Annotated in this window: 65 protein-coding genes and 1 pseudogene (1 of these 66 running past the window's edge); 14 read left to right on the forward strand and 52 right to left on the reverse strand. The window is 34.8% G+C overall.

The annotated features are described in order from the left end of the window. Together ACQKNX_RS11155 and ACQKNX_RS11160 are read left to right on the forward strand one after the other, a co-directional pair. Nucleotides 1–1,606: the 3' portion of an ABC transporter ATP-binding protein gene (locus ACQKNX_RS11155; protein ID WP_427428931.1), read on the forward strand. 131 nt of this gene lie to the left of the window's left edge; the window shows 1,606 of its 1,737 coding nt (coding positions 132–1,737); its start codon lies off the left edge, out of view; the stop codon is at nucleotides 1,604–1,606. A gap of 553 nt (nucleotides 1,607–2,159) precedes the next feature. Continuing rightward, nucleotides 2,160–2,327: a YjcZ family sporulation protein gene (locus ACQKNX_RS11160; protein ID WP_401009320.1), complete on the forward strand. Its 168-nt coding sequence runs from the start codon at nucleotides 2,160–2,162 to the stop codon at nucleotides 2,325–2,327. Between the two features lie 233 nt (nucleotides 2,328–2,560). Here ACQKNX_RS11160 and ACQKNX_RS11165 read toward each other — a convergent pair whose 3' ends face one another. From ACQKNX_RS11165 to ACQKNX_RS11185, 5 genes are all read right to left on the reverse strand, one after another. Further along, on the reverse strand, nucleotides 2,561–2,761 hold the full coding sequence (locus tag ACQKNX_RS11165) for a hypothetical protein (RefSeq protein ID WP_427428932.1): 201 nt from the start codon (nucleotides 2,759–2,761) through the stop codon (nucleotides 2,561–2,563). A gap of 273 nt (nucleotides 2,762–3,034) precedes the next feature. Further along, complete coding sequence (locus ACQKNX_RS11170; RefSeq protein ID WP_427428933.1) at nucleotides 3,035–3,595, reverse strand: DUF4256 domain-containing protein; 561 nt, start codon at nucleotides 3,593–3,595, stop codon at nucleotides 3,035–3,037. Nucleotides 3,596–4,121: 526 nt separating this feature from the next. Next, nucleotides 4,122–4,568, reverse strand: coding sequence for a YfmQ family protein (locus ACQKNX_RS11175; protein ID WP_427428934.1), 447 nt, complete (start codon nucleotides 4,566–4,568; stop codon nucleotides 4,122–4,124). Between the two features lie 551 nt (nucleotides 4,569–5,119). Further along, a complete protein-coding gene (locus ACQKNX_RS11180; RefSeq protein ID WP_427428935.1) occupies nucleotides 5,120–6,550 on the reverse strand; it encodes a PLP-dependent aminotransferase family protein in 1,431 nt (476 codons plus the stop codon). A gap of 231 nt (nucleotides 6,551–6,781) precedes the next feature. Beyond that, the gene (locus tag ACQKNX_RS11185) at nucleotides 6,782–7,792 is read right to left on the reverse strand and encodes a linear amide C-N hydrolase (protein WP_427428936.1); all 1,011 of its coding nucleotides are present in this window, start codon (nucleotides 7,790–7,792) and stop codon (nucleotides 6,782–6,784) included. A gap of 165 nt (nucleotides 7,793–7,957) precedes the next feature. On the opposite strand from ACQKNX_RS11185, the gene ACQKNX_RS11190 reads away from it, so the two are divergent. The 3 genes and pseudogenes from ACQKNX_RS11190 (at nucleotide 7,958) to ACQKNX_RS11200 (ending at nucleotide 10,613) form a co-directional block, all read left to right on the forward strand. Beyond that, on the forward strand, nucleotides 7,958–8,110 hold the full coding sequence (locus ACQKNX_RS11190) for a hypothetical protein (protein WP_427428937.1): 153 nt from the start codon (nucleotides 7,958–7,960) through the stop codon (nucleotides 8,108–8,110). Between the two features lie 646 nt (nucleotides 8,111–8,756). Next, a pseudogene (locus ACQKNX_RS11195) lies at nucleotides 8,757–9,158 on the forward strand (flagellin); the annotation flags it as partial. A 1,080-nt stretch (nucleotides 9,159–10,238) separates the two neighbouring features. Beyond that, nucleotides 10,239–10,613, forward strand: coding sequence for a flagellin (locus tag ACQKNX_RS11200; RefSeq protein ID WP_427429189.1), 375 nt, complete (start codon nucleotides 10,239–10,241; stop codon nucleotides 10,611–10,613). Nucleotides 10,614–10,729: 116 nt separating this feature from the next. Here the strand turns inward: ACQKNX_RS11200 and ACQKNX_RS11205 are convergent, their stop codons facing one another. After that, a complete protein-coding gene (locus ACQKNX_RS11205; protein ID WP_427428938.1) occupies nucleotides 10,730–11,914 on the reverse strand; it encodes an MFS transporter in 1,185 nt (394 codons plus the stop codon). A gap of 109 nt (nucleotides 11,915–12,023) precedes the next feature. On the opposite strand from ACQKNX_RS11205, the gene ACQKNX_RS11210 reads away from it, so the two are divergent. Continuing rightward, on the forward strand, nucleotides 12,024–12,413 hold the full coding sequence (locus ACQKNX_RS11210; RefSeq protein ID WP_401009331.1) for a winged helix-turn-helix transcriptional regulator: 390 nt from the start codon (nucleotides 12,024–12,026) through the stop codon (nucleotides 12,411–12,413). 54 nt (nucleotides 12,414–12,467) lie between these two features. On the opposite strand, the gene ACQKNX_RS11215 is transcribed toward ACQKNX_RS11210, so the two are convergent. Beyond that, nucleotides 12,468–13,313, reverse strand: coding sequence for an aldo/keto reductase (locus ACQKNX_RS11215; protein ID WP_427429190.1), 846 nt, complete (start codon nucleotides 13,311–13,313; stop codon nucleotides 12,468–12,470). 374 nt (nucleotides 13,314–13,687) lie between these two features. Here ACQKNX_RS11215 and ACQKNX_RS11220 point away from each other — a divergent pair, with 374 nt between their 5' ends. Then, complete coding sequence (locus ACQKNX_RS11220; RefSeq protein WP_427428939.1) at nucleotides 13,688–14,059, forward strand: RNA polymerase sigma factor; 372 nt, start codon at nucleotides 13,688–13,690, stop codon at nucleotides 14,057–14,059. 203 nt (nucleotides 14,060–14,262) lie between these two features. Here the strand turns inward: ACQKNX_RS11220 and ACQKNX_RS11225 are convergent, their stop codons facing one another. From ACQKNX_RS11225 to ACQKNX_RS11240, 4 genes are all read right to left on the reverse strand, one after another. Next, nucleotides 14,263–14,934: a DUF554 domain-containing protein gene (locus ACQKNX_RS11225; protein WP_427428940.1), complete on the reverse strand. Its 672-nt coding sequence runs from the start codon at nucleotides 14,932–14,934 to the stop codon at nucleotides 14,263–14,265. A gap of 62 nt (nucleotides 14,935–14,996) precedes the next feature. Then, nucleotides 14,997–15,815 (reverse strand): MerR family transcriptional regulator, encoded by an 819-nt coding sequence (locus ACQKNX_RS11230; RefSeq protein WP_427428941.1) that lies wholly within the window; start codon nucleotides 15,813–15,815, stop codon nucleotides 14,997–14,999. A gap of 191 nt (nucleotides 15,816–16,006) precedes the next feature. Continuing rightward, nucleotides 16,007–16,234, reverse strand: coding sequence for a hypothetical protein (locus tag ACQKNX_RS11235; RefSeq protein ID WP_401009339.1), 228 nt, complete (start codon nucleotides 16,232–16,234; stop codon nucleotides 16,007–16,009). Between the two features lie 454 nt (nucleotides 16,235–16,688). Further along, entirely contained in the window at nucleotides 16,689–17,285 is a 597-nt protein-coding gene (locus tag ACQKNX_RS11240; protein WP_427428942.1) for a hypothetical protein, read from the reverse strand. Between the two features lie 348 nt (nucleotides 17,286–17,633). Here ACQKNX_RS11240 and ACQKNX_RS11245 point away from each other — a divergent pair, with 348 nt between their 5' ends. After that, nucleotides 17,634–19,016, forward strand: coding sequence for an SMI1/KNR4 family protein (locus ACQKNX_RS11245; protein ID WP_427428943.1), 1,383 nt, complete (start codon nucleotides 17,634–17,636; stop codon nucleotides 19,014–19,016). Nucleotides 19,017–19,377: 361 nt separating this feature from the next. Here ACQKNX_RS11245 and ACQKNX_RS11250 read toward each other — a convergent pair whose 3' ends face one another. Continuing rightward, nucleotides 19,378–19,941, reverse strand: a complete 564-nt coding sequence (locus tag ACQKNX_RS11250) for a flavodoxin family protein (RefSeq protein ID WP_427428944.1) — start codon at nucleotides 19,939–19,941, stop codon at nucleotides 19,378–19,380. Nucleotides 19,942–20,058: 117 nt separating this feature from the next. Between ACQKNX_RS11250 and ACQKNX_RS11255 the strand changes: the two genes are divergently transcribed. Both ACQKNX_RS11255 and ACQKNX_RS11260 read left to right on the forward strand, forming a co-directional pair. Beyond that, nucleotides 20,059–20,961: a LysR family transcriptional regulator gene (locus ACQKNX_RS11255; protein WP_427428945.1), complete on the forward strand. Its 903-nt coding sequence runs from the start codon at nucleotides 20,059–20,061 to the stop codon at nucleotides 20,959–20,961. Nucleotides 20,962–21,145: 184 nt separating this feature from the next. Then, nucleotides 21,146–21,637 carry a hypothetical protein gene (locus tag ACQKNX_RS11260; RefSeq protein WP_427428946.1) on the forward strand — a complete coding sequence of 164 codons (492 nt, stop codon included), beginning with the start codon at nucleotides 21,146–21,148 and terminating at the stop codon, nucleotides 21,635–21,637. 464 nt (nucleotides 21,638–22,101) lie between these two features. On the opposite strand, the gene ACQKNX_RS11265 is transcribed toward ACQKNX_RS11260, so the two are convergent. The 4 genes from ACQKNX_RS11265 to ACQKNX_RS11280 all read right to left on the reverse strand — a co-directional run bounded on the left by ACQKNX_RS11265 (nucleotide 22,102) and on the right by ACQKNX_RS11280 (nucleotide 25,033). Beyond that, nucleotides 22,102–23,145: a zinc-dependent alcohol dehydrogenase family protein gene (locus tag ACQKNX_RS11265; RefSeq protein WP_427428947.1), complete on the reverse strand. Its 1,044-nt coding sequence runs from the start codon at nucleotides 23,143–23,145 to the stop codon at nucleotides 22,102–22,104. 247 nt (nucleotides 23,146–23,392) lie between these two features. Continuing rightward, a complete protein-coding gene (locus ACQKNX_RS11270; RefSeq protein WP_427428948.1) occupies nucleotides 23,393–23,626 on the reverse strand; it encodes a hypothetical protein in 234 nt (77 codons plus the stop codon). A gap of 415 nt (nucleotides 23,627–24,041) precedes the next feature. Next, nucleotides 24,042–24,695 (reverse strand): hypothetical protein, encoded by a 654-nt coding sequence (locus tag ACQKNX_RS11275; RefSeq protein WP_427428949.1) that lies wholly within the window; start codon nucleotides 24,693–24,695, stop codon nucleotides 24,042–24,044. 77 nt (nucleotides 24,696–24,772) lie between these two features. After that, nucleotides 24,773–25,033 carry a transposase gene (locus ACQKNX_RS11280; protein WP_427428950.1) on the reverse strand — a complete coding sequence of 87 codons (261 nt, stop codon included), beginning with the start codon at nucleotides 25,031–25,033 and terminating at the stop codon, nucleotides 24,773–24,775. A gap of 388 nt (nucleotides 25,034–25,421) precedes the next feature. Between ACQKNX_RS11280 and ACQKNX_RS11285 the strand changes: the two genes are divergently transcribed. Further along, the gene (locus ACQKNX_RS11285; RefSeq protein ID WP_427428951.1) at nucleotides 25,422–26,057 is read left to right on the forward strand and encodes a TetR/AcrR family transcriptional regulator C-terminal domain-containing protein; all 636 of its coding nucleotides are present in this window, start codon (nucleotides 25,422–25,424) and stop codon (nucleotides 26,055–26,057) included. 96 nt (nucleotides 26,058–26,153) lie between these two features. On the opposite strand, the gene ACQKNX_RS11290 is transcribed toward ACQKNX_RS11285, so the two are convergent. From ACQKNX_RS11290 to ACQKNX_RS11430, 29 genes are all read right to left on the reverse strand, one after another. Continuing rightward, entirely contained in the window at nucleotides 26,154–26,900 is a 747-nt protein-coding gene (locus ACQKNX_RS11290; protein WP_427428952.1) for an SDR family NAD(P)-dependent oxidoreductase, read from the reverse strand. Between the two features lie 666 nt (nucleotides 26,901–27,566). Beyond that, nucleotides 27,567–28,250, reverse strand: a complete 684-nt coding sequence (locus ACQKNX_RS11295; RefSeq protein WP_427428953.1) for a peptidoglycan recognition protein family protein — start codon at nucleotides 28,248–28,250, stop codon at nucleotides 27,567–27,569. Then, nucleotides 28,250–28,516, reverse strand: coding sequence for a holin (locus ACQKNX_RS11300; protein WP_402763893.1), 267 nt, complete (start codon nucleotides 28,514–28,516; stop codon nucleotides 28,250–28,252). The genes ACQKNX_RS11295 and ACQKNX_RS11300 overlap by 1 nt, the downstream gene beginning before the upstream one ends. After that, the gene (locus tag ACQKNX_RS11305; RefSeq protein ID WP_427428954.1) at nucleotides 28,516–28,815 is read right to left on the reverse strand and encodes a BhlA/UviB family holin-like peptide; all 300 of its coding nucleotides are present in this window, start codon (nucleotides 28,813–28,815) and stop codon (nucleotides 28,516–28,518) included. The genes ACQKNX_RS11300 and ACQKNX_RS11305 overlap by 1 nt, the downstream gene beginning before the upstream one ends. Nucleotides 28,816–28,928: 113 nt before the next feature. Next, complete coding sequence (locus ACQKNX_RS11310) at nucleotides 28,929–29,078, reverse strand: XkdX family protein (RefSeq protein ID WP_427428955.1); 150 nt, start codon at nucleotides 29,076–29,078, stop codon at nucleotides 28,929–28,931. A gap of 1 nt (nucleotide 29,079) precedes the next feature. Continuing rightward, a complete protein-coding gene (locus ACQKNX_RS11315; protein ID WP_427428956.1) occupies nucleotides 29,080–29,295 on the reverse strand; it encodes a hypothetical protein in 216 nt (71 codons plus the stop codon). Further along, nucleotides 29,295–31,772, reverse strand: a complete 2,478-nt coding sequence (locus ACQKNX_RS11320; protein ID WP_427428957.1) for a hypothetical protein — start codon at nucleotides 31,770–31,772, stop codon at nucleotides 29,295–29,297. The genes ACQKNX_RS11315 and ACQKNX_RS11320 overlap by 1 nt, the downstream gene beginning before the upstream one ends. Nucleotides 31,773–31,774: 2 nt before the next feature. Beyond that, entirely contained in the window at nucleotides 31,775–32,374 is a 600-nt protein-coding gene (locus tag ACQKNX_RS11325; protein ID WP_427428958.1) for a hypothetical protein, read from the reverse strand. Further along, nucleotides 32,367–32,675 carry a hypothetical protein gene (locus tag ACQKNX_RS11330; protein ID WP_427428959.1) on the reverse strand — a complete coding sequence of 103 codons (309 nt, stop codon included), beginning with the start codon at nucleotides 32,673–32,675 and terminating at the stop codon, nucleotides 32,367–32,369. The genes ACQKNX_RS11325 and ACQKNX_RS11330 overlap by 8 nt, the downstream gene beginning before the upstream one ends. Continuing rightward, nucleotides 32,672–33,325: a putative phage tail protein gene (locus ACQKNX_RS11335; RefSeq protein ID WP_427428960.1), complete on the reverse strand. Its 654-nt coding sequence runs from the start codon at nucleotides 33,323–33,325 to the stop codon at nucleotides 32,672–32,674. The genes ACQKNX_RS11330 and ACQKNX_RS11335 overlap by 4 nt, the downstream gene beginning before the upstream one ends. Further along, nucleotides 33,322–34,413 carry a baseplate J/gp47 family protein gene (locus ACQKNX_RS11340; protein ID WP_427428961.1) on the reverse strand — a complete coding sequence of 364 codons (1,092 nt, stop codon included), beginning with the start codon at nucleotides 34,411–34,413 and terminating at the stop codon, nucleotides 33,322–33,324. The genes ACQKNX_RS11335 and ACQKNX_RS11340 overlap by 4 nt, the downstream gene beginning before the upstream one ends. Beyond that, nucleotides 34,406–34,822 carry a DUF2634 domain-containing protein gene (locus ACQKNX_RS11345; protein ID WP_427428962.1) on the reverse strand — a complete coding sequence of 139 codons (417 nt, stop codon included), beginning with the start codon at nucleotides 34,820–34,822 and terminating at the stop codon, nucleotides 34,406–34,408. The genes ACQKNX_RS11340 and ACQKNX_RS11345 overlap by 8 nt, the downstream gene beginning before the upstream one ends. Continuing rightward, nucleotides 34,798–35,253, reverse strand: coding sequence for a DUF2577 domain-containing protein (locus tag ACQKNX_RS11350; protein WP_427428963.1), 456 nt, complete (start codon nucleotides 35,251–35,253; stop codon nucleotides 34,798–34,800). The genes ACQKNX_RS11345 and ACQKNX_RS11350 overlap by 25 nt, the downstream gene beginning before the upstream one ends. Continuing rightward, a complete protein-coding gene (locus ACQKNX_RS11355) occupies nucleotides 35,250–36,218 on the reverse strand; it encodes an XkdQ/YqbQ family protein (protein WP_427428964.1) in 969 nt (322 codons plus the stop codon). The genes ACQKNX_RS11350 and ACQKNX_RS11355 overlap by 4 nt, the downstream gene beginning before the upstream one ends. A gap of 1 nt (nucleotide 36,219) precedes the next feature. Beyond that, nucleotides 36,220–36,921 carry a LysM peptidoglycan-binding domain-containing protein gene (locus ACQKNX_RS11360; protein WP_427428965.1) on the reverse strand — a complete coding sequence of 234 codons (702 nt, stop codon included), beginning with the start codon at nucleotides 36,919–36,921 and terminating at the stop codon, nucleotides 36,220–36,222. Next, nucleotides 36,918–39,632 (reverse strand): tape measure protein, encoded by a 2,715-nt coding sequence (locus ACQKNX_RS11365; protein ID WP_427428966.1) that lies wholly within the window; start codon nucleotides 39,630–39,632, stop codon nucleotides 36,918–36,920. The genes ACQKNX_RS11360 and ACQKNX_RS11365 overlap by 4 nt, the downstream gene beginning before the upstream one ends. 247 nt (nucleotides 39,633–39,879) lie before the next feature. After that, entirely contained in the window at nucleotides 39,880–40,281 is a 402-nt protein-coding gene (locus ACQKNX_RS11370; protein WP_172772302.1) for a phage tail assembly chaperone, read from the reverse strand. A 14-nt stretch (nucleotides 40,282–40,295) separates the two neighbouring features. Next, the gene (locus ACQKNX_RS11375; protein ID WP_108029912.1) at nucleotides 40,296–40,763 is read right to left on the reverse strand and encodes a phage tail tube protein; all 468 of its coding nucleotides are present in this window, start codon (nucleotides 40,761–40,763) and stop codon (nucleotides 40,296–40,298) included. A gap of 16 nt (nucleotides 40,764–40,779) precedes the next feature. Next, nucleotides 40,780–42,075: a phage tail sheath C-terminal domain-containing protein gene (locus ACQKNX_RS11380; protein ID WP_427428967.1), complete on the reverse strand. Its 1,296-nt coding sequence runs from the start codon at nucleotides 42,073–42,075 to the stop codon at nucleotides 40,780–40,782. Continuing rightward, nucleotides 42,075–42,275, reverse strand: a complete 201-nt coding sequence (locus ACQKNX_RS11385) for a hypothetical protein (RefSeq protein ID WP_402763854.1) — start codon at nucleotides 42,273–42,275, stop codon at nucleotides 42,075–42,077. The genes ACQKNX_RS11380 and ACQKNX_RS11385 overlap by 1 nt, the downstream gene beginning before the upstream one ends. Continuing rightward, nucleotides 42,226–42,690, reverse strand: a complete 465-nt coding sequence (locus ACQKNX_RS11390; RefSeq protein ID WP_427429191.1) for a phage tail terminator family protein — start codon at nucleotides 42,688–42,690, stop codon at nucleotides 42,226–42,228. Before ACQKNX_RS11390 ends, ACQKNX_RS11385 begins: the two co-directional genes overlap by 50 nt. Then, on the reverse strand, nucleotides 42,683–43,078 hold the full coding sequence (locus ACQKNX_RS11395; RefSeq protein WP_427428968.1) for an HK97 gp10 family phage protein: 396 nt from the start codon (nucleotides 43,076–43,078) through the stop codon (nucleotides 42,683–42,685). Before ACQKNX_RS11395 ends, ACQKNX_RS11390 begins: the two co-directional genes overlap by 8 nt. 682 nt (nucleotides 43,079–43,760) lie before the next feature. Continuing rightward, nucleotides 43,761–44,174 (reverse strand): LuxR C-terminal-related transcriptional regulator, encoded by a 414-nt coding sequence (locus ACQKNX_RS11400; protein WP_427428969.1) that lies wholly within the window; start codon nucleotides 44,172–44,174, stop codon nucleotides 43,761–43,763. Then, a complete protein-coding gene (locus ACQKNX_RS11405; RefSeq protein WP_172772306.1) occupies nucleotides 44,168–44,395 on the reverse strand; it encodes a hypothetical protein in 228 nt (75 codons plus the stop codon). Before ACQKNX_RS11405 ends, ACQKNX_RS11400 begins: the two co-directional genes overlap by 7 nt. 126 nt (nucleotides 44,396–44,521) lie before the next feature. Beyond that, complete coding sequence (locus ACQKNX_RS11410) at nucleotides 44,522–45,337, reverse strand: DnaA ATPase domain-containing protein (protein WP_427428970.1); 816 nt, start codon at nucleotides 45,335–45,337, stop codon at nucleotides 44,522–44,524. After that, nucleotides 45,270–46,028, reverse strand: coding sequence for a helix-turn-helix domain-containing protein (locus ACQKNX_RS11415; RefSeq protein WP_427428971.1), 759 nt, complete (start codon nucleotides 46,026–46,028; stop codon nucleotides 45,270–45,272). Before ACQKNX_RS11415 ends, ACQKNX_RS11410 begins: the two co-directional genes overlap by 68 nt. A gap of 74 nt (nucleotides 46,029–46,102) precedes the next feature. Continuing rightward, the gene (locus ACQKNX_RS11420) at nucleotides 46,103–46,585 is read right to left on the reverse strand and encodes an ORF6C domain-containing protein (RefSeq protein ID WP_427428972.1); all 483 of its coding nucleotides are present in this window, start codon (nucleotides 46,583–46,585) and stop codon (nucleotides 46,103–46,105) included. Then, nucleotides 46,566–46,808, reverse strand: a complete 243-nt coding sequence (locus ACQKNX_RS11425; RefSeq protein WP_427428973.1) for an ORF6N domain-containing protein — start codon at nucleotides 46,806–46,808, stop codon at nucleotides 46,566–46,568. The genes ACQKNX_RS11420 and ACQKNX_RS11425 overlap by 20 nt, the downstream gene beginning before the upstream one ends. A gap of 34 nt (nucleotides 46,809–46,842) precedes the next feature. Further along, entirely contained in the window at nucleotides 46,843–47,091 is a 249-nt protein-coding gene (locus tag ACQKNX_RS11430) for a helix-turn-helix transcriptional regulator (RefSeq protein ID WP_427428974.1), read from the reverse strand. Between the two features lie 153 nt (nucleotides 47,092–47,244). On the opposite strand from ACQKNX_RS11430, the gene ACQKNX_RS11435 reads away from it, so the two are divergent. Both ACQKNX_RS11435 and ACQKNX_RS11440 read left to right on the forward strand, forming a co-directional pair. Continuing rightward, nucleotides 47,245–47,643 carry a helix-turn-helix domain-containing protein gene (locus tag ACQKNX_RS11435; protein ID WP_427428975.1) on the forward strand — a complete coding sequence of 133 codons (399 nt, stop codon included), beginning with the start codon at nucleotides 47,245–47,247 and terminating at the stop codon, nucleotides 47,641–47,643. A 107-nt stretch (nucleotides 47,644–47,750) separates the two neighbouring features. Then, entirely contained in the window at nucleotides 47,751–48,254 is a 504-nt protein-coding gene (locus tag ACQKNX_RS11440) for an ImmA/IrrE family metallo-endopeptidase (RefSeq protein WP_427428976.1), read from the forward strand. A 345-nt stretch (nucleotides 48,255–48,599) separates the two neighbouring features. Here ACQKNX_RS11440 and ACQKNX_RS11445 read toward each other — a convergent pair whose 3' ends face one another. The 5 genes from ACQKNX_RS11445 to ACQKNX_RS11465 all read right to left on the reverse strand — a co-directional run bounded on the left by ACQKNX_RS11445 (nucleotide 48,600) and on the right by ACQKNX_RS11465 (nucleotide 56,217). Further along, nucleotides 48,600–49,034, reverse strand: a complete 435-nt coding sequence (locus tag ACQKNX_RS11445) for a hypothetical protein (protein ID WP_427428977.1) — start codon at nucleotides 49,032–49,034, stop codon at nucleotides 48,600–48,602. Nucleotides 49,035–49,391: 357 nt separating this feature from the next. Then, nucleotides 49,392–50,504 carry a response regulator gene (locus ACQKNX_RS11450; protein ID WP_427428978.1) on the reverse strand — a complete coding sequence of 371 codons (1,113 nt, stop codon included), beginning with the start codon at nucleotides 50,502–50,504 and terminating at the stop codon, nucleotides 49,392–49,394. Then, entirely contained in the window at nucleotides 50,504–53,560 is a 3,057-nt protein-coding gene (locus tag ACQKNX_RS11455; protein WP_427428979.1) for a hybrid sensor histidine kinase/response regulator, read from the reverse strand. The genes ACQKNX_RS11450 and ACQKNX_RS11455 overlap by 1 nt, the downstream gene beginning before the upstream one ends. A 1,322-nt stretch (nucleotides 53,561–54,882) precedes the next feature. Next, a complete protein-coding gene (locus tag ACQKNX_RS11460; protein ID WP_427428980.1) occupies nucleotides 54,883–55,647 on the reverse strand; it encodes a hypothetical protein in 765 nt (254 codons plus the stop codon). A 354-nt stretch (nucleotides 55,648–56,001) separates the two neighbouring features. Beyond that, entirely contained in the window at nucleotides 56,002–56,217 is a 216-nt protein-coding gene (locus ACQKNX_RS11465; RefSeq protein WP_427428981.1) for a hypothetical protein, read from the reverse strand. Nucleotides 56,218–56,279: 62 nt separating this feature from the next. On the opposite strand from ACQKNX_RS11465, the gene ACQKNX_RS11470 reads away from it, so the two are divergent. Further along, complete coding sequence (locus ACQKNX_RS11470) at nucleotides 56,280–56,696, forward strand: type II toxin-antitoxin system HicB family antitoxin (protein ID WP_427429192.1); 417 nt, start codon at nucleotides 56,280–56,282, stop codon at nucleotides 56,694–56,696. Nucleotides 56,697–57,039: 343 nt separating this feature from the next. Here ACQKNX_RS11470 and ACQKNX_RS11475 read toward each other — a convergent pair whose 3' ends face one another. Continuing rightward, nucleotides 57,040–57,216: a hypothetical protein gene (locus ACQKNX_RS11475; RefSeq protein ID WP_427428982.1), complete on the reverse strand. Its 177-nt coding sequence runs from the start codon at nucleotides 57,214–57,216 to the stop codon at nucleotides 57,040–57,042. Nucleotides 57,217–57,290: 74 nt separating this feature from the next. Further along, the gene (locus ACQKNX_RS11480) at nucleotides 57,291–57,476 is read right to left on the reverse strand and encodes a hypothetical protein (protein WP_427428983.1); all 186 of its coding nucleotides are present in this window, start codon (nucleotides 57,474–57,476) and stop codon (nucleotides 57,291–57,293) included. Nucleotides 57,477–57,671 lie beyond the last annotated feature (195 nt).

The raw sequence follows: 57,671 nt of genomic DNA on the forward strand, positions 1-57,671 counted from the left end.
TGGTAGCGGGAAAAGTGTAACCGCTCGTTCCATTATGCGTCTTCTCCCATCACCGCCCTCTTTTTTAAAGTCAGGTACAATCCTTTTCCAAGGGGAAAATTTAGTGACACAATCAGAAAAACAAATGGAAGCCATCCGGGGTAAAGACATCAGTATGATTTTCCAAGACCCGATGACTTCTACTAACCCAACAATTCGTGTTGGTGAGCAAATTGCTGAAGGTTTAATGAAGCATCAAAAAATGTCCAAAAAGCAAGCATACGAAAAAACGATCGAATTATTAAAATTAGTTGGCATTAAAAATAGTGAAGAACGTTATCAGCAGTACCCTCATGAATTTAGTGGTGGTATGCGTCAACGTGTCATGATTACGATGGCCCTTGCATGTAACCCTTCCCTGTTGATTGCAGACGAACCAACAACTGCGCTAGATGTCACAATTCAAGCACAGATTTTAAGCATTATGAAGCAAATGCAAGAACGTCTAGGAACATCAATCATTTTAATTACGCATGATTTAGGTGTTGTTGCAGGTATGTGCGATCGTGTCATTGTCATGAAAGAGGGAGAAATTGTTGAGGAAGGAACTACGGAAGAGATATTTGCTAATCCGCAGCATCCTTATACGAAGAAACTATTAAATGCACTGCCGAAGCTTCATGAAAAGAAACAACCAAAACAGCCGCCTAATATCGAAGAAGGTACCGATTTGAACGTACCGCTAATTGAAGTACGGAATTTATCTAAGCATTTCGATTTAAAAAAAGGTGAAATCTTAAAAGCAGTAGATGATTTATCGTTCCGTATTTATCCCGGTGAGACACTCGGGCTCGTAGGCGAATCTGGTTCAGGTAAATCGACAACAGGACGTACGATTTTACAGCTCCATGAGCCAACAGATGGTGAAGTATTGTATAAAGGGGTTCCTGTCACACGCTTATCTAAAAGTGAATTAAAAAGTATGCGACGACACATGCAAATCATTTTCCAGGATCCATACTCATCATTAAATCCTCGTAAAAAGGTTCTTGATATTATCGGGGAGGCACTTGATGTACATAAATTGGCGAAATCAGTTGAGGAACGTCGCGCACGTATTGAGGAATTACTCGAACTAGTAGGCTTAAAAAAGGAGCATGCTTTACGCTATCCACATGAATTTAGCGGTGGGCAACGTCAACGTATTGGTATTGCACGTGCTTTAGCTGTCGAGCCGAATTTTATTGTATGTGATGAACCACTCTCTGCCCTAGATGTTTCGATTCAAAAACAAGTTGTAGACTTATTGAAAGAATTACAACAACGACTAGGTTTGACTTATTTATTTATCGCACATGATTTGTCGATGGTGAAGCACATTAGTGATCGCGTAGCCGTGATGTATGGTGGAAAAATTGTGGAATTAGCGGAAAGCGAAGAACTCTATGCAAACCCACAGCATCCCTATACAAAAATGCTATTACAATCCATTCCAATACCGGACCCAGCAATTGAAAAACAAAAGAAACGTCAGGTCATGTCCGAGGAAGAGTTGATGATCAATCGTTTTAATTTAGACAACACACAACTTGTTGAAGTTTCTAAAGATCACTGGGTAGCGATGTAACGAAAAGTGCCAGTCACTCAAACAATTTTGAATTTTCTGCCTTTAAATAAAAATCCATGCTGACTCCTGCGGGAACGCACAAACGTAAGCCACAACAGACCGCGCATAGCGAGGGTTGCGGCTTACGTTGTGCCCGCGGAAAGCGAGTGGATTTTTTTATATCAGCATTTTTCCCTGACACATTCTGAGTGCCTTATCGGCGATTGAAACGGTTTTATCGGCGATTTTCCATGCCTTATCGGCGATTCTGTAGATTTTATCGGCGATTTCTCATTTAAAAAGGATACTTAGTATAGAGGGACTTCAATTAATTCTTTATTTAGGAGTTTTGATATTGTTGATATTCTACTAAATCTTTTTAGTAGCTATTTCAAAAACTAAAGGCTCCTTATGAAGATGGCTTGCAAATGCCCTATATAGGGTAGCATTTCCGTCGACACCTCTTTTATCATCTCCCACAAAATATAACTAGTTTAAATTTTTAATGGATAAACACCCCCCCAACCTCTTTTCAGAATACATATTATACATTGAAGAAAGGAGGGATTTTTCCATGGGATACTACGGAAATGCAGGCAATTGGAACAATAATTGTTGTGGAGTAAATAACTATGATTACGGTAATAACAATAACGGTTCAACATTCGTGCTAATCGTTGTGCTATTTATTCTTTTAATTATTGTCGGCGCTACTTTCATAAGTTCTGGAGAAGATTGTTAATACTATTATAATAGTTGTAATGCACCTCTCTAAATCAAAGGGTTGCTCCCAGCCTGGTGACCCTTTTTATCTAATCCTTGATCCGGACACCTTTCATATTAGGTAAGAAGTAACTCAAAATAGACTAGCTAAATATTTTATAATACTTATATCGAAAACAGTCACCATTGCAAATGTTGCATTGATGACTGTTTTCATTATGGTTCTAACTGATTTGCTATGTTAATAAAAATTTATTCCTTCCATCCTATCGCAATATCGTTCGAAGGGAATTCAATAACCAATTTAATTTGAAGTGCATAAATATATTTATCCCAACGCCTCATTTCCTCAACTCTACGAATAATGTTAAACAATTTTGTTTTAATAACATGCTGAGCATTCAGGTCAATGATATAACAAATTTCATCATGTACTTTATGATTTTTCATCACTAATTCCACTAGCGCGCTTTCATAGTCAACAAGGTTAGAAAAAATAGTTTCCCCTCCTGGAAATTTAAAATCTCCCTTGTTTGAATGAACTAAAAGAATTCGATTTTCATTTATAATAATCGCTCTATGCGCTACTCAAGAAATAGTGTTACTGTCGTTTTGATGTTTGATTCCTCAAATATTTTATTGAAAATCAAATAATCACTTCCTTTATTTCTGAATCAAACCTTTATTAAGAAATAAAAAAAGAGCTGTCTAAACAGCTCTAATCGCTTAGACTTTAAGCGAGCCACGGAAGCCTCTTGCAGCATAGTAGGAATCTGCTCCATTATGATACATAAAAACAGTATCGTAGCGACAATCACAAAAGATAGCCCCGCCAAGTTTTCTAATATTTGCAGGAGTTTGCACCCAGCTTGACGTTTTCAAATCGAAATTCCCTAGTTCCTGCAATTTTCGGTATTGTTCCTCTGTTAACAGTTCAATGCCCATGGTAGTTGCCATATCGACTACTGTATTTTCTGGTTGATGCTTCTTTCTTGATTCCAATGCTTCACGATCGTAACAAAAGCTTCTACGACCTTTAGGACTTTCCGTTGCACAATCATAAAAAATGTACTCGTCCGTATTTTCATCATAATCGACAACATCCGGCTCGCCACCTGTAACTTCCATTTCATTTAGCGACCAAAGTTTTTCCGTATTAGCTACAAGCTTAGCTTGTACTTTAGCCCAGTCAAGATCTTGATGGCGATTCATATTTTTCTCAAATCGGTCTTGCAACGTTTTTAGTAGTTCCTCATGCTGCTCAAGTGATAACTCTTTAGTTGGCATATTCGTTTCCCCCATATTAAAATTGTCCTAGTTGATTATTTAAAAAGATTATAAATGCATTTTGAACTTTTTCCTTCTTTATCAATCTTTTCACACGATTTGTACTTTGCAAATATTTCCTTACTTTTCTATTTACGAAAAATAGCTTTCGATATTTTTCTTCATTATAAATAACTTCGAACCAAAATTCATTTTTAACAATTCAATATTTCTATCGATTTTTCGTGTATTTAAAGCAATACTACCATTAGGGATGAAAGCTGCAAGTATATCTTCTATCAATTCATTTATTCCACCTTGAAAATCACTTTAATTTATCTATATAAAATAACCTGTTTCTTCTTCGTTTTCAACAACTTGCTGTCATCGACAGTGGTTTTTTCGTGACTGTCATTAGTACAAAAGAGTACTATACAATCTCAAACGATAGCGATTTTTCTAATTTAAGAGGCGACAGAATAAAGGCACTTACAACTTAGTAAGTGCCTTTTCATGAATTCCATATTATGTTTAGGTATTTATCCCTTTAAATTAATCCGTTAGGAGACGTAGACCATTTTTGAAGATGTTCAGAACTTATACTATAAGAAACAACTTTCTCTTTGTATTTCTTGACTACATCAACGTGATTATCGTAATGAAAAACAAAGAAATGAACATCTTCTTTTTTACCCTTTTTTACGTTGATGACAAATGGCGTTACATTCGATTCTGGTTCTAGAAATAATTTTTCATTGCCTGGGAAGATATAATGCTTTTTTAAAAAGGAAGCTTCATTAAAATAGTCAGTAAATCTATTTTTTTCTACTTCTTCTAAATTCTTACCGTTATAGGTTACCGTAACATCTTTTGAATCCAGTTTTTTATGAAGTTCAAATTTACTTACAGTCCAGGCCACTACGATACTTGGAGGACTCATTAACAATTTAACAATCGATCCAATCACTATTGTAATAATTAAACCCCATGTCATATCATATCAACTCTTTCAATAATTTTATCATTTTTATAGCGAATAATTTATTATCACCTTCATTGCCATTGTTTCACTAAATGCCTAGATAAATGTTTCATCATCCAATCTCAATAATAAAGGAATTATAGTGATTATAACCATCCAATTTGCTACTTTTTTGACCATCCATTTATTTTAGAAATACGTATAATGTTTTTTTACTACATTCATTGCGTAATTGGATGTTATGAAATACTCCATTCAACACCATACCATACAAGATTTGAATATCAAATGAAAGTATTGTGACATAATAAAAATAGAGCAATACTCCAACCTGAGGATTGGAGGCTCACTCTATTTTCTTTCATTTTAAGCATAGATAGGGAATAACTCTAAGTCATAAAATGAACGCGGTATAAAATATAATAAAAGGTAGCCACCTTGAGTTTTTCTCATCAGCAGCTAATGCTTTTAAGGGATGATGCAATCTTCCCTTATTACGATCATATAGGTTTTCCATATCATTTAAACCATCCACTCTTGCTTATTTTTAGTCATCCAATTAACTACAAACTATGAAGAGCTTGTGCAAACCTTTTTATTCCTTCATCAATCGAAACTTCGTCTTCCCTTGCGAAAGTAAAACGAACAAAGCTTTCTTTGGAGCCCAATGTAGAGCCTGGAGCATAAATGACGCCTTGCTTAATGGACTCCTCAAGTAATTGGGTTTCATTAAAGCTTTTTAGTATTTTACACCATATATGAATACCACCTTGCGGAATTGAATATTCCACAAGCCCTTTTAAATAAGTATCAAGGCTTTTAATAATTGTATTTCTTCTTTTTTCTAATTCCTTAATTAAACTTTTCATGTGCGAATGGAAATTTTCTGATTCTAAAAAATCATTAGCTATCCATTGTGTATAGCTTGAATGACCAAAGTCTAATTGTTGCTTCGCATCGGACAATCTTTCAATCACTGATGTTGGGCCTATAATCCAGCCAATTCTTAGTCCTGAAGCGACAATTTTAGACAACGAGCTAATATATAAAACATTGCCGTTCTTATCCATTGATTTAAGGGTTGAAATTTTTTCTCCTGAAAAAGCGGTTAAACTATAAGGATCGTCTTCTACAACAGGAATTCCAAGCTTAGAGGATATGTCTAAAATCGCTTCTTTTTTCTTTTGATTCATTAAGGAACCAGTCGGATTTTGAAAATATGGATTTAAAAAAATCATTTTTATTCGGTGTTTTTTATATAACATTTGCAAATCTTCTGGATTAATCCCATCTTCATTAACAGGTAGATAATGTATTTGGATACCTGCTGATTTAAAAGTAGGAAGATTGTAATTATATGAAGGATCTTCTATAGCAATTGCATCGCCAGGCTTTAACAAACATTGGACAATTAAATGTAATGCTTGTTGCGCTCCAGATGTTATAAGTATTGAAGAAGAGTTTGTTTCGATTCCCCGACTAATTTTCACATGTTTTGTAAGTGTACTTCTAAGGATTTCATTTCCTTGTGGATGATCGTATCCTAAGCTGCCAATAAAAGAACGCGTTGAAGTAATCTCGCTTAAAAATCTTTTAGGGAAAAGATCTTCTGACAATTCACCGGAAGCTAAATTGATTAATTTATGTTCAACTGCTTCTTTTCTTATTTTTTGTGTTACAGGTAGACTAGGTAAAAAAGAACCCGCCTCAATATATCGATTCCAGCTCGGAATCCGCTTTTTTGTTATACCCCATATATCTTTACTTATCGTGGTACCGCTTCCTCTAGTTCTATCAATTAGCCCTAAAGATTCTAATTCGTCATACGCATGTACGACCGTACTTCTATTTACATTCAATGTACTAGCCAAATATCTCTCAGATGGTAATGGTTTATCAGGTGGAAATGTACCATCAGCAATACCCTTTTCAATATATTCTGCGAGTTGTTTATAGATAGCTTTCTTTGCTTTTCTATCTGGTTTCCAATCCATATATACTCACCTCATAATATTCTATCAAACATGCTTTCATCTTTTAGCATTTTTATACAAGCTAAAAGATTATATATTAATCTAAGTTTGCTTGTCATGAACCAGCCACTACTATGTTATTTTAGCCATCCACTAGAAAATCCAATCTCTATCAGGAATGAGATTCTAAGGTGATTAAAAGACATAAAGAGACCAGGTGCTCATACTTCATAATAAGCGCCTGGTGCTTTATTAGCTTGTCACATTCAACTGTTTAATATCCTGTTTACGATTCCATTCAAATGTAATTAATTCATGGCTATCCAAATCCTCGGCAAACAATGAAACTGCTGAAATTCGACTATTATCATAAAGCTTAAAGTAATAGTTTTTGCTTTGCGCACACATTGCCGACGTATATATTGTATAGTCCGCCTTCCCCTCTTTATTTAAGACAACGCCTTTCGGAATATTAACCGAAGATAGAATATGAAACAAGGCAGTTACCCCTTCAATTTCATTTTTTGCTTGTTCCGTATACTTCTTCCAATAAGCGACACGAAGAAACCGTGCAGATGGCGTGAAATCACCTGGTAACCCTAACCCGCCTGCCCCTTGCCCAAACGGTGTTAATTTCAAATTGCCCATTGTAATGTCTTGTGGAGGATTAGGCGTAACACCAATATAAGCTCTTAAATTTGTCTGATGCCATCCGTAACCAGGGCTATTGGTCATGACCCCAATTGTTTGGCGATGAATAGTTATGCCTGTTCTATCAGGTTCAATGACAATCGTTTCACCATTAGCATCTGTAAATGTATAGTGAAGTGGTGGTGCGAAACCAAGTATGTTATTTGCTTCATTCAATAATGTAAAAGCGCCTAATTTTTCAACAACATCGTCGACTGTTACACAGCTTCCCAAAACTTGTGAAACAACATAAATTGGATTAATACCTCTTGTGCCTACTTTAGGTACGTCTGAATAAGTCGCAAATGTGGCATAGTACAGCATCGCTCCCATCAATCCCTTTTCGTTTACACCGTCGTAAAGAATAGGAGATGCAAGATCCGTGCTGCCCATTCCAATAAACGCGTATGGATTGCTAATGGTTACCTCATTTTTTTCTTCAAGCAATCGAATGCCATATTTACGTGGGACAATAACTACTTTACTATCTGGTTCCATTGTAAAATCCATTGTCCTAGCAAATAATGTTTTCTTATCTGTTGTATGAATTGATAAGCTACTGCAACCAAACATTAATACACTCCCTCTATTATGTTGTTTAACCCATTTTTAAAGTGGTAAATAAAAATAGATGGTACGCTTTAAATCATTAGTACATTATCCAACGATGTATCTTCCAATTCATCATATTGGATAATGATTACTAATATTGTATTATGTTTGTAGGGGTGATTATTAATGGATGAAATAGACATTATAAACAAAGAAGCAATCAAAACTGATTTGGCTCTAATTAAATCCTGTTTGCGATTAATTAATCAAACAGTCACTTTAAGCAAACGAAGAGGAGAAACGTTTAACGCTCCAGAAAATGAAGAATTACATATGTAAATTTCCAAAATTGATAGAGACTTGAACAAAATTAAATTAAATATACAGTATGAAACAGCAAATACTTTGAATCTTTAAAATCTTGTACTTCTCTTACTAGCGAAGTTTTAAATATTATCAAATTTTTGATAGAAAAAAAGTATATTGAACGCAGTAAAAAAATTCAATACATCATGTCGTTTATAACTTTATGTCATTGCAGGAGCACCCGTTTGCTCTTCCATGGCTACGTTTACTGCTTCTGTTGTAAAAGTTTGAACCACTATAAAAACAATGTTTTGTAATAATTAACAAGTAACTTTAGCAGTACTATGATGCCCTTATGCTTTATTCTATTTACGATTTTTGGGGAAAGTACTATTACTCGATTAATTCTTTAAATTCTGTTGTAAGGTATTGGTTTAATTTGTTAACATAGGAAATGAAATCAGTTTTCGAAACGCGAACTCTGATTTATCTAAAACCTAAATGTAATTATTTTTTTGTCGAATATACCCTTCATTGCTCTCCACATACTAATCCTGTAAGTTCAATAACAGTTTACACTACATACCTACTAAGAGAGGTAATTGATGTATACGTCCCCATATCAACTTTCCACAAAAGTTAAATATACTGTAAAATAAATCTATTAAGGGAGTTTTCTATGAGAGTTAAGCATAATATTTCAGCACTGAATACTAATAACAAACTTAAAATCAATAGAGACAAAACAACCAAAAGTTTAGAGAAATTATCATCAGGCTACAAAATTAATCGTGCTGGTGATGATGCTGCCGGTTTAGCTATTTCGGAAAAGATGAGAGGTCAAATCCGTGGACTTGATATGGCGTCTAAGAATATACAAGATGGTATTTCATTAGTACAAACAGCAGAAGGTGGGCTTCAAGAAATAACCGATATTATACAAAGACAAAGGGAACTAATAGTTCAAGGTAGCAACGATACCAATACAGATAAAGATAAACAAATAATTGAAAATGAAATAAATCAACTTACTAAAGAAATTAGTCGTATCGCTAATCAGACCGAATTTAATACTATTAATTTATTGGCACGAACTGACTATCAAGTATTAGCAGACCGTTCTGGACAAACAGTTAATGTAACTACAACAGGTCCATTTCCTTATAAAGTTGTAAATAATGATACTTATACTTATTTTCTTCCAATAGGTACTACTGAAATACCTATATCCGTTAAATCTAATACTATTACTACGATTGATGAACAGAACAATAATGATGCTAGCATGTCCATTATTACACTCCCAGATGGAACTCAAGGATTTAATGATTATGAAAAAAATGAACATATTCATACAGAGACAACTACTATATATGATAAAACTACTGGAAGGACACTAGTTATTGACCCTAGATATAAAGAACTTGATATTATTAAAAATAGCACGATAGACAATATATCCTTTCAAACAAATTTAACTCCGACTGGAATTGTATTCGGACAGTATCCAGATTTCGGAACGTTGGATGACAGAACTATTAACATCGAGATAAATGGCGTTCAGCATACCCTAAAGGATTTTACTTTAGTAAGTTCAAGCATTATTGGAAACACAATTTCTGCAGTATATAGTAAGGATGGTATTGAAGTTGAAAAGCTTATATCAACAGATGGTGGATCTTTTAAAGCGGAATTTAAAGTTAGAAATAATTCAGGGAATGATGATACACAAATAAATGTTAGTACAAATTTGTCCACTAAATATGGGGCTTTTTATACACTTTCTTCAGACTCAGGAGTTCCAATTGGACAAACAGCTTCAAATACTGAAATACCTGACTCAGGAACAATCTTTAAATTATCAAATGAATTAGTGGATTATAATTTCTCATTTTTAAGCGGTGGAAGCTATGTTAAACCTGATTCATTAACAACAAATGGTCAATCGTTAACTTCTAATCTTGTACAATCATCTTGGGGAAGTAATGATTTTGATAACGGAGCTACCCTAGAATTTGGAATTGAATTAAGTGGTTTTAATTTTAAAAAAGACGTGTACTTACTTACCGATAGAGAAACAAGTACTATTGATTCAATAGTTGAAACAGTTACCACTACTATTAAAGATATAGACTATATACCTCGAAAACTTGAAATTCAAATGGGTGCTAATGAAAATCAGCATAGCTCGATTCCATTATTTAATGTTAAACCTGACGGGTTGGGGATAGAAAACTTAGGACTTCTTCCACCTAATACGCCAAGTGGGTCTTTATCTAGTTTAGACAAAGGTTTAGAAAAGATCACTAATTACAGATCTACATATGGCGCGATACAAAATCGACTCGAACATGCATATAATTTAGTGGTCAATACATCTGAAAATCTTCAAGCTGCTGAATCACGTATCCGTGACACAGATATGGCGAAAGAAATGATGAAATTCACAAAAGATAATATACTAATACAGGCTGCCCAAACAATGTTAGCACAATCGAATAAACAACCAGAAGTTATCTTACAATTACTTCAATAAAAAAAGAAGGCTAAATACTTAGTAGCCTTCTTTTTTCTATTTATACACTATATTTATATCTTTTAGGATTTACCTCAACTTCTCTCTCCCCATATACTTGAGGTTAAGAGCACTTACTATTTTTTCTTTCTATCGAAAAATAACCATACGAGTGTAACAATCGCTGCAAGCATCACCATTAAGAATCCGTACATGGGTGTATGCGCTAACGATTGATGGCGAATAATAAAGCCTCCAATATATGATCCTAGAAATATACCAATGTTAAACGCAGAAATATTTAATGCGGAAGCCATGGATATAGCTGATGGCACATATTTTTCAGACAGAATAACCGCATATAATTGCAAGCCTGGGACATTCATGAACATAAATAACCCCATGAGCAGTACCATGATTAATCCGAAAATTGGTGATTCAAGCGTAAAGCTAATGCCAAGTAATGCTAAGGCAAGCCCAACAAAAATAATAAAAAGTGAACGAAGAGGATTTTTATTAGCGAAATGACCGCCTAATGTATTACCAATCGCAACACAAATCCCATAGACAACTAAAATCACAACAACAGCATGTGGTGAGTATCCCATATATTGCTCTAAAATCGGTGAAACAAACGTATAAACAACAAAGACACCACCATAGCCAATTGCAGTAATGAAAAGTATTAATAACATGCGGATATTACCTAATACTTTGCCAATATCACGTAAAGAGATTGGATTGCCTTTCGATAATTGGCTAGGAACTAACATCGCATTACTAATTAAACCGATAATCCCAATTACGACAATAAAGATGAACGACATACGCCAGTCCATTACTTGTCCAATAAATGTACCTAGTGGGACACCTGTTACAGTAGCTAATGTTAAACCAGTAAACATAAAGGCAATAGCACTTGCTCGTTTATTTGGTTCGACTACTTCTGCTGCGATGACAGAGGCGATAGACATAAACACACCATGCGCTAATGCTGAAATAATGCGTCCTATAATTAGGATGGAGAAAATAGGTGCTAATGCTACTGTTAAATTACCAACTATAAATATGGCCATAACAAGCAATAAAACGGTTTTTCGATTGAGGCGTGATGTGAAAGCTGTTAATAATGGAGCTCCAATCGTTACACCTAGCGCATATATAGAAACGGTTAAGCCTGCTGTACTTAACGATATACCAAAGTTATCTTTAATTAACGGGAGAAGACCAACACTGATAAATTCAGTGGACCCTATACCAAATGCACTAATTGCAAGTGCTAGCAATGTTAATTTAGCATTTGGCTTTTTTAATTGTGACATACAAATACTATCTCCTTTGATTTTTCTTTGCATGTGTAGTAATATTCAGTACATACCTAAATGACCTATAGAGTACTTTTAGTTACTTTTGTATATTACGGAGGTTACAATGCAAAAATTATATAATATTGGTGTTGAAGCGACGCTTGAAGTAATCGGCGGTAAATGGAAACCGATTATTCTTTGTCATTTAAACCACCATGGTAAAATTCGAACAAATGAGTTTCGACGATTGATTCCAAAAATTTCACAAAAGATGCTTACAAGCCAATTACGAGAGTTAGAGCAAGCTGGACTAATCGATCGCAAGGTCTTTAATCAAGTACCGCCCAAAGTTGAATATTCCTTAACGCCTTATGGAGAAGGCATGGAACCTATTTTAAACATGCTTTGCACTTGGGGCGAAAATCATATTGAAGTATTACAGGAAAAAGGCGAAGATGTCGTTTTAAAACAACGCGATGAAGATATCGCTATCGCTATGCAGCAAACATCATAATGAGGGAAGAAAGAGACTGTCACACACTAGACAGTCTCTTTTCCTTTTTAATGCTTATAGCGCAAAGTCAAAGTCATCTGGGTTTGGTCCAACACGTTGTTCAAGGTTCATTGAATTGATAATAGCCATTTCTTCATCTATTAAATGAAAGTCAAAAATGTCCGCATTTTGCATCATGCGTTCTCTACGCACAGATTTTGGAATTGTAATCACTCCATTTTGGACATCCCAGCGCAATATAACTTGAGCAATTGATTTTCCATACTTTGTAGCGATTTTAGAAATTGTTTCATCTTCAAGAAGTCCGCCTTGCATTAAAGGTGCCCATGCTTCTAGTTGAATTTGGTGCTTGTTACAAAATGAACGAAGCTCCACTTGCTGTAAGCGTGGGTGGAATTCCACTTGATTGATAACAGGTTTAATACGAGCAAATGATAATAATTTTTCCAAGTGTGCTACAGTGAAGTTACATACGCCAATTGCTTTAATTTTGCCTTGTTCATATAAATCTTCAAGCGCTCTCCATGATTCAGCATACTGATCTCTACCTGGCCAATGAATAAGGTAAAGATCTAAATAATCTATCCCTAATTTTTGTAGACTCTCTTCATATGCAGCAATTGTTTCGTCATAGCTTAATCCGTCATTCCATACTTTTGATGTAATAAACAGCTCTTCACGACGTAAACCAGTAGATGCTAGCGCTAGTTTTATACCTTCCCCTACACCCGCTTCATTGCCATAAATTGCAGCAGTATCAATGCTTCGATATCCAACCTCTATAGCATTTTTAACCATCTCTGCTGTAGCATCATTCTCTACTTGAAAAACACCTAAACCCATACCAGGCATTTGTAGCCCGTTATTTAATGTGATTGTATCTTGTAAATGATTCATTATTTTTATTCCTCCAATATGTTTTACTTGATTGCTTTCTCATTATGTAGTCTCGAAAGAGTAAAAAAAAGTACGCACATTTTAGTTTCATAGTAACGTCGAGGTAACATTTGTGAGTTGGCAATGATTAGCCAAAAAATTTTTTTATCATTACAGGAGAAAATAAGGATAAGATCAGTGGGAAATACAATGAACTTCCCCACTAAATATTAAAAAAAATTAATTCTCAATGAAAAATACCAGTGTCCTCAGTTGTATTTAAAGTGAAAGGGGGTGGTGGGGTGCATCATTCTCTAGAGGTTCATGACGAATTGCATCGGGCACTGGACTTATATTCCAAGAGTCTGATTAAAGTGGCATTCGCCTAGTTAAAAAATGTGGCGGACGCTGAAGAAGTTGCACAGGAGGTATTTTTAACTTATTTGCAGAATTCCCCTGCATTAAACAACGATGAACATGAAAAAGCTTGGCTCATACGCACTACCATTAACAAAAGTAAAAATATGCAAAAAACCGGCTCAGCGGTGAATATTGAAGGGACGATTACTGAGGTCAATGCAAACAGCAATAGCTTTAAAATCGGTGATTTATGGGTAACGGTAACAAACAAAATCCAACTAGGGATTAAAGGGCTCCAACTGCAGCAAAACCATCAGAAGAACTATTGCAAAAAGAATTTAAAGTTGGAAACTTCATTTCGGGTTATACATCTCAAGATGTTACTGCTGGAAAAGTCACTGCCGACGTAATCTACAACAATATGGCTCCTGTAAAATAAGTGATTCTCGATACTACAAGATTTTTAATTCTAAGGAGATACTACCCTTCCTAAATAAGTTAGTTAAATAATGAATTTTAATGCATAAAACACACACCAATTTGGTTCATTACAAATTGGTGTGTGTTTTCTCTTTAAAAGTAGTTCAAGATTTCTTATCCATAATAAAAGCAATTAATGGATAAATAAAAATACAATTACTGGAATAAATAATGCTGGCAAAAGATTTAAAGTATTAAATTTTTTAATGCCCAAAATACTTAAACCTGACGCTAAAATTAATATACCTCCTATAATTGTCAATTCATTTAGAAGATCATTATTGATGGAGCTCCCCATTAAAATAGCAATTAAATAAATGGAACCTTGCCATACAAATAACACAATTCCTGATATAGCTATTCCAATACCAAATGTAGTTGCCAAAACGATCGAAGTAATGCCATCTAATATACCATTTGCAAGTAGATACGTATAATCTCCCTTTAATGCAGCCTCTATAGGACCTAATATAGATAATGTGCCAATACAAAATAATAAAATAGCAGTCGATAACCCTTCTGCTAAATTGCCTTTAGAATATTTATTAACTAAAGCATTAAATTTTGATTCCAAATTAAGTTTTTGGCCAATTAATCCCCCTATAGCTAAACTTACGATAAAAAGTACCGGATATTTGCTCGAAGGTAAATGTTGTACGAGTGCATTTATTCCTAACCCCATAGCAGCTAAGCCCATAGCTTGCATAAGGATATTATGATACTCATCTTTTATCCCATTTTTAAAGACGCTCCCAACAATGCTTCCGATTATTATCATCATTGTATTAAATATTGTTCCAAACATAATAATTTCTCCTTTAGAAAATTGTTCCTAAGTAAAAATTAAACCCTCCTGTATGGGGAGGGTCAACACTTTATTGGTATTTGAATTTCTGTCAGATAATCTTCTTTCCTTTCAGAAATATAATGGTCAATGATTGTCCTTTCAATGGAGTCTCCGATAATTTGAAACCCATTATCTTTTATACAATTCAGTAAGGATTTATAATGTTTAGGAGAATTATTATGATTTCCATTATAATAAATACACGCATACTTTCCTTCAGGAAGAGTTGTTACTAAAGGGCTTTGAATATCATCTTCCTCGACTAAAATAAAGATTGAGTTATATTCATTGAACTTGTTATTCAACAAATCACGAATACTAATCGTTAAACCGACTCCCCCAATAAATATAGAAGAATTCATATTGGATGAATTCTCTAGTTGTCGTAGAGAAACTTCCAGCTGAGGTTCTGAACTGATTTTTTCCATTAACCTTACTATCTTTCTCTCTTTTATTTCCTTTATGAATGGAACTTCTAATTCCTTTATTTCTTGTGCTAATTTTATATCCTTGATTCGATGTTGAAATCTGCGGTTAATTTGTTCCAGTTCTTTGATCTTTACTTCAGTTAATCGTTGCTGTTCCTCTAAGAGATGCAAAAAACCGTTGATATCCCTGTGATCCAGATGTTTTTTAATTTCCTTTAATGAAAAACCTAATTCCTTTAAATAATTTATAGTATTCACTTGTTCAAATTGTTCAGTCGAATAGTATCTATAACCGTTGCTACTATCTATATGTACAGGTTTTAATAAGTCAATTTCATCATAATATCTAAGAGTTTTAATGGTTGTATTATGAAGCTTAGCCATTTCTCCAATTGAAAATCTATTTTTCATGTAAATCTCCCTTTAAAAAACTTAATATTATCACTATCATACTCGATTATGTCCATTAGCCTACTAAAAATTATCTTTTCTAAAGCATGTTTAGCCTAACGTAGTACTACGTCACTCCCTGTCGTTGCCAGTGACTAACTTCATCATAATAAAAAGCCACTCCAAAAATGGATGTGACTTAATACATTAAATTAATCAAATGTTACAACGTCTTGTACTACCGATACCTTATAAACGTCTTTCGTACTAATTAATATCGTTTTATAATTTTCTGTTTCAGTAAATGAATACCAGGACTTTTCATTGAACCCATTAAAAATTTCTTCTACAAATGTTTCTTGTCCAATATTATTCTTGATTTTATATTCTTCTTCACGACTTTCGTTGAAGTGAAACTTTACTGTATATTCATAATCCATATGCCAACACCCCCCATCTACCTATATCATGGGACAAATGAGAATGAAGTAATCAACTAAAATTTTAAGAATAATAAAAAGGCACTTCGTAGTTGAAATGAGTAAGTTAATTACATATCAAGGCAAAATAAAAATGAGTGGGATGTAATATCAAACTCATAAGGCTCTTGTGCTTTCACTGAATGCGCTGCTCCTCTTTAATCTACCAAAAATACCTCGTTTGTTGTAAATGCCTCCATTATCTCCTGTTTGATTAAAACAGTGTAATGATTATTATTACAAAATGGATTTTCTTCATCTTCAATAAATATTTCAAATTTTACGAAATATATATGAAGTAATTACCTTTCCAAAAACCCCACTTAGGTCCTATATTGAAAAATTATTTGGGATAAATTTGCTTGAATTCGGTTATAAAAATAGCCTTACAAAACTAATTGTAAGGCTTTACTTTTTATATACTCGTTCCATCAGTAAAGATTATGGATTTAATTTTGTAGTTAAAAGTCATATTCTCAAATGGTAAATTATAAAAACGCATGTCTACATCTTTGAATTGATTTAAATCAACAGCAGTATTGAATTCCGTAGAATCATTTGCTCGAATAGTATCCCATTCATACTTTAAATCTAAAGTGTATACTAACTCATCAAACATATCATAAAAATATGTTTCTGCTATAAATCCTTTAATATCTTTATCTGTATGATTAATAAACTGCATAAAAAAATTTAACTCATATCCAAACACACTATTATCCATACTTGGATCTCTAGCTAAAACATCATTTAATTTCAATGTCAAATATGTATTTAAATGATTGTCTTCAGCAAACTCTTTTTTATTAGTAGTTTTCTCAACACTTTCTACTATATTATCTGGATTCGATGCATCTACTTTTCCCTCTTGATTTAGGCTCTCTACTTTTTCTTGTTCATGTTCAACTGTACTATCATTATCAACTTTCGCTTCTTCCTGATTACATGCTGATAGTATTAAAACATAAAATACACTTAGTAATAAAAACAACTTTATTTTACTTATTTTCACAATAATTCCTCCAATTATGTATTAATCTATATGGTAACACAATTAGGAAATTTCACTCAATAAAGAATAATATTTTTATAGTCAAATACCATAAATAAAAAATCAACATAATTCTAAATAACTATAAAAATAGAAAATATCATCCAAAATTCAATTATAATTTTCTCTAAACTTACCTCCAGTACTTTTAACGAACTAAACATGTATGGATAAAAATAATAAGCCTTACAACTAGTTGTAACATAAAGGAAAATTCTAGAATCCTTCATTTATAGATGTTACTATTTTAAGGTAGAGACCACCAGAAACTTATGTGGTTATTATTTAAATAATCAATTGGAGGTAGACATGGAACAAAGGCTTATTGATCAATTGACCGAGTGGCATGAAGTGGACGAACATCAGCGCATTATCGATACACTTTTAGCAATTCCTGAAGAAGAGCGAGACTATGAATTAATTAGCCTATTGGCTAGAGCCTATAACAATTCGGGGCTTTACGAAGAAGCGCTCCATCAATTTGATATAATTTCTGAGGCTGGCAAACTGGATTCTCTATGGCATTATCGGGTTGGCTTTGCTCTTTATCATTTAAACCGATATGAGGAAGCAGTTCAAGCTTTCAACATGTGTGATCAATTGGAGCCTGGTGTTCAAAGTACGGAATACTTTTTGAGACAGTGTACTCATAAAGCGAAGAAGCAACAAAGAGAAGAACTTCGGCTTGCTAAAAAGAAAGCTTCGTTAGCGCATGGTGGCTTCGTAGAAAAAAAGATTCCTTTTTCAGACATGTCTTTAACCGATTTCTGGGAAGACAGCGAGTATGCAAGGACATCCTATCAATGTGATCCCCCGACGGATGAACTAATTGATTCTATAGAAAAGGAACTTGGCTATAAGCTCCCCTCCTCTTATATTTATCTCATGAAGCAGCAAAATGGTGGGGTGCCAGTGAACACTTGCTTTCCAACAGAGGACCCTACATCCTGGGCTGAGGATCATATTGCCATTACCGGTATTATGGGTATTGGGCGCGAGAAAAGCTATTCCCTGTGCGGAGATCTGGGCAGTCCGTTTATGATTGAAGAATGGGGATATCCAGACATTGGAGTAGTAATCTGTGATTGTCCCTCAGCCGGTCATGATGTCGTCATGTTAGACTATCGAGCATGCGGTAGAGATGGTGAACCTGAAGTTATTCATGTCGATCAAGAAGATGATTATGAGATTACCTTCCTTGCCGAAAATTTTGAAGAGTTTATTAGAGGCTTAGTGAGCGAAGAACAATATGATACTTCTGAGGAAGACAAAGAAGAAGCCCTCGATAAAGTAGCTCACGGCAAATTTTCTCCTCTGCTAGAGGAGTTGCGCTCTCAGGTAACTGAAGTGGCTCAGGTGGAACAAAAAATTCGCAACATATGTACACGAATTGTCGAAGAGAAAGGCCATTTTAGTTTTCATGCAGATGAATTATCCTATGACATGTATGATGTGCAGTTTTGGTTATATACCAAGTCGTATCCAGGCACTAATTACGATCAATATGTATCCATTTATCAGAACATCATCGCATTTGGCGGGGAATTTGGACAAGGCGGATATGCCCCTGCCTTTATTACTGATTGGCTTGATCAACGCATGAAAGAGGGTCGAATCGTCCAACATCACGGGAATATTCACTTTACCGATTCTTATATAGAAGAATTAATTAATAAGTTAAAAGATGCCTGAGCAAAGAGCTCGCTTTTAAAGCGGGCTCTTCTTCTTATAATTCCTTATGGGTCTTTATCATTCATTGTTCAACGGTAGTTATGCTGATATACCGTTGCTGTAATCCTGTCTTTTGGACTTATAAGATAATCAGGTTCCTGATTATAGAGGTTCCAGATAAGGACGCCATGATTGTCGAGCTATATATATATCGTGCTATAGCCTTCACATAAGTCGCAGGTTTTCACCTACAGTTTTTCCATCAGAAGAAGTGGATTAGTAGTTAATAAAATGTAGGAAGTTCAGTTTGGACCGCTATTTCACAGTTCATTCAAGCGGTTATATCCTCTATTCCAGCCTGGCAATATCTCATTTACTTCATTTACTCCCCTTCCTTATAAAGCAGTGACTTTATATTTTCATTCAACAAAGCAGCTTGTGATAATGCGGATTTATCATCCATGATTTCGCCAGGTTTATTTGCTTCCCCAATAATATATGACCATAATGACATTTCTAAAAATTCAAATGTGTATTGAAACTGCTGAATAAGTGGTAAGCCCTTGATTCTCGGTTTATCACCACCTACGATTACGACGATTGTTCGTATTTTTTTTAATCGTTCTTTTAAATCAGGGAAACGATTATCTCGTATTGATTGGCTAAATCGGTCAACCATGTTTTTCATTATTCCCGACATGCTGTACCAATAAATTGGCGTTGCAAAAATTACAATGTCGCTATTTTGTAATTCCTCAATCACATTATCATAATCATCTTTAATTACTTGAAAACCATCTTTTGTATGACGTAAATCTTCAATTGGTCTAATATCTAAATCTTTTAAATAAATTTTTTTATGCGTAATATCTTTCAGTACTATATCTGTTAATAGCTCACTATTTCCGCCATTCCTTGAACTTCCAATAAAAGTTACAATTTTCATGTTTCATACCCCTATCTATCCTTATTTAATAATTATAGTATATAATTACGTAACCTATCGATAAAGCTGAACAAACCGATTGAATCAATCGTAAATTTCGATTTAGGGGTGAAATAGATGGAAATTAAACATTTACAAACATTTTTAACCGCAGCAAAGACGTTAAACTTTACTCAAACTGCCAAGATATTAGATTACGCACAATCAAGTATTACCGCACAAATAAAATCATTAGAAGATGAGCTAGGAACAACATTATTTGAGCGATTAGGCAAACGAATATACCTTACTAAAGCAGGAATAGAATTAACACAATATGCCAAAAAAATAATTCAGCTTGACGTAGAAATGCGGTATGCAGTAACAGGTGATAGCGAATTAAACGCATTTTTAACAATAGGTGCTCAAGAAAGTCAATGCACATATCGACTACCGAGAATACTAAGGGCATTTAAACAGCTACATCCTCAAGTGGAACTAATCTTTAAACCAGTCCATGCGAGTGAAATCGCAAAGAACCTACTCCAAACTGATCATTTAGACTTGGCATTCATCACCGATACTCGAAAAATAATGTCAACAATCTATACTGAAACGTTACTAGAAGAGGATTTAGTGTTAGTTGTATCCCCAACCCATCATTTGAAACTTACAGAAAAGCTAACATTAGAAGAAATAGCACAAGAAACGATATTATTAACTGAAAAAGGCTGTTCTTACCGAACACAATTTGAAAATAAACTACAGCAGGAAGGGATATTTCCAAGGCATGTCATTGAATTTGTCAGTATAGAAGCTATAAAACAATGTGTTATAGCAGAATTAGGTATTTCTCTACTTCCTAAAATGGTAGTAGAAAAAGAGCTTATTAGTGGAACACTAATAGAACTACCAATCCCTTTAAACTTAAACCCAATTTATACAGAAATAGCTTGGCACAAGGATAAAAATATACCGCCTTACTTAAATGATTTTATTCAAATTGTTCGCCAAGAATATAAAAGCTTCTATAAAAAATAGGATAGATTCTAACTGCTCAGGCTAGTTAATGTTCACTCAAAGTACCGTAATCATTTGAAACTACAAGAAAAAGAATCTATTTCGTAATTAGATAGAGGTCTTAATAACCTTGGAAATAAGAAGATGGTATGCTTGAAGCAACCTTGAAAAACAAGTTGTAAGCTCAAGAATGGAGGTAGGTTATTTGGACGAAACAAACGCATATTTGGAAACATATTTTAATACAAAGGATATTGCAAAACGTAATAGCTTATTAAAGCAATTAGTATTTGACTTGCCAGAGGACGGGGAGGATTTTTTTCTAAAAGTATATAAAAAAGAACGATATTTGGATATGCGACTTACTGCCATTCGAGGATATGCTGCTTTTGCAAGCGAAGAAGAAGTTGCACTTTTAATGAATAAGATGTTGGAAATCTTAAAAAAGCGTCCAAAAAGTACACCATATAATTATCAGGAATATGAAATTTTACGATCAGCTTTTTTGATACCCTACCTGCAAGAAAAATATCCTTATGATTGTTTTAAAAAATTTAATGAACAGTTAGAGAAACAGTATGATGCCATGCCCGAAGTGTTCAAAGGCATTTTCACATGTGACGATAAAGGTGAACATATCCAACTAATTTCCCCAACGGTTGTACGGAAAAATATTGAAAACTTCCTACGTGGGTGAAACATTGCACTAATAAATAGTCCACTGAGCCGACTTTTTGGGCAATCTGTTCGCATATTTCTAAAGAAAATACTTTTGCCCCGCTATCACTTGGTATCCATGATTACTTCTAAACATTCACTCTTATTAAGTTATCAGGTGCGTTTATTTAATAAGAATGGGACTTGCATGTTTGAGTTATTCGCAACTATGCAAGTCCTTTTTATTCGTAACACAACTGACCCTGTACGTAAAGTAAGGTGGCGTAACAACTGTGTCCATGTTTCCTGGTCGACTACTATCCGACGGCAAAGAAGGCAGTGGTTATAGCTATTTATATTTTTTATATTTATATGGTACTTAGCTAATTAAGAAAAATCTATATTTATTTAGCCACCTTGCGGGCACCTTTTCCAATACTTTTACTACAAATTTATGGAGTTTGAACCCACTATACTCGAAAGACTTACTATGTTAATTCTTCATTATTCAAAATCTATAATAATTTTTAATGCATTTTCTTTCGCGGCATTCGCAAATGTTTCATAAGCTTCAATCATATTATCAAATTTGAAACGATGTGTTGCTAATCCCTCTGGCTTAATCTTTCCTGTTTCCAAAGTTTTTAGTAGCATTGGTGTTGTGCTTGTAGATACTAAGCCTGTAGAAATTGTAACATTACGAATCCATAAATCTTGTAATTGTAGATCGACAGCTTTGCCATGCACACCAATATTAGCTAAACGGCCTCCAGGTGATAAAATACGTTGGCAAATATCGAATGTTGCTGGATAGCCTACAGCTTCGATTGCAACGTCCACGCCACGGCCATCCGTCATATCAAAAATTTTATCAATGGCAGCTTGCGCATCGCGTGAATTAATTGTATCAGTCGCACCGAATTTCTTGGATTCTTCTAAACGGTTGTCATCTAAATCAATCATAATGATTTTGGAAGGAGAATAAAATTGCGAAGTTAATAATGCAGACATCCCGATTGGACCCGCACCGACGATAGCTACTACATCACCAGGAGATACTTGTCCATTTAATACGCCTATTTCCAAACCAGTTGGTAAAATATCAGAAATCATGACAGCTGCATCATCTGAAATCCCTTTAGGAATGTGATAAAGAGAATTATCTGCATGTGGTATATGAACATATTCCGCTTGAGTACCATTGATTAAGTGACCTAAAATCCAGCCACCATCTTCACAGTGTGCATATAATGATTTTTTACAATAATGACATTTACCACATGAAGTCACGCAAGAAATAATGACTCTATCGCCAACTTTGAAGTTTGATACGCCTGCGCCTACCTCTTCTACGATTCCGATACCTTCATGACCTAAAATTGTCCCCTCTTTAACGGCAGGTACATCTCCGCCCAAAATGTGTAAATCCGTACCACAAATTGTTGTTTTTACAAGACGAACAACTGCATCGCCGTCTTTCACTACACGTGGTTTTTCAACTTCACGCAGTTCCTTTTTACCTGGTCCTGCAAATACAAGTGCTTTCATTTAGAATGTCTCCTCTCTCAATAGAATTTGATGTTTAGGCATACAAAATCCTAATACACCATAAATATAATTAATTTTTCAGAAAACGTCAATCATTTGGACATTTTTAAATTAACTTTTATAACATCATATAAAGCCTAACAAAATAAGCTTCCTTAAATGGCATCATATATACCAAGTAAGGAAGCTTTCATCTTCTCATTTTGTTCATTTTAAATAGCGGATAGAAGCATGACCTCTACTCAGTCTATTTTACCCAAACTTTATATCTTCTATCATTATCTATTGTCATTTCTGCAAAAACTCTGAATTCATTCATCTGAGCAAGTCTAAAAGCTAAGGAATAAGCAATTTTATAATCTGGTGTGTCATAACCATCATACAGTCTTGCATAAATTTCATTTCCTATTGAATCGGCCCATACTTCTGCTTCGTATAAACTATCAAATATAATATTTTCTCGTTTCCATTTAAGTGGCATCTTTTATCCTTCTATCTAGTAAATTTATTTTACTGCACATTCAAGGAAAATCAGTATAGTATTTTTAACACCGTAGATTGTCCCCTTTTTATCAGTAAGTACATCACCTAAGAAATGTAAGTCCATCCCAAAAAGGTTACAAACCGAACAACTCCATCGCTATCTTTCACTACACATTATTTGTCTACTTCAGGGAATTTTATTTTTTCCTGGTCGTGCAAATAACATCACTTTCATTTAGAATTCTCCTTCCTAATAGATTTGTAGATTTAATATAATTAACTTTTCAGAAAACATCAATCATTTGGACATTTTTAAATTAATTTTTATAACATCATATAAAGCCTAACAAAATAAGCTTCCTTACATGGCATCATATATACCAAGTAAGGAAGCTTTCATCTTCTCATTATGTTCATTTTAAATAGCGGATAGAAGCATGACCTCGCCGCAGTCGATTTTCCGTACCCGTTAAAAACGGCACAATTGCTTGTAAACATTCCTCATCATACAAATAATCTTTATAAACAATTGGTGGTAGTAACAATTCGTTTTCTTTACTTGCTTCTTTGCAGTGCTCAATAAACGCTGGTTGCATGCTTGTATACAATAAGACTGGTATTGCAAATTGGGCATACGCTTTCTGTAGTGCCTCCACAACTAAGCTTTCGCTCATTGATGGATCAAAGCTAAAGCCAATTAACTTCTTTGTATGTACATCTATAATAGATGACATATAAACCATCCCTTGATGCCACGTTGGTACATAACTCACATTGATTACCCACTTTTCGTTCGCTCTTGTTGTTTCAAATCCCATATTTACTATTGGCTCCTGCACTTCTACTACTTGTGCTTCGTTAGCTTTTTTTAACACCCGCTGTACTTTCCGCAAACTCCCCTGAAAGCCTCGCTTTTTTAATCTGTCATATAGCTGTGCACCATTGTAAAGTTGTCCATCTTCAATAAAAATCTGCTCAATTTCCTCTAATAATACCTCTGATGCTGACTTTGTAGGTATGACTTTTGCATTTTTTTGCAATGCGCTGTAATAAGTGCTTTTCGGCAAGCCTAGTATCTCACAAAGTACTTTAACAGCATATTTTTCACTTTCTCGTTCAATATAGTGAATTATATCTGTTTCAGCTATTTGGATGCGAATATGGTTATAGCCTTTTTTAAAATATCAACCTCTTGCTTTAAGCGCTCGTTTTCTTTTTGCACGCTTAATACCTCTGCCTTTGTCATGTCCACCATCCCATCAACAGGTGCATATAGTTTAATCCATTTATAAATCGTAACTTCTGATATACCATATTCGCTTGATAATTTACTTACAGCGGTGCCGAGGCGATATTGTTTAACAATTTCTAATTTAAAATCTGGTGAATTTTGTTTTTTCCCCATTGTGAGCCCCCTCATTTTCTATTTATCATAGTACCTAGTCATATTTATGTCTAGATAAGATAATAACCACCGTTTAGTTTATCTTCCAATTATTATCATTATATTTTAATTCCTATACTGACTTCATTTTGACATAGATAAGTAATTGTCTTTTTTATCATTCCTATGCATAATTGTAGTAACGAAGTATTATTTTTGGGAATAATACAAGTCCATCGACTAGCAGAGGTTGATGAGGTATATTATGTAAAGTAGCTACTGAACAATTTTTCTTAATAAACATTAAGAAGTCCTGATAATGTAATTGAAGAGCATCGTTGTGCTGCGGGATTTCACAAATATTAAAAAAATTTCAAAACATAATCTAATAGTAAAGGGATAGAAATTCATGACAAGACAAAAAATCGATCCACGTGTAATTAGAACTAGAAGGTTATTAAAGCAGGCATTAATTGAACTAATGGAAGAACAAGCCTTTGAGGAAATTAAGGTCCAAGATATTTCTGACCGAGCAACAGTAAAACGTGTTACCTTTTATCTTCACTATAAAGATAAGAATGAGCTTATGGTACAATGTATCGATGAAATTTTAAGTGATTTGCGTGAGAAAGTAAGTGTCAAAATATCACTTTTAGATAACTTTGATTATTTAGAAGAATACCCTCATCCAAGTTTTGTTCAATTATTTCAACATATTGCAGAAAATTTCTCTTTTTATAAAGCCTTCCTTGTTACTAACCGCATTCCTTATTTAGCTTCGGGACTTTTAGAAATTATACATGAGTTTGTTTCTGAAGGGATTAACCAAATCGAACCTAGTGAGCAAAATCTTACAGCTAAAAGAGATTTAATAATCAAATATGTGGAATCTGCCTTTTTGGAAGTTATTATATGGTGGATTAAAAATAACCTGCCTTATTCAGAACATGAAATGGCTTTTCAATTAATGAATTTGTCTATTAAAGGGCCTTACAAACATAATCCTCTGAAAAACAGAGAAGAATCGCTCGCTGAAAATGAGTAAAATAAAAAGCCGCTCAACTAAATGATCGACTTTTTACTTGATTTGTAGTTTAAAAAGTAGTTATTGTTTTTCTTTATAGCACATGTGCCACCAGCTTTAAATGGCTGTCCAACCTCCATCAATAACTAATTCCGCTCCGGTCATGAAACGTGATTCATCAGATGCAAGGAATAGTACTCCGTAAGCAACATCTTCTGGGTTTCCGAAATAAGGAAGCTGAGTGAACGTTTGATAGAATGGTAAAGCATCCTTAAAGGAATCAGCAGTCATAGGTGTCTCAATAATACCAGGGTGAACGGAATTTACTCTTATTTTATCTTTTCCATATTCTACAGCAGCTGATTTAGATAAAGAGCGTAATGCCCCTTTTGCAGCTGTGTATGGACTTGATCCAGCCATACCCACTATCCCACCAATAGATGAAATATTAATTAAAGAACCACCACCGGCTTTTTGCATCTCTGGAATTACATATTTCATCCCAAGAACACAGCCGTTTAAATTAATATCCATTACTTTGTTCCATTCATCCATTTCCATTTGAGTCATCGTTTTTGGACTGGCAACTCCAGCATTATTAACTAGTACATCTACCTTACCGTAATGGTTTAATGCTTCCTGAATAACATTTTTCCACTCTTCCTCAGATGTAACATTATGCTTTAATCCAATTGCATCTCCGCCGTTTTCTTTAATTTCACGAATTACCTCTTTTAATAAATCATCTCTAATATCCGTTGCGACTACATTTGCTCCTTCACTTGCGAATAGCTTAGCTTCCGACGCTCCCATCCCTAGTGCTGCACCAGTGATAATTGCTACTTTACCTGTTAAACGTCCCATTATAATCATCCTTTTCAAAATTATATATTCATCTCAAACTTTTAAAAAATAGCTTTTACAAAAATACTTCATGCATACCTAGGATATTCACATTATACATTACATATATATATATTGTGAAGTTATTTACACCGTGTTAATTAAATATTATTTTGAAACATGATTATTGACCACCGATACAAGTGACTGCATGTTTTGTACAGGTCGCTTATATACTAGTCTTTTGGTTATTCATATACGTAGTTAGGTTTTGATAGAAATGAACTTTCATAGCAAACAGCCCTTTCTACGAACATTTTTAAAATGATTAAAAAAGAATTGATTGATTAATAAAAATTAATGAACTAAAGGTAACCAGTAATTTGGTCGGCTAATTGTATGTGAATAGTTACACTTAAATTTTTTGAAGCTTAGTTCAATAACAGTCATGAAACGACTTAGTAGTACTTTTTTTGTATTTCATTTTCTATCGTTTTCAAGCTTATTCTCAAAAAAGGAAAAACGCTCCAAACCTTTGAAACTAAAGGATTTGAAGCGCTTTTCAGTTGTTCAAACTTAATCTAGCTGAACCTTACATTTACTTGTTTCAATACAGAACATTAGTTCTTAATTTAGAAATAAAAAAAGACCAGGCTCACATATTTTGTGAAAACCTGGTTTTATAGTTTACAAAGTACGTTTTACAACTGAAATTAATAAACCCAAAGCCTCGCCATCCGTCATTGAACCAATTCGTTCGCTATGGTCCACCTTTAAAATTCCTTTTTGATACGTTTCTTTTAGCAACCCTTTCAAATCCTCTTTAGCTGTTGACGTTAATGTGTTAGTCACTTTTGATTCCTCCGTTTGTTGAATAATTGTAGTTGGCTTCAAAGATTCTTCAATTCGTTTTAAAAAGCTAATCCAACGATTTTCACTTAAAATTCGATGCGGACAGTATTTTCCGTTCCAATCTTGATGTTTTTTTACACGTTCTATGCCCCATCCATATTGTTTTAGTAACGAGGCTATATAGTGCACTGCATTTTCCTCAGCAGCAGCATAACGTGGTCCTCCACTTTTGCTATAACATATTTCAATACCAATTGATTTACGGTTACCGTTACCTTGACCATCTCCACAATGCCAACCGTTACGATTGAACGGGATTGCTTGAATTGCTTCTACATCATCAATGGCAACGTGATAGGATACCTGATTATTGTTAGTTATCATGTATTTAATTTCATTGGCTGCAGATGCATCATTGGCCGTGTTGTGTACTGTAATATACTGTGGTGTCATGATGTAAGGTGCTTTTATTGGATATTTAATTGATGGTAATAAATTTTGTTTTAAAGTGTAAGGCATTATTGCTGTCCTTCTTTTTTAGCCGCCTTTAATAAATCAAATGTTCCCGAGGCTGTTAGACCAGCAACAAAGCCAGACATTAGCATGGCATATGGTGGATACTCAGATAACGGCCAACAAACTAAGCCAATAAAAATACCAATCACTACCGATGTGATTGGCATGTATTGTGTATTAATTTTAAATGTCTTCTTCAGTACTTCTGCTACAGCTAGTACGATAGCCACCATTACGATTGCAATCATAAAAATGTTTGTTAAATCCATTATTCATCATCCTTTTCATCGTTTTTATTTTGCAGCGAATGTTTTTCAATACGATCGACACGACCTTCCAATATATTCAACGATCTATTCATGCCTTCAAGGGCGATTGCTGTTCTTTCCTGCGATTCATTAGACCGTTCCAAGTGATCCATTAATTTATTTTCCCGTTCTTCCGCTCGGTCCATCAAATTATCATTTTTGCTTATTAAATAGCGAAATGCTCCAAACGCTATAATTAAACAAGCTATTGCCCAAACTGCTTGGCTTGTAGCAATTTCATTTACTGCAGCTACACCCATTCCATCACATTCCTTTGTTATTCAAGTAAAATAAAAAGCTATGAGATGTATCGAGAAACAGAACAAGTACTGTTATCTCGTTTACTCTCACAGCATAAAAAATAACGCTAAGCTTATGCTTGCGTTTTCGTTGGTGAATATTTATCGCCTGTAATCTCTTTATAGTGTTCTGCTGTTATCTTCCCAGCCACAACAGCATCCCCAACCATTTCCTTCGTCCAGTATTTAGGGTAAAAGCCATTAATCATTTTTAACCAATCCATTTCACAAAACCCCTTTCATCATCAGTTGATATGTTAAATCTGCTTGATTACTATTTAATTCTTCTATTCTTAAATCCTTCATAACTGATTCATACGCTAATTGAGCATTAGTAGCTTCTAATCGATCCGTTTTTTCTTCTGGCGTTTCTTCGAGTCCGAATTTCTTCCTATCGCCTAATGTACCGTCTGAGTTTCGTATTTTATATTGAAATGCCATTAGTCCACCGCCCCTGAAATTAGATGTATTTTGTGATTAAATGATAAATCTGTACGTGATGACGTGATTTTAAGAATGATATTTTGCTTCGCTTCTAACCCCTCATATTCAAAAGTATCCTCCACTAAACCTTGGTGAACTGGTGCTGTGTTTACGGGCGTTAAAGTTTCATACTGTTCTTGCTCATCACTTACAGTCATGGATAGCTCAACTTTTATATCCAATGCCTCATCGCGCTGTATAAATAATAAAACACCCTTTGCAGATCCCTTAGGTGGCTCAATTTTATACCGAGCGACGGATTGCAAAATTGGTGTTTTCAATTCTTTTTTATTAAGTGTTACAGTCTTGCTAGTCTTTGCTCCGTAGTTATCAATTACCTCAATCACAATCGTATTTTGACCAACTACAAGCTGCGAAAGTGCTAAATCAAATTCCCAAGCTCCACCCGAGCCACTGTAGATTTCAACAGCATTTCCAGCATTAATGCGGCTAGTTACTTTAAGCGTAGAATTTGCGTCCTGGTCGGAGGCTGTACCACTGATTTTAAACTTGTCCGCATCAACTACACCAGAAGGTACAACAGCATCTACAGATAACAAAGGCGCTCGGTTAGGTACAACGTAGAAAGTACGTTCAACAATAGCAGATGACGCTTTCTCGCTATCCTCAGCCCATACTTTTAGCATATGTGCTACACCGTCAGCAAGTACTCCTGTAAGTGCTGTTTCTCCATCGTAAATTTTGCCACCTTTAAAGGTTATCTGTTTAGATAATGAGATTTGTGTTTGGCTTAGGTTTGTTGCTAATACCTTTCTAGGCTCATTGTTAATTTGATAATAAACGGTAACTGATTGGTCTGCATCAGTATCAAAAGCTGTACCAGCAATATTTAATATGTCATTTTCATATAGTGTTGCTTTATCCCCAGGACCAGTTAAGGTTATTGTTGGCGCAACGTTATGTTCTATTTCAAATGGTTCAGAGTATACATAATCAGAATATACATTACTTGTATTTTTTGCTCGCACACGTAATTCTAAGGTTTTAAGTGCCTTATCTGTCGTAGTTGTAAAACTACGAGTGAGCGTGTTGTTATAAGCTAACGGTGTCCATGTGCCTATGCTATTATATCGATAATCTACTTCATAAAGTGATAGGTTAGGCGCAGTTGATGCCCCGAAAATGATACTAGCAACCTCGTAAGGTTTGAATATCTTACCCTGTATTGGAGCTGTAATTAGTGCTGGCGGTGCAATAGATTGGCTAACTCGTGATCCTCTGACATACCAATATCCATCACCGTTTCTTGTATTATTTTGATACGAATTGAGTTCACCAACTAAATTATTTTGCACTAATGAGCTTTGTTGGAAATGAGAAAACTCCTGTTTCTCAGTAATTTTATCGCTCCATTGTTCTGTTCCTGAAACTCCATAGTATTGAACGGAACTCGGTATAAACTTTGAAATAAATTTTTGTTCATTTGTATATTTCAGAATAAGGTAATAGGTACTCCCTGATCGTAGATATTTGGGAGGATAGGTTTCAGATGTTGTATCTGCATCTCCAATCTTAACTGTTATTTTAGAGCCACTACCGATTGGAATGCCGTTATTATCAAAAGAGAATGATGTATAAAAATCGACTACTGATAAATGTATATTGTAATCATAATAGTTAGGCTGCAGCCACGATTCTACTGAATATGTTTTAGTATAGATAGATTGAGCATTGTACTTGTTCCAATAATATTTAGGTTGCGTAACAGTATACGGACTACTTTCACAATACGTACTTTCTAACCCTTCTGTATCAACAGCTTTTACACGCATTTTCAAGCTTGATGCAGTTGGAACTGTATAAGTAAAGCTTGGAGTTGCTGTTTCCCCGACTTTTGAATAAGCAGCACTATTTATAGATACTTCCCAAATGTATTTTGATAAATTACCTTCTGCGTCGGATGAAGAACCTATTGTGAATACTTTCTGATCTCCGGTTTCTAACGTTCCTAATGGTTGTGTAAATGCGCCTGGCGTTGTTGGTGCTGTATTTACCTTTACTCCTTTCACGTACCAATAGCCGTCCGTATGGCGTCCGTTTGCCGGGTAGGTCCCTTCCTCCGCTGGAATCCTACTTTGTATCAGAGCACCTTTTGAGTAGTTTGTACCTGTCTCTACTTGTTTAGCGACTCCCAAGTATTCATCCATAACGCTCCACTCACCGCTTGCGATGTATCTACATAGCCATGTACCAGAACCAGAAAACGCGTAAACAGTACCATTTTTCTTTACACTTTCACCTATAGTTTGAACGGAACCTGTCAGCGTGATTTTCCCAGAACTATCTATATTGTAATCAGTGTTTCCGGTAGCTTCCCCACCGCCAAAATTAGCGGTCGGTTTGCCCCAACTTATTTGCCATGTCATCACAGGTGTACCTATCGTCGTAAACCTGTCGTAATAATATTGAACCATCCTCAAACCACCTCCACTAATTCAACGTTAAATGTCTGCCAATCCCCAACACCCATCTCAGCGTTAACCATATCAATTTGCACATTACTACGAGCCACTTTAGCCCCTTTTTTGTATGCATTGGTAAGTGCTGAAACCGTAATTGTCTCTGCACCTACTGCAGTAATTACAACGTCCTCACTTGCTATATCATCAAAAATAGTGACTTGCGTAAATGGTGTAAACCCATCAACACTAGCCACTTTTAAAGAAGTTGTACCTATTACAACAGCTTCGACAATATCAGTCATAGCTGTATCTAACTTAATTTTATTTGTACTGCCATCTAGCATATCGGCAAACGTACCGCTATTTCCTGGTACCCGGCCATCTAGTTCCATTTGAATACGCATACGTTCTATTTGTCGATACATCTCAATCAAAAAACGATAGGCGTTATAAATTCCCCATTCGAAATTGTTTGCATACTCAGACATATAAGGCGTACCATCCTCGATAACCTCTCCTGTCACTGGATCTGTTACATCATCGTACCATTCAGTACGTTCGTAAGGGTTTTTCTTAAAATTCAGCGGTATTTCACCATTCATATAGTTACTCATTTACTTTCACTTCCTTCGCTTCAAGTTGCAGAGGAAATGCGATAACATACCCCTGTGAGCCTTTCTGATAGTTCATTGTTTTCACATACAATTCACGTCCGTAACTATCGACTAAAGCAGCACGTGTTACCAAGCCTTGTTCCGTCGATAACTTGACATACTTTCTTAGCCCAACCTTCATGCTAGTGTGATAGATTTCTTTGTTATAAACAACCCCATCAATAGTAACCTTTGCGCTTACTGTAAGATTACTTAAAAATTGTTGAGTTAAATCTATCATTAATGGTTGTATTTCGTTCAATTCCTCACACCTCCTGCTCTAAATTGACCACAAATACGATTATTTGTAATGAAACTGTAAATCTCATTGGAAACTGTTAACACTTCTTTTCCTAAAGCACCATGTGTTTTGGCTGTTTTAAAACGGCCACATATTTTATGTTTGATTTGCCATGCATAAGTGCCACCTACAATAATAAGGCATTCCTTTAAAGCCAAAATAGTTGTCATTAAATTAATATTTAACGGTACGATTCGCTCTACCAACCGTAATACTTCGTTATAATAAGCCGTTTGTTCAACTTCTATTGCTACTTCCATTTCAAATTGATTAACATCTAATAAAATCTGATGGTTATTTTCTCCGATTAATCCGGACAATGCCTTTGTTAAATACTCTAAAACATAGGGCGCGCTTTCCTGCATGCGTGCCAGTAATCGTAGTTTTCGAAATTTCAACGTTTCATTCTTCGGATCTGCACGTATGCCAAAATCCCTTTCTCTTATGGCAATAGCAGCCTCGCTTGAGGTTAAAATAAATTGATCGTTATCTACAGCAAAAAGAGCTTCGTCGAGTTTATCCCAGTTAAGCGTAACTGTATTGGACAACTCACGAAACTCTTTTATATTTTGATAATAGAATGGTAACTCCTCTAAAAAAGCATTGGTCATATACTCACTTCCTTCAGTGTTACTTTAGAAAGTACTGGAATTTCTTCAACTAAGTTAATATTATTACTTAAGCCATTCAACATCGTTGAAGCAACGTCCTCAATTCCTTCAATCTCTAATAGCCGAGATTCGATATGAGTAATACGAACATTGATATCTAAATCTTTAAACCAATTGGCACGTAATTCAGCAAAATACGTTTCTAACGTTTCACTCACTTGTGCTTCAATTTGACCAATCGTTGCACCATTCAAAATGAGTTCACTTTCAACTTCAATAGTGTTTTTCCCTACACCTTCCACCGTTACTTTATGACCAATCGGCGCTGAACCATATCCATCGCCTTTAAATTCTAGTGGATCGATAATCTCTTGAACATAGGATACAAACTCAGGTGTCGGTGCATTGAAATCAGAATCAATAATAATTGCTTTTATTGTTCCTCCACCAAACGGAGTACGACGTAACCGTACACCACCAACCCCTTGAATTGCCTTCATTTTTTTCTTATAGTCTGCGCGATTACCACCAAATGCTTTTTCGCGGATATGGTCTACAAACCTTACATATAATGACTCATCTGTTTCAACATCTTCACCTGGTACAAGTACATCAGCTAATACAGCTTTACCTAGCTTATTGTTTGCTTCTAGCGGAAGCATCTCGCCATAATCCTTATTTCCTACGGCACCTGCTGTTTGTGCTTCTACTTTATATACCCCTGCCTCTAATCTTTCTATTACATTATAGATAACTGCCTCTAACCGATATTGGCTATTTGTAGACACATCAAGAGGTTGACCATCACCATCTGTAAATAATGCGCAGCGAATAGCCCTTCCAGCCTTCTTACGTTCGACTCCATGCTCGTTCACTCGTTTTTCAAGATCATCTCCGTCTGCTGTAGCAGCAAAAGTACGACGATATAACACGGACATATCCCAATATGTTTCAGCTAACTTTAATGCTGTAGGTGCAAGTGCATCGTATATTACACTACCTTCACGTTTATCGACGTCACCCGGCACACGATCGAGCAGTTCTGCTAAAATACTATCAAATGATTGCGACTCTAAGTACTCAAGCAATCCTAATCGCCTCCTTTAACAGACTTACATCGCCATAAATTGTTCGAGCGATAAATGTTATTAACACATCATCTTTTGATGTAAATTCGAGACTAAAATTTTCTAATAATGTAATACGTTCATCTTGCAGCAAGGCATCTTGTATGCGCCTACCTAAATCACCACGTACATACAATTCATCAAATCCCATCATATTTTGAAAACCGTAATTATTTGTATAAACTAAATGTTCAAAGCGAATCGTATTCAATGCTTTAAATATCGCTTGCTCCATTGCTTTTTGACCATCTATCAATCCACTGCAGCAACCTCGTTTGAAATCTAAATGATACGTACGAGTAGGTAATTCAACAGCATCCATTACTTCAATGTCAGGGGTAATTGTTATTGCTTCTGTTGGTAGTGCCATATGTCATGACCCTCCTTATATCTATCTGATACAAAATACTTTTGACCACCTTGTACTCTATGCAATACTACTTTATCGCCTTCTTTTAAACCATCTTCTATGATGAGCTTTAAGTATTTCATTTCATATTTTTCATAAGGCACCGCGGTCGATTCACCTTGATTTTGTCGTGTCGAACTTGTCTGTTTAATGTCATCGCCAATTTGATTTTTGGTGTAGCTTTTCGGATGTTCGTACTGAATACTCGCTATTCTTTCGTGTCGAGTAAGATGCTTTGCAACTAGTAAAAACTCATCCGTTAAAATAAGCTTCGAGTGTATTTCAATTTTTAACGGCTTTGCTTCAATGACCTTACCTAAAATAATATTTACTGGATTGGACGCGTTAAAGGCTGCCATTGCTGTCGTTTTGATTAACTCTAATAAACTCATGAAATCACCTTCAATTCTAAGCTCATTGTATGAACTTTAGCTGACCAATCATGTGTACATGCTTCCACCAAAAATAACTGCTTAATTTTTAATTTCTCTATATAGATAAATACCATCTTTCCTGCGCGCACTCGCCAATCACCCAAACATTTTAATGACAGTTCCTTTTTTTCTGTATTATGGACCGTAAGCAATACATTCAGCAGACTTTCAATCTGGGAAGGCGTCATATTTTCGTCTACCTTTTTGTAATACTGCAACTGTCCCCATTTAGCGATATTACTACTATCCTGCGCAATAAATACTCTACGTTTTGATGTCTCTTTATCATCTAACACCAGTTTTACTCGATTGTAAGAATCCTCAATGGATACCGAATAATTATAGTCGTACAAAAGACTTTCTTCCCCTATATAAAAGTCTGTAGGGGGTATAACTAGATCATTAATATTATGCAATCCTAGCGAGCCAAACTCATCCATAAAAACAAAGCTTTGATTTGTAGCCACAATAGCCGAATCAATGCATTTCATAATGACATCTAATGCTTTCTTATCTTCTTCAACCATTCCAGGAGTTGTAAAGCCTGTTTTCGCTACAGAACTTAATTGAAGATTTGCTATACTGCAAATACGCTCAATGGCTTTTTCTGCTAACATCGATGGAATAACAAAAGTATCTTCATACATTAAATACTTGAGTTGATCGTAAGCAATAATATTAAATTCGCTATCCTTACCAAAACCTGCCTTAAATGAATAGCCATAAAAAACTTTATGTTTTCCATCAATTACTCTTACTATTGCACCAGATACAATTTTATTTTCAAGTGGATTAGGATTTAACAAATTAACATTAAGCTCCGATGCTTTCCCTGTTTTTTCAGTCTTCCAGCTAAGTGAAGTGACAGGCACTTCGTAAATATTCCCATCTCGATTATCAACTAATACTTCTATACCTACCACCTCATTTCTTAGCCGTCCATTCAGGTGGAATTTTTACTTTCAACCCAATTGGCAACTTCCTTAATTCACTATCTTTAATTCCGTTCAAGGATTGCAATGCTTTATAATTTGCTCCGTTTCCGGTATACTTTTGTGCTATCTTCCAAAGTGAATCTCCCTTTACTAAACTATATGTCTGTGGTATTTGCTTAGTGTTTTCTCTTGGAGTTTCCTTTTTCACAACTTGCTTCACTGACTTTTTCTTGGCAGAGACAGCTGGTGTAGTACTCTTTTTAACAAGTTCCATCTTTTTGAATCCAAATGGCACATACTTTTTAAATGAGATGGTATAATCCACGTCGGACGTACCAAATTGATCTTTTGCTTCAAAACTCTCAATAGTAAATTGGTCATTAACAGAAAATGAACCGCCTACATAAACAAAGCGGATAACCGTTTCTTCGGCCATCCACTTTTTTATTTGGTCAATATACTTTTTAGGCTCTACAAATTGCGTTTCCGCGTAATGTGTATCCTGCGACGGAAAAAACGAGGAGAACGAGAACTCAGGTAATTTCATAGGTTTAGGCACTTTTACAGTACCTATCTTAGCGACTGAAAACTCTTCTCCGTCAGCATCCTGTTTAAATGATAATTCTGGCGGATTAACGGGAATACGAAATCCTTCTTTATCATTGTTAGCACTAAGATAGATTCCTATCATCCATATACCCCCTCTACCGAACGATTCTGCTCATCTTTCAAACCTTGTGTAATAAACTTTACGACTTCATGAACATCCACTTTTTCACGAATATCACCAGTAAAATAAAACTTCGGTTCACTTTGAATATGTTGCACAACAGCTTTACTGTTATTTGCTATAGATGACGCTGAAACTTTTTCTCTTACTTCATTTGATACTTCAACGTCATCCCTAACTGGAACATTCAAGGCTTGTGATACATAGTCATTTATTTTAGCAACATTGCCACTCGCATTGGATAAATCACCGAATTTATTAAGCATTTTTTCCATTGCACTACCGGTTGTATCTTCAAAATTATTATGGACCTGTAAATTTGGTGTTAGCGAAACAATGTTGTTAATCGCTTTACCTTCCGCAATATCTTTAAATAATTCGAGATATTCGTCTGCAAGATCGATTTTGTCATCAATCTTCCCAACTTTATCTATATTTCCACCGTTAAGTTTTTGATTATCATCAGCATTTTTTCCAAGACCTGATTCTGAAGGTGCATTTATTTTACCAAGACCTGATTCTGAAGGTGCTGATTTTACAACATCATCTGTCAAACTGGATGGAAATGAATTAGAATTATCATCATCTTTATTCATTGACCCCGCTAGCCCTTTTAACTTATCGGCCATAACACCTAATTTTTCACTACCTGCAAGTGAAAGAGATTTTCCTATTTCATTACCTTTATCGTAAGCAGCACCTAAGTCTTTGTAGTCTAAACGTTCAAATTGTCTATTAGTTGGTGCAGTCGGCATAGTCACACTATTCATATATTCACCAGCGGTGTTCTTTCTTTCTAGAGTAATCTTGTCGGCCTTTGTAGGTGCTTTAATAAGATTTTGAAGAGTATCCCCAAAGTTAGTTGCACCACTACTTAATTTTAAATCTACTGTACCTATCGTGGAAAGATCGGTATCCAGCACACCATTAAGTAAACCTATAAATTTATTTACCCCACCGATTGCACCGTTAATAAGATTAGATATTCCACCTAATGCATTATTAATGACATTAAAAATACCATCCGCTATTCCACCAACCGTTTTCAGCACCATAGTACCCATCGTATAAAATGCCATCTGTACACCGTACACTAAAGCGTTGAAGGTATTTGCAATCCATTCAGCTACACTAATTATATTATTTCCTATGGCATCTAATACAGTTCTAACCATAAGATTTAAGGCAATCCATGCTAGTTGTACAATGAATATAGCCTTATTCCATGTATTAACGAACCATTCAACAACGGTAATAACAAAGTTCATTACACCTATAAAAACGTTATAGAAAGCAGCACCTAGCCAATAAACGCCTCCAACAATTGCGCCAAATACAGCTGCAGTTTGTTCAGCCCACATCAGCATTGCTGTTACAACAAAAGCAATTCCTGCAATAATTCCAATTATGACCCACGTAATAGGGCTTGCTAAATAAGCAGCATCTACTATCCATAGTGCTGCAGCCCACGCAAGGGTTGCTGTCCTAATTAATCCTAAAACAGCATATTTGGTAAGCAAAATTGCTACAATTGACCCCAGAACAAACCCCATTATTACGAGTATGGGCACGACCCAATTAGCGTTATCATACATAAATGTTCCTACCGCACCGATTGTGTTGTACATCACCTCAAGAGCATCAAAAACAAGTGATAATCCAGCTACAAATAGATTAATAAACATCATTGCATGACCTGCTAAAACCCCAAATGCATCCGAATTAACAAATTCGCTGAATCGTTTAAATATAGGTTCAAATGCGTTTTGCGCATAGTTTTTAAATACGGTCATAGCGTCTGAAAATGTTTTCGGCGTTTTACTAAATTTATCTTCAATATCTTCAGCAGCATTAAATAACGCATTTTTAATAATATCCGCTGTGATTTCTCCATCTGATGACATTTGCTTTAGTTCACTTGTACTTTTTCCTAACGAATCTGCAATTGCATCTGCAAGCAATGGAGCCTTTTCTGCGAAAGATGTAAACTCATCACCTTGCAATCCTCCAGAAGCCATTGCTTGCGTTATTTCTTTCATACTGTCAGCCTTTTCTTGACTACTAGCTCCTGAAGCAGCGAAAGATTTATTCATCAGCTCACTGAAACGGATAGCTTCATCATTGCTACCAAAAGTGTCACTAGCGTTTAATTTAGCAACACTAGTAGCCATATCATTATAAGTGCTTAAACTTCGCTGAGAAGCTCTATAAATCTTATCCTGCAACTCTGCTTGTGTTTGCGAACCGTCATTAATATTAGCGATTCGCGTATTAGTATTACTATAAGAATCAGAAGCGCTTGCTAACTTTTTAAAACCCTCAGTTAAATTCTTTACCGATAAAATATTAGAAGCAAAACCTACAAATTTACTAAAAAACTTACCCACTCCACTTGTGGCGGCTGATATCCCTCCAGAAGTCCCACTAAAAATATCACCTACATCACCAACATTTTGAAATGCAAGTCTTGCACTAGCACTTAATCTATCAAAAGCTACCCTAGCACTTTGAATATCGCGCGTTGCTCGTTGCAGGCTACGCATATCCCCTGCTCTGTTGGATGATATATGCATTTGCTCCATCGTTCGGATTGTACTATTCATAGCTTTCATCATCTTATGAAGAGTACCCGTCATTCTATCGGTCAAGGTCATGGTTGTACGGACTGACATAACACTCACCTCATTTTAGGGCTAAAAAAGACATACCCAACAAGGCATGCCTTTTTTATAAAATTATTATATTATTACTTTTTCGAAGCCTCTGCCTCTTTTTCAAGCTCTATATCCAAACTTGCGATAATGAATGCGCGCTCTTTGCGATCCATATTTAAAAACGAGTTAGGCAGTATATTGAATCGATGAAGCGCAACATGTGCATAAAATGCTAGTCCGTCACGCTCATCGTCACTGCCTTGTATTAGTTTTTTACTTCTTCCACTTCATCTTCGAGAGTAATATCACTTCCGCTAATTTCGGATACTTTTTCAGAAATAAGCGATGTTTCACCTGCCAGAAACATTCTTCCATATAAAGCCTCTGCACCTTTTACGCCATAAGATTGCTGTAATTCTGTATTATTAAGGTCCGGGTATACGATAGCTGCTACGTTTAATCTACGGTTGTATGCTACTGGATCAAATACTCGTTCTTGGCGTCCTCTTTTGCCAGCTACATTTTTAAAACATCTATCATTAATTACATCTGCTTCTTCAGATGGAACAGGTCGTAATTTAATAGGCTCAGCAAAACGTTGTAGGGATAACTCAATAGGTTCTACCGCCATTACATTTTCTTTCATGAATGCTTTAAAGTTACTCATTTACAGTTTCCTCCTTATTGGATAACGCTAAATTGGTTTAAGATTTCAAAATCGTCAAATGTGAATGAAAATTCGTCTTTTAATGTGTCTGCACTATCTGCATCAAGCATTGCTAATAGCGTTTTATCTGGCACGATATTTCGGACATCGACGGTTTGTTTTCCAGCTGCACTAGTAATATCCGCATTAACAATTGTTGCATCAAACATTGGTGATTTACCTGAACGTAGATAGTTCATGGCCATCGCTCGAACCTCTGGGCGATGGTAATACATCGTCATTTCTCCAACACCTTTTGCTCCTACAATTTTAGAACCTTCCATACGAGCATTTAGACGTTTTACTTCTACTTTGTTGTATTCTACTTCCGCTTTGAATTTAAGAATTTCTGCAAATTCATATGTTTGACCTTCAATATTAATAAATACCAAGCCCTCACGAGAGGACATAGCGTCTTTTGTTTGCATTACGTTTGCTGCCATTTAGTTTTTCCCCCTTTTATTTACACTCAACGCGCATATATAATTTTTCCATTGCATCGATAAACTTGATACCTATCACAGCCAATACTTCATCTTTTTCATCACCTTGCTCAACAGTAATATCTTCGGGAAGATATGGATTAATAACACCTAACCGTACATATGGATCAAGCACTGTTTTCATTAATTGTTTCTTAAACAAATCTCTTCCATCTTCATTATTGTTCACTTTACCAATGAAGTATTTTCGGAAAATGTTGCGTGTGTTATTTTCGAGAATAGTCATTCCTCGGTCTATTTTTCCTTTACGGAAATCTTGGTTCTTAGTCGGTGTAAATGAATGGAATGTATTAATATCCTGCTCTACTACTACTTCATCATTACTGAAAGAATAGACAATATGGCCGTCTTGTAATGCTTTAATGATTGCATCATTTGTCATCGCTTCCGCTTCTATTGCACCAGGATATTTTGCATATGTTAATGAACCTACCGTGGCAGCTGCAAATGCTGCACCGAACCAGTACACCGCCTCATTTGCACTTAAGATTTCCCCGCCATCAAGTGTGACTCCGTTTTTAATTGATACTGTGCTTTCATGGTCTGCAGCATTATAATTATTCGTAACGAATGTAACGCGTTTACCTGCTTGTTCTCGCAGTTCTTTTGCCTTTAAAGCAAGTAGCGCTTTTATTGTATTGTCATCAGTCCCATATGCCACTACCTTAAAATTCAAAGTATCCAATGCAGATGCGAACTCGGAAATAGAGTCGTTTGTAGCAGCTACTGTTGTTCCACCAGCTAAAGTCAAAGTAGCATCTCCTGTTGGTAATGCCCCATCAAACACTACATAATCATTTGATTTTAAATCTTCGAAAGCAGTCACCTTCTGCAAGTCAACTTGAAGAGCATCAAAATAGGTTTTCACTGTTGTAGTTCCATCTAATCCTGTCGTTGTCAGAATGTGAATCTTATTTCCATCCGTCCCACCGAACTTCGCAGAAGCGGTTAATCCCTCAACTGTTGCTTTGGCTTTCTCGCCTACACCATTAAGGTTATATAAATACACCTTACCAGTAGCCTTAAAAGCTTCTCGAAGAGGTAAAATATCACCTAGCGATTTACCGAATAAATTTCTAAACTGTGTAGTTGAAGAGAGTTTAGTAAACTTACCAACTTCACCCCAATTTAATGTCACAGGCACAACTAGAGCACCATTTGATTCAAGCCCCATTGTATTTAAATTGTTTGTTTCAAAATTAATATAAGCATCCGGACGTACTTTATTTTGCGTTTCCCAAATACCACCCATTATGCATTCACTCCTTTCTTCTTCCACTCTGCTACTAGCTTGTCAGCTTCCATTTTTGAATAAGTTGTTCCTTCTTGTAGCACAACTTCATACTCCAAACGCTCTTTTGAAGATTGAGTGCTATCTAAAAAAGCAGCCTTAGAGAATTTTTTATTCCCTGGCTGCTTCACTGTTTTCTGTTTGTCTGTCATTTGTGTCAAATTCAACGCCCTCCAATGTTTTCATTCTCGTTTCTTCTTGAATGTCGTATAGTCTCGCTTTCACTTGAAAATTAATCACTAATGTTTCGTCAACTATCTCACCTCCTATTTCATGTACATGGAACCTATCCGCAAGGTATTTAAAATTGTTTTGAATAACTTCCAGTACATTTAAGCATTCATCGTCTATATTATCTGTAGATGGGAAATAGACGATGCTAAATGAATAGGTGCGAATAGCTTGATTCTTCATACCTCGCTCTTGATGCACGTTAATGATTCGGACTAAAAAAGCAGGTAATATTATGCCTTGCTTCACTGGTTTATTGTAGATTTGATATTGATTGTTATCAGGATACAAAGATCGTAATTGCATAATTGCTAGCGTTTTAATACTATCTGTTACATTAACCACCAATTTTACGCCTCCATTCCTTCTCGATTTCGTGTTCCCACATTTGAGGTATAAGATGTTCCATTTCTTGTTCCGTGAGTTTAAGTATAAATTGTCCATTTACAAAACCTACTGTTCGTCCTGTAATTACATTATGCCTTTTCTCAACAAAAAGCGGATTTTCTAACTGATTATAAATAATAATTATAAAATTATTACCCTCTTTAACAATATGGTATTTCCAATTATCACGAAACGCTTTATTATCTACAGGTGTGAGCATTTTCACTTTCTTAATGGCTATTTTGGCAACTCTCTCAGCCACTTTTTTGTGTATCTTCCCAGTTGTAATAGTGAGTTCCTTTAAGTTTTCTGCTAATTGCTTTACTTCCTTAAATTCAAATGCCATTAAGCAAACACCTTCCTTCAAAAGCACGTCTTCGTTCAATACATAGAGAAATCATTCTTTAGCAGATAGCACCTCCTCATCCTAATCAATCAACTTTCTTTTGATAGATCTACCCTCCTTTCCCTAATATAGTTTAATGGCATAATTTGAAAACTTATTCTTTAACGTCTACAAGTTTGAAAAAGACGAAATAAGGCATAATAAAAAGTCGTAGATTACCTACGACCTTTTGATTAAATCTTATTATGTTCTTATCTATCTTTTGAATTAAGTTGTTCGCATTAACTTTGGAAGTGATTACTTTTGTTGTCTCTCCCTATTTTCAAACCTTACCTAACCAACCTGCCTGTATCCTAGTTTACATTATTATTTCTAACTCACATAATGTTTAAAGTATGGCAACTCTGGCAAGTATGGAATATTTCTGCCTTAATAGACTAATTTATCTATAGTAGACTGCTAGCAATCATAACCTGCGGGAACATCACAGAACGTAAGACGCAACAGACCGCGCGTTAGCGAGGGTATGATGTGCTCGCGGATAGCGACCGTCCGTAGCAGGAATCAACGGCAGTAGTCATCACCTATATTAATTTTAAACAAAAAAGGACTGTAGACAAATTGGAAAAAACTTCAAGTTTGTCTACAGTCTGAGAATCTCTCAATATATCAGGGATTCTATTTAAGCTAACATTTTGATTAAAATATTTTCTTTAATATTTTGTATATGTGTGTGACTCAATTCCATTTTCTTTGCTATCCAACGCTTCGATTTTCCATCTAACATCCAGTTTAAGACTTGCACCTCCCTTTCGCCTGTAACCTTTTCTAGAAGTTTCTGAACCGCCAATATCTTTTTCTCGTAATCTGCAACACGTTTATTATTTTTCGAACGTCTAATAGCCTCTTGCATAATTGGGTCACCTATCCCGCCTGCCGCCTTTGGTAATGAAGCCTCAATACCATATTGTGCTGTCTTTGCCCCTATCACCATCTCAGCTCGCATTTCTTTGATGGCGTTAACCATCCAGTGGTAGTCTGTAATCATGGAATCTAAAACATCTGGTGTAAGAACTAATGCTCTCTCTTTTAACATAGATTTTCCCTCCTAAGTGCATTCATATTTTCCCTCTGTGCAGAGTAGTAAATTTTTGGCTCATATCGATGATAGAAGCCATTGGGATTAACATGCATTGCTAATGCTACTTGTAATTCACGCTCGTCAAAGCAAATTGTTTTCGACTTATTCTCATCCCCATTGCGCCATATGATGACTGCGTAAGGTTTTACTCCAAAACCTAAAAATATTGGATTCAAGCTGCTACCTCCTATATCCCATTAATAACTTACAGTTAATACTCAGTTCCTAAATGTTTCATATCCATATCTCTGTCGTTTCGTCATCCATTTCTCTCCGATAGGGGGATGTGCGTCTCTCTATCTTTATTCAAATACCTTGCGTAATCGATAGTTCGCTTTCTTGTCTTTTTGAATAGTAACTATGAAATTTTGAGACATTTCAAACAGTCGACTAGTTAACGCCTCATCGATATAAAGCATGTCATCAAGAGACAATTCGCTAGATATTAATAAAGGTTTGTTGCTCAAATAGCGAGAGTTGACCACTTCGAAGATGACTTCCGTTTGCCACGACTTGACATTAACTTTCCCACCAATTGGCTTAAATAAATCGTCAATGAACAGAACATCAACTTCTTTCATCCGATCCATAATTTCGTTTTTACGGTCAAAGTTGTTAGCTGCGATATTGTTTATACCATCTTTGTATGGGAAGTACAGAACAGATACTTGCTTTGTATGCATCAGATAGTTAGATATGGCGGTTAATAAATGTGTCTTGCCACAACCGGGTTGTCCAATCAGCATGATGCTGTTCTGTCTGAAACCTCTAATTTCTTCAAAGGCTGCATAATACTGTTTTGCCTTACTTTTCATTTCAACAACTTTGGGATGAACATTATCTGTTGAGAAGTTTTTAAGGCTCATTTTCTGAAACTCTTTTGTAATTGCGCTACATTTAATAAGTTTATTAATCTTGAGTATCCTGTTGCATTCACATACGACATAATAATCTTGCTCAACTTCAACACCTCGAATATAGTAACCATTCTTTTTACGGATTAAGTAACTGCCAGTATCTTTACACTTTGGACAGTTGTAGTTGGGTTCTTCAATCGCTACAGTAGTTTCCGAATACAGTTGGCTTCGTGCTTGTAGCTCCTCCATTACTGCTGCCATTCTGTCGCCCGGTTTTTGCATCTATCTTCACCTGCCAATCTGCGTATGTTTTTACACCTAGTTCTTTACGCCAGTTATCTAAAATTGAAAGAATGTACTTAAAGCTTCGTGCACTATGAGTACCATCGTATATTGCTTCTTGAATTAGTAATGGGTCATAAAACTTTAGTGCTTCATGAATATTGTTGCAATCCGCTAATGTTGCGATACGAACATTGCTTTCGAATAGTTGTTTAATAAAATTAAAATTTGGATTAAAATGGAAACTAGGTAATTGACTACAATTGTCTCTTTTATTATTCAATGTATTATTAAAAACTGTATTACTCTCCTGACTGTTTACGTCTATAAGGGTATCAACACTTTCGACCATACCCCCTAGTCGTTTCCAACCATACCCTCTAGTCGTTTTGATAATACGTCGGTCAATTACTTTTGTGCCAGGTTTATAGATTAGGTCTACTGTGACATAGCCCTTATCTTTTAGACTTGAAATTAACTTTGATATTCGCCCTTTGCTAAGACTAAAGAATGTTGCTAAATAATCGTTCGATGCCCAACACCCATGTTCACCGTCTAAGCTCTCGATTTCTACAAGAAGGAGTTTTTCTGACCAGCCCAAGTCGTTGGCTAGCCAAATTTCTTTCGGTATCCAAACGCCCTTAAATCCTCGGTTGTGTGTTTCGCGCATGCCCCTTCCCTCCTCCAGAATAACAATCAACACTTTTCGTTTTCTAATGTCCTTGTTCATCGCACAAACGACAGCTAAGATATTTTTAGAGGAACCCAAGACCGAATGTAATTAAGTACATTTTGCAAATCTTGCCTACGAATATCTTTATAACTAGCAACAGCAAAACGATTCTTAATTTCACGATGCAATTCACGAAATAATTTCGACTGGATTGTTGTATTAACTTCAATCGCATAAACTTTTATGGCAACTTCTTTTTGTACAGCGCGTTGTTCACCAGAAGTTAATGTTATTTGTTCATCCACTTTTTCGTTAATCATTGATAGTTCCTTTCTTATTTCATACTGTTCTTGTTTAATTGCTTGAGTATTTTCCACTAAATCAGCTGTTGTACGAAGGACGGTCACAAGTGCTTGATTTTTAGATAATGGAACTACATTTTCTTTAACTGTGTAGTATTCGTCTACTAAAATTTCGTACGCGTCCCAAGCTTCGTCTGTATTAAGAGACTTAGCATGAAGCCAAGCTCCTTTTTCAGTCCATAGGTATAACACTCACTCTAGCCATATTGGAAATTTGTAATTGTAGCTGCGCTTTTTGGAAATTTAATAATTCCTTACCCTCTAATTTGATATAGTGTTTATATTCCTTATATCGATCTTTATTTTCTGAAAAGTTCTTAGAAATATGGTCACTGTTTGTTCCATAACTTTCTGCAATTTGTGCTGTCGTTAGTACGCGACGATTTTCATATAAGATAATTTGTAATAATTTCATGTCAATATAACCTCCTTAGTTAACAAACGTTGTATCATATCGCTACATAAATACATTTTATACAGTCGTTTTGTAACGAATCGTGACTTTTATCATCAAAAAAAAGAACCCAATCAAAATCTAATACTACCGCAATAGATTTAGCAACATGTACAGAAGGCCTGCGTTTACCTTGTTCAATCATGGTATAATATGCACGTTTAATTCCAGATGCTTTAGCGACATCATCATGAGTCAGTTTATTTTCTAAACGTCTTGTCTTTAACCAAGTCCGATTTTCCAATTATTGACCACCTTTCATATAGCTTATTTATAATATAGTGTCAATTCGTTACTTAGTCAACAATAAATGTATCGTTTTGTTACATTATTATTTTTTATTGGATTAGTAACAGATTGTTACATATAATTATATTTAGAAACGCGAGGTGAAATTATGCTAGGTGTACGCTTGAAATATCTACGAAAATCAGATAACAAAACTCAACAAGATATAGCAGACATTCTAGGCATTACTAGACCAGCTTATACTGCTTATGAACAAGGGAAGAGAAATCCTGATTATGAAATTTTAGAAAAAATTGCGGACTACTACAATGTGTCTATAGATTATCTTTTAGGGAGAACAGATAATAAAAGAGCTTTACATACTCAAGCTGGCATCTCTGATAATGAATACAACAATCTGAGTGCATATCAAAAAGAGGTAATTGACTTCTTTTTAACTAGAGAAGATTTATTTTTCAAAAACCAACCGGAAAATTTATTGGATGCATTAGAACAGTTTGAAGTTTTCTATGAAGTATTGAAACGTCAACAAGAAAACAAAAAATAAATCACAATAATTTGTAACATTTCCAAACATTATAAAAATTCGCCTTTTCTTTGGTGAATTTTTTTGTTACCATAAATAGAACATATGTTTGATAAAAGAGGGATATTATGAATTTTATTTATACTCATCTAGAAGATTACATTCGTGAATTATTTACAAGTATTGATGTGACAACACCTAAACAACTAAATCCAGGATTAATCGCCTCACGCCTTGGTTTTACACTATACTTTTTACCTTACGATTCTACTAATACAGGAAATGTAATTTTTATTGATTCTAGATTGTCTGAAGAAAGGCAGTGGCAGGAATTCGGACATGAATTATGTCATGCAACAGTACACTCTGGTAACCAAGCAAAATCTATTTCTCTTTTCAGAGAGTATCAAGAATGGAAAGCAAATAGTTTTGCTCTCCAAGCCTGTGTACCCACTTTCATGCTTAATAAGATTAAACTACCTGTAAATGAGGAAAAAGCAATTATTACAATTCAAGCGTTCTTTAATGTAGAATACGATTTTGCGAAGAAAAGATTATATCACTATCTTAATAATCATTATTTTGATGGTTATAGGCTTACTGAAGGGAGTAATTATTGTGAGCTACGTTAAGAAGATTAATTAAAAAAATTTAATTGCAGAAGATGCTGGAGTAGAGGGAGAATGAGACGAACATATGTTTCTATTTTAAAAAATTTGGAAACCCTATTGCCCCGATTCAATAAGTCAATGGTGAGATTGCGTTATGGAAAGGAATCCTGATTTATCTCAGATACGTTTCCATGATTTACGACCTACTTCAGCAACTTTATTAATTCAGGCTGATGACCATCCCAATGTCATTCAATTAATACGTTAAACAGAAATACAATAACCTTGAATAATATCAGTTTTAACTAAAAATAGCCACGCGCATATAAATGAGCATGGCTTTTATTATTATAGCAAATCCTTATTTTAGTTAACAAATGTAGAAATCTTTCCACTATATGTAGCTAAATAACCCTTTCCCGCTGGCACTGCTCCTTGTAATTTTAGATTTCCTCTATATAAATAGCCATCAATCCATTTTTCGTAAGGATACAATGTTGGGATAGAGCTATTAAATGTATAGTACACTTGGTGCGATGCATCTGCATAAAGATAAAAACCTAGTGGATTAAAATCAGATTTAGTGATTGTCTCTGATATTATTTCCCCATCCTCATATTCTTTATCGATGTCAAAACCAAGAGGTAGTTCTGTTACTGATTCCGTTACCGGTTCTGTTACTGGTGTAAATTTCTCACCATCGTTAAAGCTTGTTTCTTCGGTAGCTATAGAGATTCCTGAAAATGCAAAAAATCCAAAAACTAATGTTAACGCGCACAACAAAATACTTAGTCTCTTCATTTCCTTCATCATCTCCTTTATAGTATAAATCATTTTGATTATAAATAGTGATCACATGATTTTCAATATTTTTTTATAATTCAGACTAATATAACTAATTTACTATTGGCAAGTGGTCCAACCCTTCAATTAATCATGAACCTATTTAAAAAAGCTTCGTTGAACAATTTCTGAACAATTCAACAATTTTCGAGTAAAAAAAGCAACGATTAGGTCGTTAAAAAAGCACTTTAAAAAATTCACTTTTTTACATATACAAATATTTATTATTAATTCAACCTTACCTTATTTATCAGTTCTATTTTAACAAAGTGAAAAAGTGAGCATTGAGGATGAAAGCAATGATTAGCTAACTTTCTATACACGTATCATATATTCTGCATAAATACTCTTAATATTATCTGGCACTGGCACGCCTAACTCTTCCTGTAACTTTTGCTGGATCATATCAAAACATTGTGTACAATCTTGTTTTTTATTTTTCTCGATTAAAAATTGCAAGAGCAAAAACATGTATTGCTCATTAAATTCATCGATCTCTAGCATCTTTTGTAGGCAATTTAGTTTTAGCAATGGATTAATTTCATTCGTATGAGCGATATATATTTCTAATACATGTAATACGCTTTGTTTTAAGCGAAGTTGTATTTGAATCGCCCAATGATATTCTTCCTCCGCTAAAAAATCATCTTCATAGCAATTTAATAATTGTTGCATTGCTTGTTCATCATAATGCTCTCTTTCTAACAACTGTAATAGTTCCTCATAATCACTATCAATTTCGATATTTAATTGATAGTGATTATTTACTAATAGAATCGGATTTTCACTACCATTTTGCTTCAAAATTTTGCGTAATTGATAGATGGATGTATGTAAATTAGCCCCAGCTTTCTCTATCTCTGCTTCTGGCCATAATTCTTCCATAATTACAGTATTTAATAGCGGCTTATTCCGATTAAACCATAAATATAAAAACAATTCCTTTACTTTTCTTGTACGCCATTTCACAATTTGCTGTTGGACATCTAATAGACGAAAGCTACCAAAAGTATGTGCATACATATGTAATTCATTTTTTTTAGATTGCATTTCTTGCCGTAGACTAAATACTTGCTGTGCTTTTGTCACTGCCTTCAATAAACGGTTTTCTCGAACTGGCTTTAATAAATAATCTGTTGCTTCTATATCAAAAGCATCTACAGCAAACTTCGCATGGGCTGTCACAAAAATAATTTGCATATTTGGATATTTAACTAGTAACTTTTTGGCAACTTGCAACCCATGAACGTCAATCATCTCCATATCTAAAAAAACGACATCTACTCGTTCTTTTTCAAAAAGTGCAAATGCATCCCTAACATTTGTATACGTACCTTTAATGCAAAACGTAAATTGTGTAAGCTTTTCTAGCATAATTCTTAATACATCTATTGCCATTTTTTCATCATCAATTATGACTATATTCACTATGCATCACCTTCTGGTAATAGAATAATAACAGTAGTTCCTTTACCTTCTTCACTATATATACGCAAACTGGCATTTTTAATAAGCTTAAATTTTTTCAACGGATTCGTAAATCCAATACGTGAGTTTTCTTCATTTACTAATCGTTGCAACTTTTCTTCTGAGATACCGATCCCATTATCATAAATTTTTATACGTATAAATTGACCTTCTCTTTGCACACTCACCTCTATAGTACCACCTTCTTTTTTCTTCGAAATCCCGTGAAAAACTGAATTTTCAACTATAGGCTGAATTGATAATGCTGGAATCAAAGATTGAATGGACTCATCAATATCATATGCAACTGTAAGACGATCACCAAAGCGCATTTTTTCAATATAGAGATATGCTTTTACAAGGTCTATTTCATCTTCTATAGAAACCATGCTGTTACGATAATGGACATTCAGCTTGGCACGGAAATAAGTTGCTAAACTGTATAACGCCTCTCGTGTATTTTCTATATCTGTATAGCTTAAGCCGATAATAGTATTAAGTGTATTGTAGACAAAATGAGGCGTTACTTGCGCATATAAATAATTCATTTCATCCTCAATCGCATCAATGGAAGATTGTCGAACTGCTAGTAATGATTGAATACGCACTAGTAATTCATCCATCGCAATCGGTTTTGGCAAATAATCATTTGCCCCAACTTGTAAAGATAACACTAAATCTGAATGCTGCATAATTGCTGTTAAAACAATAATCGGTAATTCCAACATATCGTATTGTTTTCGTACTTGTTTGCATAATTCATAGCCTGACATACCATTCATCATTAAGTCGACTAACATGCAATCTACTTTATGTTTCTTTATATAATCCATCGCATCAAACCCATTATCTACCCCAATAACGGTATAGCCTTTTTGAATTAATGCGTCCACTAGTACTTTTATATTCACATGATCATCATCAACAACGAGTATGGATTTGTCATTACCTTTATGCAATAATGGTAAATCTAGCTGTAGTATAGTATTTTCTGCTCGATTGCCCATCTGTTGTTGTGTTTCAATATCTAGTTTTTCGAGTGTGGCAAGCGGCACCGTAAAAGTAAAAATTGTTCCAACACCTAATGTACTTGTTACATGAATTTCCCCATTTAACTGTTCTACTATATTTTTTGAGATACTTAATCCTAACCCAAGTCCCCCACTATTTTTGCCTTTCTTTACTTGATAAAAGGAATTAAAAATTCGATCTAAGTCTTGTGATGGTATACCAATTCCAGTATCGCTTACTTGTATTTCCATATAATCATCACGTACACTAGCTAAGACTGTAATTTGTCCATGTTTTGTATGCTGCAGAGCATTGTAGAGTAAATTATAAAGCACTTGTTTCAATCGTAATTCATCTGTATACATATGGGGTAAATTTGAATCTACTACACTCATTAATCTTATGGTTGTATCACTCGACATTAAACTACGAATTTCCTCAATTACTTCATTAATTACGCTTATCGGAACAACACGAGGCATCACACGAACTTCTTCAGTCATATGATTCGAAGAAATTAATAAATCCTCTACTAAATAACCTAAACGTTGTGCGACACTATGTATTAAAATGACATTTTCTTGTTGCTCACGCTTTAAAGGTCCTTGTCCACCTTCCATTAACGACTTGGATATATTTAAAATGCCATTTAAAGGTGTACGTAATTCATGAGACGTTTTCAATAAAAACTCATCTTTCATTTGATTATGCATCAATAGCTCTTCCGATAACGCTTGCACTTTCTTAAAAGATGTATTTGCTCGGAAACTAAGCAGAGATGCAAAACTATATAGTGTAAAAATAAACAATAATTGTTCACTATAAACTATAGGTATATCAAAAATATAATACATTACTATTAAAAAAGTATAACAAGTAAGAGATACTAAAAGAATTAGAATATAACGTGAACCTTCTACACCTTTCATAAGCACACGTAATAACACAAACACATTATAAAGCCCAACTGGAATAAAAATTACTGCAAAGATTATTTTTGAAAGAACTAGATTTTCTATTGGTATAATCATACTATTTTTTGTAATCGGGTTATAAATCCCATAGATAAAAAAAAGGAAACCTAACAAAATACTAATAATATAAATTGCTTTTTTCCTCATAAACTCCGGATACAAATAATAGAGAAAAAATGCTAAACAAGCATCGACAAGGGGTAAAATCCCTAATTGCAAACGCAATTGTTCATTTATATTTAAATAAGGAAAAATAAAGAAAAATATTTTTTCATTAGTAAACGACATGTACAGTCCGAATAATATAGTGAATAACCCCAAAAACAATTCTTCTTTACGTTTCCGATTTTGACTATACGATATAATATAAATAGCACCGAATATAATATAACCAATACATACAAACGATTCTGCTAAAATTTTCATGATAAAATCTCTTTGAATAGCTTCCTTTGTTCCAACCTCAATAGGAAAAGTAATACCAGCTTTTGGATAATTATAATTTCCAACATGAATTACAATATCAAGCATTTGATTTTCACTTTTTGCAAACACCGTATATTTATCATCATTTTCGAACTTAAAGTCCTTTAAGGTTTCACTCGGATTCCCCATACCGCCTACAACTTCTCCATTTATAAAAACACGGTTAGATTGGTGAATTGAACGAATGTATAATCCATATTCCCCTTCAATTGGTACATTTATCTTAACATGATATGTTCCTACAGTAAGGCCTTCCTCATTTGGTTCTACAAAACTATTCCAAGTAGACGGAACCTCAATTAGTATTTTTTCGCTCTCATACGCATCAAATGAATCACTTGACGATATTAAAATATTTGGATAGAACGACCATTCTCCATCTAATTTTAAAATAGTATTTTCTTGTAGTTCTTTTTCTTCAATCGTAACTATCCCATTTTGCACAATCTGCTGACTACTACTAACAAAATAATCTCCATTGCCAACAAAATATACGATAATAAATAGCATGATAATGGTCACAGTAATGCTAATATTTTTTTTCACTATCACGCATCCTCTACTTGAACACAATTATTTATAACATCAAACTATCAGTTTGTTAGAATTAAATCCATTAGGCAATATGACTTTCACCTGTATTTCTATTATCGGCCCCTTACGCATCTTATCATAGGTCTGTTAAACAAATTCTGAACAAACCATATTGTAAATGCATCGACTAATATAGATTACTATTACTGATTTTAAGTCTGTAGATAACCTCAAAGATTTTCAAGTTTATCTATAGTCCTTTTTTTATTTTAAATTAATACAGAAGTGATAACTACTGCCCGTTGATTTCCGCTACGGGCGATCGCTTTCCGAGGGCACATCGTAAGCCGCAACCCTCGCTAACTCGCGGTCTGTTGCGTCTTACGTACTGTGCGTTCTGAGCAGGAGTCGCCCGTCCTTCGCTCCAATCAACTTTATATGTATTGCTAGCAGGCTACTATAATTGCTACTTGGACTTGGTCAACAGCTTCATAGAGAGGGGATGCTCGAAAAGTATGGCAAGACGAAAGTAAGAACCCATTAATATAAATAACAAAAGGGACTAAGATTTCTATTCTTAGTCCCTTTTGTCGACAAGGTGGTAATCCTTCTTTTTGGTTCAACTTTAATGACGAAGAATAATCTATGTCATCCTACTTGAACGGATCTGTTGCTTTAGTTTCCACATTACTTCATAACCCAATATAATTTTCACAACTTCCTTTAAAGAAGTTATTCAACAATATAGCCCGTTTATTGAATATATTAACTCACTTTTAAAACCATTTATTATTTAAAAAAGACTAATCAAACTTTTTTATAAACCTACATTATAACTAATCATCATGAAACTGCCCTTTCTACGAACACTTTTTAAATGATTAAAAAGAATTGATTGAATAATAAAAGTTAATGAAATATGGGTTGCTCCGAAGTCTGCTCGGCTAATTGTATGTAAATAGTTACAATAACCTTTTTGCGGCTTAGTGCAATAACAATCACAAATCCTTTTCTAACCTATTCCAAAAAAGGAAAAACTCCTCAAACCCTTGATAACAAAGGATTTAAAGCGCTTTTCAGTTGGTTCAAACTTAATCTATCTGAACCTTTAGACGTCCAGGAGGACATACTACAATGTTGAAATATTAATGGTTATTAACTATAATGTTTACTTTTTGTTTACCTTGATTTTTAGACCCCTTATCGAGGAGTGGTCTTTTATGGTTTATTCAGCTAAGCTAAGGTATCGACAAACATCCTATCTGTATGTCAACAAACAAGAAAAATAGCCCCCTATCAAATAAATAAGAGGGCATAATATAATTTCCAATCTATTACTTATCTTTAACTGGCTTTAGTGAATTCATTGGAAGGTAAACAGCATTATCGAGTCTTTCTTCTAAGTCATCGGATACATATATATAACCATTAATTTCTTGATCATACCTTGAAAAAACAGTACTTCCCTTTTTCATAATTCTTTCAGTTTTAGATTCTTTTAATGGAACGCCTTTCCCCTCTTCATCTCTTGTTAGTTCATAACGTACACCTCTTTCTCTCGATATTGTCTCAGCGATTTTAAGGTCTGTACCAGAATACTCGTAACAAAATTCCTCACTACCATCACCACTGTCGCAATACTTTAGTAGTTGTCCATTATTTGTATCCTTGAAATAAATGCCCCATGGTCCTTCTAGTTTAAAGTGAGATCCGTAATATAAGCCGTCATTAATCCCATCGCGAGTAATAACAATATAAGTTGGTTTGTTATAAAAGGATGAACGAATTTCTATTGGTACTTCTTTGAAAACTACTAAATCCGTTGCTTGTACGCGGTATTGGCCCATTTGATAGAATATTTTTTTATCATATTTTTCAATATCATACGTTCTAAAGAAGTTATTTCGCTTAACCACTAAAGATTCAAACGTACCATCTGAATTTTTCTTGTATACCTTAATGTCTTTTTTAAAGGTCATTTTCCCTGTTTGCCCTTTTACAACTTCTGCTCCATCATACATCACTTTCGCTTCTGATTTTGTTGGATTGACTACTGCAAATACAAATGCTGCTAGTAACACAATAAATAATTTTTTCATTATTCTCCTCCTACTCAGTTTTAAAAACATAATTTCTTAGTATTATATACCAGCAACTTAATATTCTACCAATGGATGTTAAAAACCCGACAAAAGTATAGTGTTTTTCCATAACATTATTTCTCACATCTACCATTCTACTCAGTTCTGTAAATTATATAGTCTACTACTAATTGATTGTGGAAGGCTATCTCTTTCCACTAACCAATTATAAAAAGGTACTGGACGTTCTTTATATGGAGTTTCTTCTATATATGATGATTTACTCGGCTTACTCTTTAGACGGTCTATAGCCTTGTTATATGCTCCTGCAAATACAGCTCTTAATGTACTTGCTACAGTTAAAGTACCTTCTTAAATATCCATTGCAATCTTGAATAGAACATTTTTCGCTTTAATGAAGTCAGGTGCATTTTGAACCTGTGCAGCTAATACAACCTTGTGTAATTCATCTTTCAAGTTATCAGCCAATGGCAAGCTATTCATGAAATCAAACAACATCACTTGATATTCGTTCATGTACTCTGTTTTCTTTTCAGCTTGCAAAGCCAATTCATTACCAAGACTCATAATATTATTTGCTTGTTTAGAACTTAAAAGATTAAAAGAACTAGATGATTGGTTTGCAGATTGTGGACGGCAAACCGTGTCATTACTGCTTTCATCGACTTTCTCTCGACAATGAAAATGGTTTTACAATAACATTTCCTGACCTGCCGGGATGTATTACAGAAGGTTCTAATATGGATGAAGCAATATACATGGCTAAAGATGTATTAGTAGGTTTTTTATATGGAATGGAGGAAGATGGAGAACAAATTCCTGCCCCTTCAAATCCAAGTAATATCGACCTTCCGCAAGGTGCATTTATCTCGATTGTAGAAGTCAGAACAGATTATATTAGAGATGAGATTGAAAACAAGGCTGTTAAAAAAACTTTAACAATTCCTAAATGGTTAAATGATGCAGCAGAAAAAGAAAGTATAAATTTCTCTCAATTACTTCAGTTCGCAATTAAGGAACGCTTAGGCATTATTACCAAACAATAAACAAAAAAAGACCAGGTACTCAATTAACTATGAGCGCCTGGTTGTTTGTTTTGATGACTTAATAATAAATTTTCCACTTGCGTTTCAAAGCCATATTTGCATACGTCAGCACAAGGTCCTCACCTGCTGTGGCAACAATTAAATCACTAAAGTATTCATCTGTCTTTTCCCATCTCACTACTCTTATCTTATCTTTAACCAACAGTCTTTTGGAGTTGTAACATTCTTGTGAAATGTCATCCAAAAGCTTATCAAGTATTGGTAAACAATGCTCATTTTAAGATTTTCAATCACCTTGTAGTTACGTTGTAATGTCTGTACTGCCATATCGTTAACAACAAATTTATGCCTTTGGAGTATTTTGATTCTTTACTGCGAAAAATACAGAAAACAGAAGGAATACTGTTCCTAAACCAAATCCCAGTACCATTGAATAGTCTAAAATATTCTTTAATGCTAATCCACCCGTAATTGATGCGACAAAGAACATAAGAAACATTACTGTATAGTTATTCTTCATTTATTTATCAACCACCTTTGCCATTATTGTACTATTAAAATCCTACATCTAAGTGATAACCTGGTCAATGTCTTTTATTTAGTTGCTCGTCTTTGCTGAATTGTAATGTATAAACCAATCAAGCGATCCGTTGTCATCATACCATTTTGTAAATCCTTGAAGTGTGAATCTTGAATAATACCATCCTTAACAGCCTGTGCAATAAAATTTTCCGTTTCAGTTTTCATAGCTGGTGAACCTGGATTCCAATTTGCATTCACTATAATTTCCTCCTTCTTGTCTTCCACAATTAATTGCACTTGCCCTTTGCTATTAGTCGGAACAGTTACTTGTCCTTCTAATTTGTAGCCTTTAGGCATTAACCAAGTTGGTTTCACTTCAAAATGCGGTCGGTCAATACTGCCAATCCAATCACCGCCCCAAGTAATGCCAAGCTTTCGTGCAATAGCCCCTAC

Source organism: Lysinibacillus sp. NPDC093712 (assembly GCF_050280025.1).
Taxonomy (GTDB): Bacteria; Bacillota; Bacilli; order Bacillales_A; family Planococcaceae; genus Lysinibacillus.

Coding starts and splice junctions, on each gene's coding strand:
- ACQKNX_RS11160 (WP_401009320.1), top strand. CDS start 2,160: ATGGGATACTACGGAAATGCAGGCAATTGGAACAATAATTGTTGTGGA.
- ACQKNX_RS11170 (WP_427428933.1), bottom strand. CDS start 3,595: ATGCCAACTAAAGAGTTATCACTTGAGCAGCATGAGGAACTACTAAAA.
- ACQKNX_RS11175 (WP_427428934.1), bottom strand. CDS start 4,568: ATGACATGGGGTTTAATTATTACAATAGTGATTGGATCGATTGTTAAA.
- ACQKNX_RS11180 (WP_427428935.1), bottom strand. CDS start 6,550: ATGGATTGGAAACCAGATAGAAAAGCAAAGAAAGCTATCTATAAACAA.
- ACQKNX_RS11185 (WP_427428936.1), bottom strand. CDS start 7,792: ATGTTTGGTTGCAGTAGCTTATCAATTCATACAACAGATAAGAAAACA.
- ACQKNX_RS11190 (WP_427428937.1), top strand. CDS start 7,958: ATGGATGAAATAGACATTATAAACAAAGAAGCAATCAAAACTGATTTG.
- ACQKNX_RS11200 (WP_427429189.1), top strand. CDS start 10,239: ATGGGTGCTAATGAAAATCAGCATAGCTCGATTCCATTATTTAATGTT.
- ACQKNX_RS11205 (WP_427428938.1), bottom strand. CDS start 11,914: ATGTCACAATTAAAAAAGCCAAATGCTAAATTAACATTGCTAGCACTT.
- ACQKNX_RS11210 (WP_401009331.1), top strand. CDS start 12,024: ATGCAAAAATTATATAATATTGGTGTTGAAGCGACGCTTGAAGTAATC.
- ACQKNX_RS11225 (WP_427428940.1), bottom strand. CDS start 14,934: ATGTTTGGAACAATATTTAATACAATGATGATAATAATCGGAAGCATT.
- ACQKNX_RS11230 (WP_427428941.1), bottom strand. CDS start 15,815: ATGAAAAATAGATTTTCAATTGGAGAAATGGCTAAGCTTCATAATACA.
- ACQKNX_RS11235 (WP_401009339.1), bottom strand. CDS start 16,234: ATGGATTATGAATATACAGTAAAGTTTCACTTCAACGAAAGTCGTGAA.
- ACQKNX_RS11245 (WP_427428943.1), top strand. CDS start 17,634: ATGGAACAAAGGCTTATTGATCAATTGACCGAGTGGCATGAAGTGGAC.
- ACQKNX_RS11250 (WP_427428944.1), bottom strand. CDS start 19,941: ATGAAAATTGTAACTTTTATTGGAAGTTCAAGGAATGGCGGAAATAGT.
- ACQKNX_RS11255 (WP_427428945.1), top strand. CDS start 20,059: ATGGAAATTAAACATTTACAAACATTTTTAACCGCAGCAAAGACGTTA.
- ACQKNX_RS11265 (WP_427428947.1), bottom strand. CDS start 23,145: ATGAAAGCACTTGTATTTGCAGGACCAGGTAAAAAGGAACTGCGTGAA.
- ACQKNX_RS11270 (WP_427428948.1), bottom strand. CDS start 23,626: ATGCCACTTAAATGGAAACGAGAAAATATTATATTTGATAGTTTATAC.
- ACQKNX_RS11280 (WP_427428950.1), bottom strand. CDS start 25,033: ATGGGGAAAAAACAAAATTCACCAGATTTTAAATTAGAAATTGTTAAA.
- ACQKNX_RS11285 (WP_427428951.1), top strand. CDS start 25,422: ATGACAAGACAAAAAATCGATCCACGTGTAATTAGAACTAGAAGGTTA.
- ACQKNX_RS11290 (WP_427428952.1), bottom strand. CDS start 26,900: ATGGGACGTTTAACAGGTAAAGTAGCAATTATCACTGGTGCAGCACTA.
- ACQKNX_RS11295 (WP_427428953.1), bottom strand. CDS start 28,250: ATGCCTTACACTTTAAAACAAAATTTATTACCATCAATTAAATATCCA.
- ACQKNX_RS11300 (WP_402763893.1), bottom strand. CDS start 28,516: ATGGATTTAACAAACATTTTTATGATTGCAATCGTAATGGTGGCTATC.
- ACQKNX_RS11305 (WP_427428954.1), bottom strand. CDS start 28,815: ATGGGTGTAGCTGCAGTAAATGAAATTGCTACAAGCCAAGCAGTTTGG.
- ACQKNX_RS11310 (WP_427428955.1), bottom strand. CDS start 29,078: ATGGATTGGTTAAAAATGATTAATGGCTTTTACCCTAAATACTGGACG.
- ACQKNX_RS11315 (WP_427428956.1), bottom strand. CDS start 29,295: ATGGCATTTCAATATAAAATACGAAACTCAGACGGTACATTAGGCGAT.
- ACQKNX_RS11320 (WP_427428957.1), bottom strand. CDS start 31,772: ATGGTTCAATATTATTACGACAGGTTTACGACGATAGGTACACCTGTG.
- ACQKNX_RS11325 (WP_427428958.1), bottom strand. CDS start 32,374: ATGAGTAACTATATGAATGGTGAAATACCGCTGAATTTTAAGAAAAAC.
- ACQKNX_RS11335 (WP_427428960.1), bottom strand. CDS start 33,325: ATGACCAATGCTTTTTTAGAGGAGTTACCATTCTATTATCAAAATATA.
- ACQKNX_RS11345 (WP_427428962.1), bottom strand. CDS start 34,822: ATGGCACTACCAACAGAAGCAATAACAATTACCCCTGACATTGAAGTA.
- ACQKNX_RS11350 (WP_427428963.1), bottom strand. CDS start 35,253: ATGAGTTTATTAGAGTTAATCAAAACGACAGCAATGGCAGCCTTTAAC.
- ACQKNX_RS11360 (WP_427428965.1), bottom strand. CDS start 36,921: ATGATAGGAATCTATCTTAGTGCTAACAATGATAAAGAAGGATTTCGT.
- ACQKNX_RS11365 (WP_427428966.1), bottom strand. CDS start 39,632: ATGTCAGTCCGTACAACCATGACCTTGACCGATAGAATGACGGGTACT.
- ACQKNX_RS11370 (WP_172772302.1), bottom strand. CDS start 40,281: ATGAGTAACTTTAAAGCATTCATGAAAGAAAATGTAATGGCGGTAGAA.
- ACQKNX_RS11375 (WP_108029912.1), bottom strand. CDS start 40,763: ATGGCAGCAAACGTAATGCAAACAAAAGACGCTATGTCCTCTCGTGAG.
- ACQKNX_RS11380 (WP_427428967.1), bottom strand. CDS start 42,075: ATGGGTGGTATTTGGGAAACGCAAAATAAAGTACGTCCGGATGCTTAT.
- ACQKNX_RS11395 (WP_427428968.1), bottom strand. CDS start 43,078: ATGGCATTTGAATTTAAGGAAGTAAAGCAATTAGCAGAAAACTTAAAG.
- ACQKNX_RS11400 (WP_427428969.1), bottom strand. CDS start 44,174: ATGTTAAAAGAGAGAGCATTAGTTCTTACACCAGATGTTTTAGATTCC.
- ACQKNX_RS11410 (WP_427428970.1), bottom strand. CDS start 45,337: ATGGCAGCAGTAATGGAGGAGCTACAAGCACGAAGCCAACTGTATTCG.
- ACQKNX_RS11415 (WP_427428971.1), bottom strand. CDS start 46,028: ATGCGCGAAACACACAACCGAGGATTTAAGGGCGTTTGGATACCGAAA.
- ACQKNX_RS11425 (WP_427428973.1), bottom strand. CDS start 46,808: ATGAAATTATTACAAATTATCTTATATGAAAATCGTCGCGTACTAACG.
- ACQKNX_RS11435 (WP_427428975.1), top strand. CDS start 47,245: ATGCTAGGTGTACGCTTGAAATATCTACGAAAATCAGATAACAAAACT.
- ACQKNX_RS11440 (WP_427428976.1), top strand. CDS start 47,751: ATGAATTTTATTTATACTCATCTAGAAGATTACATTCGTGAATTATTT.
- ACQKNX_RS11445 (WP_427428977.1), bottom strand. CDS start 49,034: ATGAAGAGACTAAGTATTTTGTTGTGCGCGTTAACATTAGTTTTTGGA.
- ACQKNX_RS11460 (WP_427428980.1), bottom strand. CDS start 55,647: ATGAAAAAATTATTTATTGTGTTACTAGCAGCATTTGTATTTGCAGTA.
- ACQKNX_RS11465 (WP_427428981.1), bottom strand. CDS start 56,217: ATGAGTCTTGGTAATGAATTGGCTTTGCAAGCTGAAAAGAAAACAGAG.
- ACQKNX_RS11475 (WP_427428982.1), bottom strand. CDS start 57,216: ATGAAGAATAACTATACAGTAATGTTTCTTATGTTCTTTGTCGCATCA.